The organism is Christiangramia flava JLT2011, assembly GCF_001951155.1.
GTDB lineage: Bacteria > Bacteroidota > Bacteroidia > Flavobacteriales > Flavobacteriaceae > Christiangramia > Christiangramia flava.
In genome coordinates this window covers 3,849,688-3,907,358 of the sequence record NZ_CP016359.1, presented here as the reverse complement: position 1 = coordinate 3,907,358, position 57,671 = coordinate 3,849,688, and the positions used below count along the sequence as shown (strand labels likewise).

Genomic DNA, 57,671 nt, shown 5'->3' with positions numbered 1-57,671 from the left:
CGAACGCAACCTTCACCTCCTTTTTTGTGGGAAACGTATAAAGAGATCGCTTTCACTTCAGGTGCGGCATCCTGCGGGCAGGATGGCAGGCCCACCAGTTTCATCGGGTAAAGATCAGGAATATCATCACCCATGTACAGGACTTCCTCTGGCTGAATGCCGTAGATATCAAAGAACTCGTCCATTTGCTCCACTTTATCATCTACTCCCAGGTAAATATCAGTGATCCCCAAATCCCGAAGCCTGGCACGAACACCTTCATTTTTCCCGCCGCTGATAATGCAAACGGTATAACCGGCTTTATGAGCCATTTTCATGGCGTACCCATCTTTGGTGTTCATGGTTCGCAGCAGTTCTCCGCTGGTCGAAATCTGGATGGAACCATCGGTTAATACGCCATCCACGTCAAATACAAAGGTATTGATCTTGTTCAGGTGTTCTTTATAGCTTTTTTCCATGGAATTTTTGAATAGAATCGGTTAGGGTTTTATAGACCAGCTTTCGATCACCGGTCAATGAATTGAGATGTTTTTGAATGGTTTCCTGGTCGTTTCGCAGTGCCGGACCTGTTTGAGCATCGGCAGGCAATAACACATCCAGTTTGGAAACTGTTTCTTTAATTAAAGGTTGCAATATTTTGAAATCCAGATTTTTGTCTTTGCAAATGGAATTTCCTAAAGTGAAAAGGTGGTTGCTGAAATTATTTACAAATACGGCTGAAAGGTGCAATCCCCTCCGCTGATCGGAATTGACCTCGTAAATAGCTTCAGAAATACTTTTTGCCAGGTCCTTCAGTTCTTCCAGGTTTTCTTCGGAATTAGCTTCCAGACAAAAAGGAATTGTGCGGTAATCGAGCTCCCGATTTTTTGAAAATGTTTGCAGCGGATAAAAAACTCCATGCTGCTGAAATTTCTTCAGGACTTCCATACCGGTACTGCCTGAAGTATGAGCCACAAGGTTTCCGCGATCTTCCAGTTTTTCGGCAATTTCGGCAATCCCATCATCACTAACCGCTAGCAGGTACAAATCAGCGTCCTTCAGTTGCGCATAATCAGCAATCACTTCGGTTTCCGAAGAAACAAAGTCGGCCTTCGCGGGATCCCGACTAAATAACTGACTCACAGTTGCGTAATTCCCTTCAGAAAAAGCCCGATATAAATGGCTGGCCACATTTCCTGCACCGAATAATGCGATTTTCATCATGCCGCTAAATTACCAAAAAAATATGCCTGGCGAAATTAACAGGTGTAGAGCCGATATTGCTCAGATTTTACCGGTGTTAACTAAATTTTAATACTTAAATTTGCACCCGAAAAATCCGTTCTTCATGGAGAAAAAAATAGCTTCAGTAATTTTTTCTACCCGTATAATGGCCGTCCTACTTTTAGTATTTGCAGTCGCCATGGCCATGGGCACTTTTATAGAAAGTTGGTATAGCATTGAAACCGCAAGAATCCTGATCTACAATACCTGGTGGTTTGAAGGGATCATGGTGTTCCTGCTCATCAATTTTATTGGAAACATCAAGAGATACAACCTTCATAAACGCGAAAAATGGAGCACATTGTTGCTGCACCTGGCTTTCATCCTGATCCTGATTGGTGCATTTATTACGCGATACATCAGCTATGAGGGGATCATGCCGATCAGGGAAGGGGAGACCACCAATAAATTTTTATCAGAAGAAACCTATTTCACCTTCTTTATCGATGGAGAGATCGATGGCCAGCCCAGGAGGCGCGTGTTGCAGGATGAAGTTCTGTTTGGCCCCGAGGTAGATAATGATTATGTACTGAACACTGATTTTAACGGGCAGCCGGTCACATTCGAACTTACGAATTTCATTAAAGGAGCCGAGGAAACACTGGTTCCAACTGAAGATGGAGAGAATTACCTGAAAGTTGTGGAGTCTGGAGGTGGAACCAGGCACGATCATTATTTGAAGGAGGGCGAAATCAGTAATATTCACAACATTATTTTTTCTTACAATAATCCGAAAGACGGTGCGATCAATATTTTCGTGAACGAGGCTGGCGAATACACCATAAATTCTCCTTTTGAAGGCGATTACATGAGGATGGCCGATCAAAAACAGGGTACTTTGATCGCCGATTCTACTCAAACGCTCATGCTGCGCTCCCTGTATAATCTTGGGAATTTTCAGTTCGTGGTGCCCGATCCCGTAGTTCGTGGAAAATATGATGTCGTTCCCACCAAGCCCAGAAAGAAGGAAGATATGGACGCTGTGACTTTGAAAGTTTCTTCGGAAGGCGAATCAGAAACCCTTACCATGTTAGGTTCCAAAGGTATTGCAGCCGATCCTCAAAAGATCGAACTTGCCGGACTCGACATTTACCTGAATTACGGTTCAAAAGAACGGGAACTGCCATTCGCTTTGAAACTCGATGATTTTATAGCTGAAAAATATCCCGGAACTGCTGATCGTGAAACGCCTGGTTATTCCTCTTTTAAAAGTAAAGTGGAGATTGTGGAAGAAGGCAAAGAGGCGCAACCTTACGAGATCTACATGAATCATGTGCTCGATCACAGCGGTTACCGCTTTTTCCAGTCCAGTTTCCAACCAGATGAGAAAGGAACGGTACTTTCGGTTAACCATGATCGTTGGGGAACCTGGATCACATATTTGGGCTATTTTCTGCTGTATTTCGGCTTGATGTGGATCTTATTTGATAAAAATTCCCGCTTCGGAAACCTGAAACAAATGCTGGAAAAAGTAAAAGCCAAAAAGAAGACATTATCGACCCTGCTGTTGCTGATAGGACTTTCAGTAGCCGGAAATGCACAACAGCCAGCTCCGGAAGAAGCCGCGCAAAGAACAGCCGATACGATTGCTGAAGTTCCTGCGCAAAACCAGCAACAGGACGATCACGACCATGTACGCATCAAAAAGTCTTATATTGACAGTATCCTGAAGGCTAATGCCGTAAGTCCCGAACACGCGGCAAAATTCGGAAGACTGATCATTCAGGATGCAGGCGGGCGAATGAAACCGGCCAATACCTATTCTTCAGAATTACTTCGGAAACTGAGCAAAACTGATACCTATGAAGGCTTGTCTTCAGACCAGGTTTTAATTTCACTTACTGAAAATCCTATGTTTTGGTACAATGCGCCGATCGTGCATGTTGAAAAACACAACGATAGCCTGCACAGGATTCTTGGCGTGGAAAAAGGGAAGAAATTCCTGGCACTTACCGACTTTTTTGATGAAAGAGGATCCTATAAGCTGTCACCCTATCTAGAAGAAGCATACAAAGCCGGGGTGCCAAACCAGTTCCAGAAAGATTTTATCAAAACTGATAAAAAAGTCAATCTTTGGTACCGTGCACTGGAAGGTAGGGTCTTGAAGATTTTTCCAATTCCAGGGGATGAAAATAACAAATGGATCTCCTATCCTGAAGTGGGGGAAGCCAATCTCAAAGGAATGGACTCCGTTTTCACGCGTCAGATCATGCCGATGTATATGGGAGCGCTACAGAAGGCTCGTCAAACCGGTGATTACAGCAAGGCCGATGAATATCTCCAGGCCATGAAAGATTATCAGCAGAAATTTGGAGCTGATGTAATGCCTTCGGCAGAAAAAGTAAACGCCGAGATCACTTATAATAAATATGACGTTTTCAAAAGCCTGTACTGGATGTATATGCTTGCCGGGGTCCTCATGCTTATTTTTGTGATCCTGCATATCTTTTACGATAATAAATTTATTCGCGGACTGATCTATTTGAGTATCGCCGCCATCATCATATTATTCGCCTTGCATACCGTTGGGCTTGCCGTGCGCTGGTATATTTCCGGTCACGCACCCTGGAGTGATGCCTACGAATCGATGATCTACGTAGCCTGGGCAACGATGTTCTTTGGTTTGGCCTTCGGAAGAAAAAGTAATCTAACGATTGCTTCTACGGCCTTCGTGGCGGCGATCGTTTTGATGATCGCGCATGGTAACTGGACAGATCCTGCGATTGCCAATCTGCAGCCGGTACTGGATAGTTACTGGCTGATGATACACGTTTCAGTGATCGTTGGAAGTTATGGACCTCTTACACTGGGAATGATCCTGGGAGTTGTCGCCCTGCTTTTGATGATTATGACCACGGAAAAGAATAAGAAGAAAATGCTGTTGAATATCCGGGAGATTACGATCATCAACGAGCTGGCTCTAACAGTTGGACTGGTCATGCTTACAATAGGAAACTTCCTGGGTGGGCAATGGGCTAATGAAAGCTGGGGACGTTACTGGGGCTGGGATCCGAAAGAAACCTGGGCGCTCATCAGTATCATGCTTTATGCTTTTGTGATACATATGCGACTGGTTCCTGGATTGAGGGGACGGTGGACCTTTAACTTCATGTCGGTCATCACGTATTCTTCCGTTATGATGACCTATTTTGGTGTGAATTTTTACCTGGCGGGACTACACTCTTACGCGAGTGGGGATAAGGTGATCACCCCAACTTTTGTGTATTATACATTTGCGGGAGTACTCGTTTTAGGAGGGATTTCTTACTGGAAGTACCAAAAACATTATGCCAAGAAAGCGAAAAATGAGATCGCCCGAGATGCCGATACCATCTAAAACCGAATATGAGGATAAAAAAAACCTGCTCGAAGGAGCAGGTTTTTTTATGCAGGTAATTGAAGGTTAGGGGTTTATTTTAAACTTCCAACCATATCTTTTGGGTTCACCCATTCATCAAATTGCTCTTCAGTTACATATCCAAGGTTTACCGCTTCTTCCTTCAAAGTAGTTCCGTTCTTATGAGCAGTATTTGCGATTTCCGCAGCTTTATAATATCCAATTTTGGTATTGAGTGCAGTTACCAGCATCAGGGAATTATTCACCAGTTCCTTGATTCGTGAATGGTTCGGCTCAATTCCCTGGGCGCAGTGTTCGTCAAATGACACACAGGCGTCTCCCAGTAGTTCCGCACTTTGGAGCAATGCGTTAGCCATCACAGGTTTGAAAACATTCAGTTCAAATTGCCCCTGCATGCCGCCCACGCTCATCGTCATGTCGTTTCCTATCACCTGGGCACAAACCATGGTTAATGCCTCACATTGGGTTGGATTAACTTTACCAGGCATGATCGAGGAACCAGGTTCGTTGGCAGGAATGTTCAATTCCCCAATTCCGCTTCTTGGACCAGACGCCAGCATCCTGATATCGTTCCCAATTTTATTCAGGGAAACAGCCAGCTGTTTTAATGCACCGTGACTTTCCACAAATGCATCATGTGCAGCTAAAGCCTCGAATTTATTTGTTGCAGAAACAAACGGCAATTCAGTGAACTTTGCGATAAATTCAGCAACTCGTTTGGAATAGCCTTTAGGAGTGTTAAGACCTGTTCCCACTGCTGTTCCGCCTAAAGCAAGTTCTGCAAGATGTGGTAGCGTGTTTTCCAAAGCTTTAATCCCGTGATCGAGTTGTGCAGCGTACCCGCTAAATTCCTGCCCCAGTGTAAGCGGTGTGGCATCCATAAAATGCGTACGACCAATTTTTACTACATCTTTAAATTCCTCCGATTTTTTCTTCAGGGTATCGCGCAATTTGCGAACTCCGGGAAGGGTGGTTTTTACAATCTTCTTATAGGCAGCGATATGCATTCCGGTAGGAAAGGTGTCGTTAGAAGATTGTGATTTGTTCACATCGTCATTGGGTTGCAGGGTTTTATCGCCTTCACCAATAGTTTTACCGGCGATCTGGTGTGCACGGTTGGCGATCACTTCGTTCACGTTCATGTTGCTCTGCGTACCACTTCCGGTTTGCCAGATAACTAACGGAAACTGATCATCATGTTTTCCATCCAGGATCTCGTCACATACCTGTGCAATAAGGTCTCTTTTTTCAACTGAAAGTGCGCCCAGTTCGCAATTGGTGTAGGCTGCAGCCTTTTTCAGGTAAGCAAAACCGTATATGATATCAAGAGGCATGGAAGCCGAAGGTCCTATTTTAAAATTATTGCGGGAACGCTCGGTTTGAGCACCCCAGAGTTTATCGGCGGGAACTTTCACTTCCCCCATAGTATCTTTCTCTATTCTATAGTCCATAATGCTAAAATTGATTGTTTCGCAAAGTTATTTATTCGAAAACTTTTTCGCTTTAAAATTGCGTGAAAATTGGTAGAAGATTTGTGTCTAAATTGCTGAAAGGTGAGCAGTTTCAGATTATTTAGGAAATTTTTGTGATAAGCCGTCCAGAGTTGCTATCTTTGACCAGATATCTGAAAATACCATAACGTTATGATGTTCGAATTCGATCAGTATCTTGGTTTTATCGCTTTCCTTGTTATTTTAACAATGGGATTCTGGTTAATGATCTTTCTTATCGGGTTCGTTGTCCCTTATTGGGTTGGCGGATCAATTGGAGAAATCCTGAAAGAAAAACGTGAGGCCAGAAAGAAAGCCAAAGAACAGAAGGTATAAAAAAAGGGACTTTTTAAAGTCCCTTTTTTTAGTTTAACCAACTAACAGAATTTAAAATCCTTCTCCATCTTCATCCATCATATTGTCTTCTCCACCGCGTCGCTCGTTGCGTTTTTTCTGCTGATTGAAACGGTAAATAAATGAAAGGTTTATTTGTCTTTGTCTCCACTGGAACTCACTTTCCTGGTAAAAATCGTCAGTGGTAATTTGCTGACTCCTTTTTCTTGAATTCAGAAGGTCACGGGCGTTGATCGATACAGTGGCCTTATCTTTCAATACTTCCTTGCTCAATGCTACATCGATAGATAGAATGCCATCCTGTGTTCCCTGGACATCGTCTGAAGGACCGCGATAGAAAGCATTGGTTTGCCAGTCTATTTTCCACGGAAGGGAAACTTTGGAACTAAACCTTCCGAAGTAGCTGGTGTTTTTCTGACTGTAATCAGTCCCATTAAACTGTCCATCCAGTTCAAAACGGAAGTAGTTGAAGCTACCATTCAGTCTTAACCAGTCATTTGGATTGTATAGGAAACCAATTTCCCCACCCATACGGTCATTAGTGGCCAGGTTAAACGGAATACTTCTGATCACTTCCTGGTTCACATATTCCGGTTCGCCAGCCTCGCCAAAGCTTGGATTCGCAACAGTGATATTTACACGCTCCTGGATTCTGGAAAACGCATCGGTTTCATGCTGGTAATATACAGATGAAGTAAGCGTTAATTTATCCCATTTTTTAAGGTATCCCAGGTCGAAAGCATTGGAGAATGCGGGTCTTAAGTTAGGATTTCCCTGGAAAACGTTATTTCTACTGCTACGAGAAGGAAACGGATTGATAAACCAGCCACGCGGACGGTTAATTCTTCTGTTGTAACCTAAAGTGATATTTTCATCCTCGCCAAGTTCATAGATCAGGTTCACCGTAGGAAAAAGCCCCAGGTAATTGTTGTCAAATTCGGTATCGATTTCAAAAGAATAAATGTCCTGCAGCTCTGCTTCAGTAAGGGCAGAGGTGATGTTTCCTTTTAAATTGGTGTTTTCTAGACGAAGACCCAGCAGGAAACTGAATTCTCCGAATTTGGAACCATATTGTGAATAGACCGCCTGTACATTTTCGGTGTAATCAAAAATATTGGTTTGATTTTCGTTCAGAACGAGCGTTCCGTCAGCATTTTCCTGGAAAAGCTTATAATCTGTGAGGGTATTTTCGAATTCCCCGCGATATCCGGCTTCAAATTGTGATTCTTCACCAATTGGTCGTACATAATCAGCCTGAATCAAATACTGGTTTTGATCTTCGATCGTGCTGGTTTGTTCCCGCGGAATGTTCACGCCCAAAGAATCTGTATTATTGTAACGCACCGGCTCGTTAATGAAAGAACCTTGTTCTTCCTGGTCGCTCTCATACTGAAAATCTGCTGTTAGCTGGTGCCCGTTGTTATCGAATTTATTGATGTAGTTCAGTGCGATCTGGTAACTGTCTTCATCTTCGGTTTCCTTTTCGTAACGGGTCGTCCCAATTTGCGGACTTCCGTTTAAAAAATAATCGCTGATGTTGGTGGTAAGATCATCATCATTTCCTTTTCGGTAAAAAACCGAACCAGTAATGGAAGACATATCAGTGATATAATACTCCATACCGAGGTTGGTGTTGAAATTTCTTCGGATGCGGTCATAATCGCGATCTTCGGAATTTTCCGTGTACTGAATACTATCTAAAAAAGCATCCTGCTGCACATCAAAATAACGCGTGTCAAAATTGGCATTTCCCGGAGACTCGTCATAGCGGTACCCGGTAGTGGCAAAGAGATTATATTTTTCGGTGCGATAATTCAGGTTTGCTGAAATTCCGCCGTTCGCGGGATAACCGGTTTGAAGGTTCAGGGAACCGTTAAAACCAAGTGTTTCCTTCTTCCGAAGGATGATATTCAGGATCCCCGCTGTACCTTCCGCATCATATCGGGCCGAAGGTGAGGTGATCACTTCCACACGTTCGATTGCTGAAGCCGGTAACTGGCTAAGCACGTTGCTGTCGCCAAATCCAGCCATAGCTGAAGGTTTCCCGTTTATCAGGATACGAACGTTTTCATTTCCGCGAAGACTGATGCCACCTTCCACATCTACCGAAACAGAAGGCACGTTATTCAATGCATCGCTCACGGTTCCACCCGCAGTGGTAAGATCTTTACCAATATTGTAGATTTTCTTATCCAGTCGTACATCCACCTGAGTGGTTTCTGCCTGAACAACTACTTCATCAAGGTTCTCAGATCCCAGTCCCAACTTAATGGTTCCGAGGTCCAGGTCACTGTTAATTGTACGGTTATTGAAATTTTTGGTTTCGTAAGAAATGAATTCAACCGCGATGTTATAGGTGCCATTCTGAACTTCAATAGCAAATGCACCTTCAGCGTTGGTCACTCCACCGTTGATATCATTGGGATCATTCACATTAACGATGGAAACGGTGGCATATTCCAGTGGAACACCCAGTTCATCATCAATCACTTTGCCTGAAATAGTATACTTTTTTGCAGGTTCCGGGCCCTGTGCCCAGGTCTTAAAAACAAATCCTGAAATCAGGATGAGACATACGCTAAGAACGAAAATTTTTCTGTTGGTCATTAATCAATTTTTCAGTTGGACTGAGTAAAACCGATTTAGTTTAAATCAACAGGGGTTAATTTTCCGTTAAAGCCTGAATTTATTTGTTAAGTCTTTTCAGGTTATTGAAAATCAGGACTTACGAGTGATCTTTTTATTCATCGCCAGGTAACTTTCGAACTGTTCCTCGCTCATGAATTTCTGGAGTGCCTTGTGTTCATTGCCCTGAATGGATTTCAGTTTCTGAATCTGGCTGCCAATGCCCAGGCTGGAATTGATGATCTCGTTCTTTTTGATCGTGTACTCAATAATGGTGTCTTCCAGCATGGACGCCTGTTCGTCGCTGAGATGGAGTTGATTTTGCCAGGTAAAGGCCAATTCTGCAGCAACTTCCCTGATCTCCTTACGATTCTTTTCGTGTATATAAATCTGTGAATATACAAAGCCTGCCACCGCGGCAGCAGCCACACCAATCAAAGCTATTCTATGTTCCAGTTTCATCTTTCTTTTCTTTATAACAATTTCTGAATGTTTGAAGGAGGCCTTCCGATCACCGCTTCATTTTCGGTTTCAACGATAGGTCGCTCGATCAATTTTGGGTTTTCAACCATCGCTTTGATGATCTCTGAATCGCTTAAATCTTTTCCTTTATACGATTCTTTCCAGATTGTTTCATTTTTACGAACCAGCTTTGCAGGTTTTATGCCAATCTTACCAATGAGCTTCGATAATTCTTTTTCACTCAGAGGCTCTTTCAGGTACTCCCTTGTTTCAAAATCTTTTCCAGATTCTTGGAGAATTTGCAATCCTTCTCGGGATTTCCGGCAGCGGGCGTTATGATAGATTCGTAACATTCAGTGATATTTTTACTTCTTTAAAATAATCAATTCCTGGCAAAAATTAAAAATTAGCGTTTTAATTAATCTTCACTTTTTTGTCCCATCATCATTAAATAGGCTTTCAGGAATTCATCGATAGACCCGTCCATTACCGCATCTACATTTCCGGTTTCCTGTGCGGTTCGTACATCTTTAACGAGTTTGTAGGGATGCATCACATAATTCCTGATCTGTGATCCCCATTCGATTTTCATCTTGGAATCTTCGATCTCCCTTCGTTGTGCCAGACGTTTTTGCAGCTCAATTTCATATAGCTGACTCTTCAGTAACTGCATGGCTTTATTCTTGTTTTCCAGCTGGGAGCGGGTTTCGGAATTCTCAATAACGATCCCGGTAGGAGCGTGGCGCAAACGAACAGCCGTTTCCACCTTGTTCACATTTTGCCCTCCAGCCCCAGAAGATCGCATAGTTTCCCAACTAAGATCAGACGGATTGATATCGATCTCGATACTGTCATCCACCAACGGGTAAACATAAACCGAAGCGAACGAAGTATGTCTTTTCGCATTACTGTCGAATGGTGAAATACGAACCAGGCGGTGCACACCATTTTCGCCTTTCAGCCATCCAAATGCGTATTCGCCTTCAATTTCCAGGGTTACGGTTTTGATCCCGGCTACATCGCCAGCCTGGTAGTTGAGTTCCTTGATCTTAAAACCGCGCTTTTCAGCCCACATCATGTACATGCGCATGAGCATCTGAGCCCAGTCACAACTTTCCGTACCACCGGCACCGGCTGTAATTTGCAGCACTGCGCTCATCGCATCACCTTCTTCAGAAAGCATATTCATGAATTCAAGGTCCTCGATGAGTTCTTCGGCTTTGGAACATCGTTCTTCCACGTCTTCGGCAGAAGCTTCGTCTTCCTTATAGAATTCATAGATCACATCCAGATCGTCTACGAAAGTTTCGGCCTTTTCATAATCCTCGACCCACTTTTTTTCCGCATTGACTTCTTTCATGATCGCCTCGGCCTTCTTTGGGTCATCCCAAAAATCTGGTGCAAAGGTCTTTTCTTCGAGATTCGTGATCTCTATTTTCTTCTTATCGATGTCAAAGATACCTCCTTAACGCAACCAGGCGCTCTCTCAGATCTCGAATAGATTCTGTATTGGTCATTATTCAGCTTTTGAGCGTAAAAATAGAATTATAGGCCGCCTAAGAAAAGTATTTTACGATATTTTTATAGTTTTAAGCAAGCTATTTAAACTCTCCCGATGAAAAGACAAATACTTATTCTCCTGGCATTCAGTTTTAGTGTCGTTGCGCAATCACAATTTCTGAAAGATAAAGACAGCATTGAAAATTTCGAAGGTTATTTCGATTTTCACTACGACCAGAAAAAAGATGCGATCTATCTGGAAGTGGAAGACCTGGATTCAGAGTTTTTATATTCTCACTTTTTAACTAGTGGTGTTGGTTCGAACGATATCGGCTTGGATCGCGGGCAGCTAGGTGGCGAGGCGGTTGTAAAATTCGTAAAAGCAGGAAATAAGTTATTGCTGGTTCAACCTAATATGGATTACCGGGCAATCACCGAAAATGAAGCGGAAAAAGCCTCGGTTGCCGAAGCCTTTGCGAAATCGGTCATTTTTGGTTTCGAGATCAAAGAGCAAAAGGAAGGAAAGTATTTAATAGATCTTACACCTTTTTTAATGGAAGATGTTCATGGTGTTACCAATCGGCTTAAAAGGGGAGATTACGGAACATACAAACTGGATAAATCTAAAAGCGCTCTGTCCCTGGATCGAACCAGGGCTTTTCCTGAAAATGTGGAATTTGAGGCCTTACTAACTTTTGAAGGAGAACCAAAGAGCAGGACCATTAACTCGGTTGTTCCAGACCCCAAACATATTACAGTTACAGAGCATCACTCTTTTGTGAAGTTGCCAGACGATAACTATAAAAAGCGTCTTTTCGATCCTCGCAGTGGCGCAATTTTTATCTCTTATATGGATTATGCATCACCGGTCTATGAACCAATCATGAAACGATTCGCCATTAGACATAGACTGGAAAAGAAAGATCCTTCAGCTGAAATTAGCGAACCGGTTGAGCCGATCATCTATTACCTGGATCCCGGAACACCGGAACCGGTGAAAAGCGCTCTGATGGAAGGTGCCAGTTGGTGGAACCAGGCCTATGAATCTATTGGGTATAAAGATGCTTTCCAGGTTAAAGTCTTACCGGAAGGTGCTGATCCTTTAGATGTACGTTATAATGTGATCCAATGGGTTCATCGTTCTACTCGTGGCTGGAGTTATGGCGCAAGCGTGGTCGATCCGCGTACCGGTGAGATAATCAAAGGTCACGTGAGTCTGGGCAGTTTGCGTATTCGCCAGGATTACATGATCGCCCAGGCATTAATGAACAAGCCTTTTAAAGATAGTGATGACAATCATGAACCAATGATGGAACTCGCATTGGCCAGAATTCGACAGCTGGCTGCTCATGAAGTAGGCCACACGTTGGGATTTGCACATAATTTTGCTGCAAGCGAAAGCGATCGGTCTTCGGTGATGGATTATCCGCACCCGCAATTCGAGTTGCAGAATGGAGAGATTTCTTTTGAAAATGCCTACGACACCAATATCGGGGAATGGGATAAGATCACCGTGGCATATAGTTATGGAGATGTGCCGGAAGGAGAATTAGAAAGAGATTATTTAAATGCTGTGCTTGACAAAGCAAAAGATCGGGGTTTTACCTTTATAACCGATTCTGATGCGCGTTCTGCTGGCGGAGCCCATGCGTTTGCTCATTTATGGGATAATGGTAAAAATGCTTCGGAAGAACTGGACGCTATTCTGGAAATTCGCAAAAAAGCGATCGAGAATTTTTCCGAAGATAACATCAGAACCAATGAACCATTTTCAGTTTTAGAAGATGTGTTTGTGCCGCTCTATTTCTTACATCGTTATCAAACAGAAGCGACAACCAAGATGATCGGCGGTTTGAAATATACCTATGCTGTAAAAGGAGATGAAAATGTAGCTGTGGAATACCTGGATGGAAAGAGCCAGGAGAAAGCGCTGGAAGCTGTGTTGCGAACACTGAACGCTGAGGAAATCGCCATCCCGAAGAACAAACTGAAATTATTTCCACCAAGAGCCTTTGGTTATGGTAGAAGCAGGGAATCGTTTAAAAGTAATACCGATGTGGCTTTTGATGCTTACGGTGCACCTGCAACCGCTGCAGATATGACGCTAACATATCTTTTACACCAGGCCCGAGCTGAACGTTTATTACAACAACATAATATGGATGGTGGTCTGATGGGGCTGGAAGGAATGCTGGATGAGTTACTGAAAGAAACAGTTCAGAAATCGGTTAAAGATGATTATTTAAACGGGGCGCAACAAACCATTAATTTTGTGGTTTTAAAACACTTGCTGAATCTGGCTGCCAATGATGATGCTACTCCCATGACAAAGGCGATAGTAAATATGGAAGTCGACAAGTTGGAAACCTGGCTGAGAGGTAAGGATGGTAGCGTAAACAAGGAAATGTTTCGCAAGATCAGAGAATTCAGGGAACGGCCGGAAGAATTTCAGTTTGAGCTGAATATTCCGAAGATACCAGATGGTTCTCCAATTGGAACTTTTGAATAATTATTGTTGCTGCTGCTGTTGCTGGGCTGAAACCTGAACGCTATACTCGGTTTCATTTTTTCCGCTGGAGAAAACAATACCTTTTAAGGGAGGACAATCAGTATAATCCTTGCCATGAGCCACTTTGATGTGGTTTTCTGCGGCAATCAAATTGTTTGTAGGGTCGAAACCGATCCACCCGCTTTCAGGTAAACAGCATTCTGCCCAGGCATGCATTTGTGAATCCCCAAAATACCCGTTTCCCTGGTGCAGGTAGCCCGAAACATAGCGAGAAGGAATACCGCGTGATTTTGCAATTGCGATAAACAAATGGGTGAAATCCTGACAAACACCCTGTTTCAGTTTTAGAATATCTTCCAGGTTAGTATCGACACTGGTCACATTGGCCTTAAAGGTAAACTCGTCAAAGATCCACTTATTTAGGTTTTGCAAATTCTGAAAAAGGCTCATGTTTTGATCAAATTGAAAAGCGGTTTCCTTCGGAAGACTGGTCAATTCGGTTTGTCTTAGAAAAACATCATTATCTGCCTTGAATTCCAAGGAATTCAGCTTAGTTGATTCTTCCTCAATTGAAAGATCAGCCAGTTTTTCAAAAACATTTTCAACCTCTTTGATGAGCTGAAATTCTGCATGAAATGCGATCTCTTCAAAACTGGATTTACGGTAACGAATTCTATAGGTTTTGAAACCGTAGCCATTTACAGAGTTTTCAACCGGTATATAATGAGAATTGATAAAACGATCGCTTAAAACTTCCTGGGAGTCATTAGTTTCGGGAATGATCATGAACTGCCATAGTGCAGAAGTAGCCCCGTTTTCGTATGAATTTTTAGCTGAATATTTAATCGTGTATTCCAGGCTCATGAACTCGATTTTGACCATGGCAAATAAAAGCCATTTTGATCAATTAATAATGAAAATAATCATTTTCGAGCTTGAGCGCAATCCCATTGAGGTCATCTAGAATATTCTGAATAAAAGTCTGGAGGTCGCTTTCGATCTCTTCAATTACTTTGTACTGATATTTTGCTTTTACTTTTCCGATCTGGAATGCAGCCGAATTTTTTGACGGTAGTTTTTCATCACTTAGTACATAAATGTGCTTTTTAACCTGGTTCAGACTATTCATTACCGAACGAGGACAATCAGGATTCAGAATTAGAAATTCGAGCGTATTGATACTGGTAGGTGTTTTTCGGTAAAACCGTCGCATCATATCGTACGATTCGGCACATTTCAGCAAAGTGGTCCATTCGTAGCTATTCTTTAGAGTATCACCGTAACTTCCAAGAGCGACTGTTGCATCACGATATTTGGAATTGATGATGCGTATGATCTGGGTTGCCCTTTCAATATTAATTCCCAGCATGATAATAGCATATACTTCATCATGCAGAAGAGTACCACGAATCTTACCTCGTAAGATCGAAGAATTTTCGGTTACCTGGATGCTGAAATCATACAAGCCCCTTTTCACATAATTATCCACATCATAATTCAGAACAAAATGGTAGAATTTATTGATGGCTTCATACAGTTCAGTTGAAATTAGATCACGCGCAGAATTCGCGTTCTCACGGGCAGCTTTTACATAACTGATAATAGAAAAACTTTTTTCCGGGTTAAGCCCAATATCATAAAGCACTTTTTCTTCATCCAGTTCAGATTCCAGGTCAATGAGATCATCGGCCATAAACAGCATGGACTGTAATACAAATTGCCGACTCTGGGATTGTTCGTTCGGTGCATCTAGCGATGCAAAATAGTTCACGTTCAAATATCTGGCTACATGCTCTGCTCTTTCAATATATCTCCCCATCCAGAACAGGTTGTTGGCTACTCTTGCTAACATATTACTGGTTATTTTTTAAGATCCAGGTGTCTTTCGAACCACCGCCCTGGGATGAATTAACAATAAGATTTCCCTTGCGAAGCGCCACTCGAGTGAGTCCGCCTTTCAGTACAAAACTTTTGTCGGCTCCGAGTAAAGTAAACGTTCGAAGATCGACGTGCCTTGGTTCAAAACATTCAGATTCTTCAATATAGGTGGGATGAACCGAAAGTGACATGATTGGCTGCGCGATATATTTTCGTGGATGAGCTTTTAATGTTTTCTTTACCTCTTCGATTTCTTCGGAAGTTAATTTGTTTCCAATTGAAATTCCGTAGCCCCCGGCTTCATCAACAGGTTTTACCACAAGTTCAGGAATGTGATCCAGTACATACTGAAGTTCATCCGGCCTGCTGCAATGATAGGTCGGCACATTATTCAAGATCGGCTCCTCGTTGAGGTAGTACTTGATGATCTCTGGCATATAGGTATAGATCGCTTTATCATCTGCCACGCCGGTTCCGGGAGCATTAACCAGGCAAACATTTCCCTGCTTGTACGCAGCCATGAGCCCGGGTACGCCAAGTGCAGAATCTGGCCTGAATTCCAGCGGATCCAGAAACTGGTCATCTATTCGTCTATAGATCACATCTACTTTTTCCGGGCCGTTGATGGTCTTCATGTAAACAAAATCATTTTCCACGAAAAGGTCACGTCCTTCAACAAGCTCAACACCCATAGCTTTGGCTAAATAGGAATGTTCATAATATGCCGAATTATATATTCCTGGAGTGATCACTACACAATTTGGGATATCTACACCATGGGGTTTGACAGATTCCATCATTTCCAGAAGATTTTCGGCATAATTGGTAACCGAATGTGTCTGGTAATGATTAAAGACCCCGAATAAAGCACGTTTCAATGCTGTACGGTTGCAGATCACATAACTTACCCCGGAAGGACAGCGAATATTATCTTCTAAAACATAATACTGTCCATCTGAATGCTTTATGATGTCAGTTCCCGAAATGTGATTATAAATTCCACCGGGCGGATCAAAGCCATTCATCTGGTCCAGGTAATTCACCGAAGAACTGATCAGTTCTAAAGGAACGATCCCATTTTTGATGATCTTTTTGTCATGATACAGATCCCATAGAAATTCGTTTAACGCTTTACTTCGTTGGAGAACGCCGGTTTCAATGATTTCCCATTCACTTGGATCAATGATTCGAGGAAACAGGTCAAAAGGAAAAATCTTTTCCTTGACTTCATGATCACCATAAACCTGGAAAGTGATTCCCTGGTTAAAAAAGGAGGATTTCGCTTTGTTGTTCAGCCTATTGAAATCTGCAGCGGAATGTTCGCTGTACAAATCGAATAAGGTGTTATAAATTTCTCTTACCTGGTCGGTTTCATCAAAGATTTCATCATAAAGTTTGGGATCGCGTTTGTAAGATTCGAAGGTGGGTTTTGCCGGCTGCATTTTGATTCTTTTTCTTAAAATAAGAAGTTTATTATCAAATACTTATAAAATATACTTAATTGTTGGTCGAATTATGGTGAAAGGCTATTTTGATTTAAAATTTATTCGAATTGATAATTTTAAACTGAATTTTTTCAAATTTTCTCAGTTGGAATTCGTGCCGATACCCGTTACTTTAGCAGGAGTTTAAATTTGATTATGAAAGAAATAGATCTTAGAAGCGATACGGTTACCAAACCAACTAAAGGAATGTTGCAGGCGATGATGACTGCCGAGGTTGGAGATGATGTCTATAAAGAAGATCCCAGTATTAATGCGCTGGAGGAAAAACTGGCGAAACTTTTCGGTAAAGACGAAGCCTTATTTTTCCCAACCGGAAGTATGGCTAACCAGGCTGCAATAAAATTGCATACACAACCTTCGGAGCAGCTCATCTGTGACAAGTGGGCTCATGTTTTCAATTACGAAGGTGGAGGAGCATCTTTTAACAGCGGGGTTTCCTGTAAACTGGTAGATGGTCACCGCGGAATGATCACGGCTGAGCAGGTTGAGGAAAATATCAATCCGCCAGATTTTTATCATAGTCCGTTGACTACTTTGGTTTGTCTTGAAAATACTACGAATAAAGGTGGGGGTGCCTGTTACGATCTGGAAGAGATCAAAAAGATCAGGAAGGTCTGTGACACACATGAACTGGGCTTACACCTGGATGGAGCAAGGCTTTTCAATGCGCTGGTGAAGAAAGGGGAAGATCCAAAAGACTACGGAAAACTGTTCGATACTATTTCAGTTTGTTTGTCTAAAGGCCTGGGAACTCCAATGGGATCTGTTTTGATCGGGGATAAAAAGCTGATGAAAAATGCCATGCGAGTACGAAAAGTTCTTGGTGGCGGAATGCGACAGGTTGGTTTTATGGCTGCCGCTGGTATCTATGCGTTGGATAATCATGTAGAGCGTTTGGCAGAAGATCATAAAAGAGCTACCGAGATTTCGGAAACTTTAAATAGCCTGCCATATGTGAAAGAGGTGGAACCGGTGGAAACCAATATCATCATTTTCTACCTTCAGGATGCTTCAAAGGAAAAAGACTTTATGGAGCACCTGCACGAGAATAATATCAGGATCAGTAATATGGGGCAGGGCAAATTGCGTATCGTGACACATTTGGATTATTCCGAAGAAATGCATCAGCGATTTCAGGATGTTTTAAAAAGCGCAAATCTTAACTAAAATTTGGCGAGTTCAATTTTGAAGTTGGATTAAATTCGGAAAAAAGCCCATGAGAAATTTAAAACCCGGCGACAGGGTGCCTGATTTACAGGTTCAGACCTTGCAAGGCGAATTTGTGCTTGCCAATCGATCGCCGGAACATTTTACCATGTTGCTGTTCTATCGCGGTATTCACTGCCCATTGTGTAAAACCCAGGTGGAAAAACTTGAATTACGTCTCGAAGATTTCAATGATTTGGGGGTAGAGGTGCTTTGTCTTAGTGTGAATTCTCAAAAACAGGCAGAACAGACATTTGAAGAATGGGAGCTGGAGGAGATCAATTTGGGCTACGAGGTAAGTTTGGAGACCGGTAGGGAATGGGGTTTATTCATTTCTGAAGCGGTCAAAGAATCAGAGCCAGAACATTTTTTCGAACCGGCCTTGTTCTTGGTGAGAGCAGATGGGACCTTATATTCGGCACACATCCAATCCATTCCTTTTGTACGACCAGATTTTGACCGACTCCTTCGAGCGATCAAATTTATCATCAAAGAAGAATATCCCGCCAAGGGAAAATCATAAAAAAAGCCGGAATGTATTTTCCGGCTTTTGAATTATTTGAACATGTCAAGACCCGGAATGTCTGGCATTCCATCTTTCGCAGCGGCTGCAACTTCTCTTTCGTTGATTTCCGAAGCGCGGCTCAGTGCCTTATTCAGCGTCAGGATGAGGTAATCTTCGAGCTGCTCCTTATCATCCATCAGCTCATCTGCCACGTTGATGCTTTTAATTTCGCGGTTGGCGTTCACGGTTACCTTCAGCAGTCCGTCACTGGAAGATTCGTCGATCATCACCGTTTTCATACGTTCTTTTGTAGCTTCAACTTTTTCCTGGGCTTCCTTGATTTTGTTCATCATGCCCATCATATCTCCAAACATAATTTTCAGTTTAAAATTGAAAGATCAAATTTACTAAATTAGGAGTTTAAACCAGTCAATATGAAAAGACTATTAGGTATTCTATTAGGATGCGTTACATTTGCAAACGCTCAAAACGATAATAATTTGAAAACAGAGAACATGGTACCGCCAATTGCCAAGAAAGAAGCCAAAAAACTGGAAAAGCACGGCGATGTACGAATCGATAATTATTTCTGGATGAACCAGCGTGAAAACCCTGAGGTGACCGCTTATCTCAATGCTGAAAACGCTTATAATGATAAGATGACGGCGCACACCAAAGATTTTCAGGAAAAGCTTTTTGAGGAAATGAAGTCGCGCATCAAGGAAGATGACGAATCGGTGCCTTATAAACTGAATGGATACTGGTATATCACGCGTTTTGAAAAAGGCTATGACTATCCCGTGTATTCGCGAAAAAAGAGCAGTTTAGATGCTTCGGAAGAAGTAATGTTCAATGTGAATGACATGGCCAAAGGCTATGACTATTATAGTTTGGGTGGGCTTAACGTGAGTATGGACAACAAACTGGTCGCTTTCGGGACCGATACCTTAAGCCGAAGAAAATATACCATCAGGATTAAAAACCTGGAAACCGGCGAGATCTATTCCGAAGAAATTAAAAATACCACGGGAAGTTCTACCTGGGCGAATGATAATAAAACGCTGTTTTATACAAAGAAAGATCCGCAAACGCTGAGGTCTTACCGAATTTACAAACATATTCTCGGAACAGATCCTTCAGAAGACCAGTTGGTTTATGAGGAAAATGACGATACTTTCAATACTTACGTTTATAAATCAAAATCACGCCAGTACATCATCATTGGTTCTCACAGTACGCTGACTACCGAATACCGATTCCTGGATGCCGATAGACCAGAAGAGCAATTCCAGGTTTTTCAGCCTCGTGAACTCGGACTGGAATACAGTATTTCCCATTACGGAGATCATTTTTACGTGGTGACCAATAAGGATAAAGCCACGAATTTTAAGCTGATGAAGACCCCGGTAACGGCAACCAGCCAGGAGAACTGGGAAAATGTCATTCCGCATCGCGATGATTACCTGCTGGAAGACATCGATATTTTCAAAGATTATCTGGTGGTGAGCGAGCGACATAACGGTTTGAACACCATACGAATCATTGCCTGGGATGGCAGCAAGGATGCCTACATTCCCTTCGGTAGTGAGACCTACACAGCCTACACTTCCATAAACCCCGATTTTGATACCGATATTTTACGTTATTCCTATAACAGTTTGACCACGCCAACTCAGGTTGTAGATTATAATATGAATACCGGCGAAAAGACCGTGCTGAAAGAGCAGGAGGTCCTCGGCGGAAAATTCGATAAGGAAAACTATACTTCGGAAAGGATTTGGGCGACTGCGGAAGACGGTACAAAAATCCCTGTTTCGCTGGTTTATAGGAAAGGAATAAAAAAAGATGGAAGCAATCCCTTACTGCAATATGCTTATGGGTCTTATGGTTCAACGATTGATCCGTATTTCTCTACCGTGCGACTCAGCCTGCTCGATCGTGGTTTCATTTATGCCATCGCCCACATCCGCGGAGGGGAATATTTGGGCCGACAGTGGTACGAGAACGGAAAACTATTTACCAAAAAGAATACCTTTACCGATTTTATTGATGTTTCCAAGTATCTGATCTATCAAAATTATACTTCCAGCGATCATTTATACGCGATGGGCGGTTCTGCCGGCGGACTTCTTATGGGCGCTGTCGTAAACATGGCTCCGCAGCTCTATAATGGCGTGATTGCAGCCGTGCCATTTGTAGATGTGGTGACCACGATGCTTGATGACAGCATTCCGCTTACCACCGGGGAATATGATGAGTGGGGAAACCCGAATAACAAAGAATATTACGAGTATATGAAATCCTATTCTCCTTATGACAATGTCGTGGCACAGGATTACCCGAATATGCTCGTGACTACCGGTCTTCACGATTCCCAGGTGCAATACTGGGAACCGGCAAAATGGGTGGCAAAATTGAGAGAATTCAAGACTGATGATCACGTATTATTGCTGCATACCAATATGGATGCTGGCCACGGCGGTGCTTCCGGAAGGTTTGAAAGCCTGAAAGAAGTGGCTGAAGAATACGCCTTCCTGCTCGATTTGGAAGGCATCAGCGAGTAATTCAAAAATTTACCTTAAATTTGAAGCGCTGTTGAAACAGAAAGTTTCAGGCACCACCTTAAAATAGAAACCTCGATTTATGAAAGAAGACTTGAAGGTTTATGACAACGTGTTGCAGCTAGTAGGTAACACGCCGTTGATACATCTGAATAAGATAACTGAAGGTTTTAAAGGGCAGTTTTCCGCAAAGGTCGAAGCATTTAATCCCGGCCATTCCAGCAAAGACAGGATCGCACTGTACATCATTGAAGAAGCTGAAAAAAAAGGCATCCTCAAACCCGGTGATACCATTATCGAAACCACTTCCGGAAATACCGGTTTTAGTATCGCGATGGTAAGCATCATCAAAGGTTACGATTGCATTCTGGCGGTGAGCTCGAAATCTTCCAAAGACAAAATCGATATGCTGAGAACGATGGGCGCCAAGGTATATGTGTGCCCTGCCAATGTTCCGGCAGATGATGAAAGATCGTATTACCAGGTAGCCAAAAGGCTGCATGAGGAGATCAAAGGTTCGGTGTATATCAACCAGTACTTTAACCAGCTGAATATCGATGCTCATTTTAATTCTACCGGTCCGGAGATCTGGAACCAAACAGAAGGGCAGATCACGCATCTGGTGGCTTGTAGTGGTACCGGAGGGACGATTTCCGGAACTGCAAGATTTCTGAAGGCTAAAAATCCGGAGGTGAAAATTATCGGTATCGATGCTTTTGGTTCTGTGTTGAAAAAATATCACGAAACCCGCGAATTCGACGAGGAGGAGATCTATCCTTATCGTATTGAAGGGCTGGGTAAGAACCTGATTCCTACAGCAACTGATTTTGATGTGATCGATAAATTCATCAAAGTAACCGATGAAGATGCGGCCCATACCGCTCGTGAATTGGCCAGAACCGAAGGGATGTTCGCCGGTTATACCAGCGGAGCTGCGATGCAGGGACTGAAACAACTGAATGAAGAAGGAGAATTTGATGAGAATTCTAAAGTGGTGGTGATCTTCCCGGATCACGGTTCACGTTATATGAGCAAGATCTATTCTGATGACTGGATGAATGAGCAGGGATTTTTCGATACACAAACCGAATCTGCTACACATACTATTGAAGTAATCAAATAGTCAACAAATATTAACACTTATTAACAAAAGCATTCTATATTTTGTAGGATGCTTTTGTTTTTAGTAGCTTGCCATGTTTAAAAAATTACTTTGTGGAATTGGGCCGATTTTCAGTACTTTTGCGCCCGACCAAAAAGATGATCTATGAAGGATTTATTTGATAAAATATATAAGGACAAAGGGCCATTAGGAAAGTGGGCTGAGCAGGCAGAAGGTTACTTCGTTTTTCCAAAGCTGGAAGGACCTATTTCTAACCGAATGAAGTTTAGAGGTAAAGATGTGATCACCTGGAGTGTGAACGATTACCTGGGACTTGCCAACCACCCTGAAGTTCGTAAAGTAGATGCTGAAGCCGCTGCCGAATATGGTTCAGCGTATCCCATGGGGGCGAGGATGATGAGTGGTCACACCACCCTTCACGAGCGCCTGCAGGATGAACTGGCTTCTTTCGTACACAAGCAAGCAGCCTATTTATTGAATTTCGGTTACCAGGGAATGGTTTCTACCATTGATGCACTGGTTTCCAAGCAGGACGTGATCGTTTACGATGTAGATGCTCATGCCTGTATCATTGATGGTGTGCGCCTGCACTTAGGACAACGATTTACCTACAAGCACAACGATATGGAGAGTATCGAGAAAAACCTCCAGCGTGCTACCAAAATTGCAGAACAGACCGGCGGCGGAATTCTTCTTATTTCTGAAGGAGTTTTCGGGATGCGCGGTGAGCAGGGTAAACTAAAGGAAATTGTTGAACTGAAGAAAAAATATAAATTCAGATTGTTCGTGGACGATGCCCATGGTTTCGGAACACTTGGAAAAACAGGTGCCGGAGCAGGAGAGGAGCAGGGCGTTCAGGATGAAATTGATGTATATTTTGCCACGTTTGCCAAATCTATGGCGAGTACCGGTGCTTTTATTGCCGGGGACAAGGAAATCATCGATTACCTAAAATACAATCTGCGTTCACAGATGTTCGCAAAATCACTACAAATGCAGTTGGTAGTTGGTGCATTGAAGCGTCTGGAAATGCTTCGCACGATGCCGGAACTGAAGAATAAACTTTGGGAAAACGTCAACGCTTTGCAAAACGGATTGAAAGATCGCGGTTTCGATATTGGAACAACCCAAAGCTGTGTGACCCCTGTTTATCTGAAAGGAAGTATTCCTGAAGCGATGGCACTTGTAAAGGACCTTCGTGAAAACCACGGAATATTCTGCTCGATCGTGGTGTACCCGGTAATTCCGAAGGGACTGATTCTTCTGAGATTAATCCCAACCGCCAGCCATACGCTGGAAGACGTAGAAATCACGCTGGACGCATTTTCTGCGATCCGTGAGCGATTGGAGAATGGGACTTACAAAAGACTTTCTGCTTCAGTAAGTGCGGCGATGGCCAATAAATCTTAAAAGTAGATCTGATATAAAATAAAAGCCGGCAATTTGCCGGCTTTTTTAGTGATTAGATTGGATGGAATCGGTCTAAATGCCTCCATCATTTTCGCCATCCCCATCATCTTCACGTTCCCGGCTCATTTTTTCAGAACGTGCCTTGCGTTGATTTCCTTCATTGGAATCCTCCAGGAACTCGTCCACTTCATGCAGGTCCACGCGCCAGGAGATCCCGGCGGCTAACTGCCACCTGGAAGGGGTATTTTTAAAATTGATCAGCCCGGAGACATCCACCTGGAAATTCGTTCCGAAGAGATATGCCGCACCACCTCTCAAAATATCATCGGCATACACATCACTATTGATTCCCTGGTATTCCCCGAAAATGGCAAATTGGGGAGTAATGGCGTGGGTGACCGTAGCGATCCCGATCAGCGAACGATATTCTTCGGAAAGTCGGTCGCCAATAAGGTTCAGTACCAGAACGGTTCTTCCCCAGTTGTTCTGGGTGATAATGGCCGCTTTAGGAGTATATTTTCCTTCTCCCGGGTACAGATATGGATTATCACCGAAAGCAAAATTTGCCCCAGCATAGACCGAAATGGCCGGAATTAAAGTTCTCCATTTAAAGCGCTGGTTAGCTTTCCAGCTGTATAAATTCGGTTTTTCCTCGGGAAGGCTCACATTAGGGTCATACACCAGGTATTTCAGGCCAAGCGTATTGGAACGAAAATTCCGAATATTCCGTTCTTCCACCGTTCCTAGAAAATTATAAGTCTGGTCCTGGTTTTCAAAAGCACCAGTAAGGTTGATCTCGAGGCGCTCCATCAGCAAACCATAGCGCAACTGGTAATCAATTCCCCAAATATCATGAGAATACCCAAGGCCAGAATGCTCGTCGTTTCCCATGTAGGCACCGGTTTCCAGCTGGATCACATTGTTTCCCACGGCAAAAGCACCCTGGGATTGTCCGGGCCGGTTGGAGTTGATGGTTTCAGTATACTGAGCCTGAGTGGTCAAGCCGGCAAATACGAAGAAAGCCAGGCTGGTCAGGCGGTTTTTAAGGCTCATAGAATGGCGTGTTTCTCTCAAAGATAGAAGTTTTATTATAATTTTAATTTGCATTAGGCCCTATTCTGAAGGCTTCTTTTTATTTTTGTGAAAAGCTTAAAAATGTTAGCAGCATCGTTAACCGGAGTATTGAAAACGGTTCTCATCATTCTCCTAGTATACTTCGGTCTCAAAATAATCTTTCGCTATTTCGGCCCGCTTATTCTGAAATATTTTATGCGGAAAATGGGCAGAAAGTTTGAACAGCAATTCAATCAACAATTCGGTGGAGGTTTTCAAAATCAACAAGCCCAGCAAAAGGGAAAAGTGAGCATCGATAAAAAACCGAAAAACGACAGAACTTCTGACAAAAAAGTAGGGGAATATATCGATTACGAAGAAATTGATTAATTTCGGATTTTGACTCGGCAAACTGCCGGTCATGCGCGTTTGTACCTAAAAAATCCGCTTTAATGGATCAATTTAAAAAGTTTTTGCCTCACCTGCTGGTTCTAGCGGGATTTGTAATCCTCTCTTTGTTTTATTTCAGCCCTGTCCTTCAGGGAAAACAGATTTTCCAGAGCGATATCGTTCAGTATATCGGAATGTCCAAACAACAGAATGATTTCCGGGAACAAACCGGCGAGGAAACCTACTGGACAGATGCTGCATTTGGAGGTATGCCAACCTTTCAGCTGGGGGCAAAATTTCCGCATAATTATGTGAAAAGTCTGGATCTGGCTCTGAGGTTTTTACCCCGTCCAGCCGACTATCTTTTTCTATATTTTATAGGCTTTTACATCCTGTTGCTTTGTATGAGGCTGAACTGGAAACTCGCTTTCCTGGGTTCGCTGGCTTTCGGTTTCTCAACTTATCTAATCATCATTCTTGGGGTGGGACACAATGCCAAGGCCCATGCCATTGCCTACATGCCACTGGTGTTGGCAGGGATCATTGCGGTTTTCAGAAATCGGAATATCTGGAGCTTTTTGCTGCTAACGGTGGCCATGGCCCTGGAAATCCAGGCAAACCACTTTCAAATGACCTATTATTTACTACTGCTGGTAGTGATATTGGGAATCGCTTATCTGGTTGATGCATTCAGGAAAGGTATGATTCCGAATTTCTTTAAATCTATAGGAGTAATGGTTGTTGCTGTCGTGATCGCAATCGCTGCAAACGCCACATTATTGCTTTCTACTCAGGAATATACCGCTCACAGTACCCGGGGAAAGACAGGTTTGACTATTAATCCTGACGGGACTACCAAGGAAGCTTCCGGTCTTAGTTTTGATTATATTACGCAATATAGCTACGGAATTTGGGAATCTTTCGATTTGTTTATCCCGCGATTTATGGGTGGCGGAAATTCCGAAAATGTAGGAACAGATTCGAATATCTATAATGCGATTATTAAAATGGGAGCATCTCCGGCGCAGGCAACCGATTTTGCCAAAAACGCGCCGCTTTACTGGGGAGATCAGCCAATTGTGGCGGCACCGGCCTATATTGGAGCTTCCGTAATTTTCTTATTCATATTTGCCCTTTTCCTGGTTCGCGGCAGGTTGAAATGGTGGATTGTTGGAGCCAGTATATTAGCCCTGATGCTCAGCTGGGGAAAAAATTTCTCTTTTCTTACCGAATTTTTTATCGAATATGTGCCACTTTACAACAAATTCCGGGCGATCTCTTCTATCCAGGTGATCATCGAATTATGTGTGCCGCTCATGGCAATTTTCGGATTGTCAAGACTTTTTTCTGAAAAACTTCAGAAGGAGGAAAAACTGGACGCTTTAAAGTGGACGGGGATCATTACCGGGGGAATATTATTGCTATTCCTTTTGTTCAAATCCATATTATTTGATTTTGCAGGTGCCAGCGATAGCTACTACCGGGAGAATTTCGGGCTTGATTTTATGAGGGCTCTGAAAGATGATCGGAAAGCGGTTTTTACCAATGATATCCTCAGAAGTCTCTTACTTGTAGGATTTGCCGTGGCCGGTATTTGGGCCTATTTGAATAATAAGCTGAAAAAAGACTTTTTAATAGCCGGTTTTGCCATCCTGTTCCTCGCAGATTTGCTTCCGGTAGATTTTCGATATGTTAATAAGGAAGATTTTGTCAATGCGCGAGTGATGAATCAACCTTACCAGCAAACTCAGGCCGACGCCCAGATTTTACAGGACAATTCACATTATCGCGTCTTTGATGTGAGTGGTGATCCTTTCAATTCGGGTAGAGCCTCTTATTTCCACAATGCCTTAGGCGGCTATCACGCTGCTAAGCCCGGGCGTATGCAGGATATCTACGATTTCTATATTTCCCAGAACGATATGGATATTCTGAATATGTTAAATGTAAAATATTTCATCATTCCTACGCAGGACGGAGCACCGCAGGCTCAGCAAAACCCGGAAGCTTTTGGAAATGCCTGGCTGGTGAACAAGATCCAGTGGGTGCCAGATGCCAACACGGCTATCCAGTCATTAAAGGAAACCGATCTTCAGAAGGTGGCAGTGGTAGAAAGTGATTTTAAACCAGAGGTTTCAGAAAATTTTTCAAAGGAAAATACTGCCAGCATTCAGCTCGAAACATATCAGCCAGATCATTTAACCTACCGTTTCCAGGCCGATAGTCCGCAATTTGCTGTTTTTTCGGAAACCTATTACCAGCCGGGGTGGAATGCTTATATCGATGGAAATCCAGCGTCTCATGTTCGGGTTGATTATCTTCTGCGAGGAATGAATATTCCAGCCGGAGATCATACTATTGAATTTAAATTTGAGCCCGCGGTGATCCAAACTGGTGGGACCATCACCATGATCAGTGCTATTTTAATAGGTTTGATTTTATTGGGCGGAATAGGTCTTAAACTGAAAAAGCGCAGGTAAATTTCGATGAAGAAGGTTCTCATTATAGCGTATTACTGGCCGCCTGCGGGTGGTCCAGGTGTTCAAAGATGGCTGAAATTCGTCAAATATCTCAGAGATTTTAATGTGGAACCTGTTTTGTATATCCCGGAGAATCCCTCTTACCCAATTAGAGACGAAGACCTGGTGCAGGAAGTACCGGACGATATCCAGATACTGAAAAAGCCTATTTTCGAACCCTATTCTTTGGCAGGTATCTTCGGAAGAAGAGAAACTCAAACGATTAGTTCCGGGATTATTGAGGACTCCCGAAAACAAAGCTTGCTTCAGAAAATCCTGTTGTTTATCAGGGGGAATTTCTTTATTCCCGATGCCAGGAAATTCTGGGTACGTCCTTCCGTGAAATTTCTGAAACAGGAGCTCGAAAAGCGAGCGTTTGATACGATAATTACCACCGGGCCGCCACACAGCCTTCATCTAATCGGTTTAGAACTGAAGAAAGATACAGGTATCAGGTGGATTGCTGATTTTCGTGATCCCTGGACGCAGATAGGTTATCATGAAAAAATGAAGTTAGCAGCATCGTCTCGAAAGAAACATGAAAAACTGGAAAAAAAGGTTTTGAATGCTGCTGATGATATTCTGGTGACGAGTTACACGACCCGGGAAGAATTTGAGTCAAAAACCAATCGACCAGTACATTTGATTACGAATGGTTTTGATACGGAAATTGAGCAGCAAAATACCGAACATTCAGAATTCTGGATCTCGCATATCGGTTCTTTACTGGCCGGGCGTAACCCTGAAAATCTCTGGCTGGCACTTTCGGAGCTGCTTAATGAAAATGAAGATTTCAGGAAGAAATTTCGTTTAAAACTGGCTGGAAGGATCAGTGATTCGGTATTGGAAAGTATTCAAGCAGCCGGACTTCAGGAGTTCCTGGAAAACAAAGGTTATATCAGTCATTCAGAAGCCTTAAAACTGCAGCGGCAGAGTTCCGTTTTGTTGCTGCTGGAGATCAATTCTGAAGAAACAAAGGGAATCATCCCCGGGAAAGTTTTCGAATATCTTTCAGCCAATAAACCTATACTGGCTGTGGGGCCAGCAAACTGGGATGCGGAGCAGATATTGAAGAAAACTTTAGCCGGAAGCTTTTTTCAATATCATGAGAAAAAAGCTATTAAAACGTATATTTTAAGCTGTTTCCGAGGAGAAGTCCTGCAACCGGATAGGACTGAAATTCAGCAATATCACCGCCGGAATTTAACATATAAACTTAGTGAAGTGATCAGGAAATAATGGGAATTGTAATCAACCAGTCGTTCAAGAATATGGTGACGACCTATCTCGGCTTCGGGATTGGGGCGATCAATACGCTTTTCCTATTCACCTATTTCCTGGACCGGGAACATTACGGACTGGTTAGTTATTTGCTTTCTGCTTCTAATTTGATCTGGCCCTTTATGGTTTTTGGGGTACACAGCACGCTGATCAAGTTTTTCAGTTCATATAAAACCAGGGGAGAACAGGATCGTTTACTAAATCTTATCGTAATTACACCAGCGATCGTTGGACTGGTTTTGGGTGCGATGGCGGCTTTGTTTTACCAACATTTACTGGCTTATTTTGAAGGTGAAAATGACCTGGTAAAACCTTATGTCTGGCTAATTTTTCTCATCGCTTTTGCCACGGCCTATTTTGAAGTTTTCTTTTCCTGGTCTAAAATTTATTACAAAAGTGTTTTTGGGAACACGATGAAAGAAGTTTTCCACCGGTTGGTAATAAGTCTACTGCTTTTTGCCTATTACTGGCAGTGGATCAGTATCAGTTTTTTTATTTACGGGGTGGCTGCAACCTATGTTTTCCGGATGCTGGTCATGGCCTTGTATGCTTTTTCTCTTCACCGGCCCAATTTTTCCTTTCAACTTCCGAAGAATTTATCCCCGGTTTTAAAATATTCGGCACTTATCCTGTTAGCATCTTCGGTTGCGACCGTTTTACTGGACCTGGATAAAGTCATGATCGAACACTACCTCCCGATCGAAAATGTCGCGATCTACGGAATCGCTGTGTATATCGCCACCGTAATCTCTGTTCCACAAAAGGCGATGCACCAGATCACTAACCCGATGACGGCCGAAATGCTCAATAAAAAAGATCGGAAAGGCCTTAGCGAATTGTATCACAAAAGTTCTCTGAATTTGTTCATCGTAAGCGGGATCATTTTTATTTGGATCATCACCAACGTGCAGGATCTTTATGAACTGATTCCCGATGAATACAGTATTAGCATCCTGGTGGTCTTGACGATTTCCCTGGTCAAACTTTCTGATAATTTACTAGGCAACAATAATAGTATCCTTTTTAATAGCGATTATTATCGAATAACATTGGCTGTTGGAGTAGTACTTGTTTTTGTTGCATTTTTAATGAATGTGTTACTGATCCCTGAATTTGGAATTGAAGGTGCTGCCTTGGCAAGTTTCATAGCCTTCGGGGTCTACAATATTTCGAAGCTCTTTATAGTGTACAGCAAATTCGCAATAACGCCATTTTCCCCGGGAACCGGTAAGGTTCTGTTACTCATTAGCATTTTCAGTATCGCATTTTATTTTCTGAATCTGCCTTTTCATCCTGTGCTGAATATATCGATTAAGGTGGCGATAGCCGGGTTGATGTATGCCTTACTGATTTATTTTTTAAAGATTTCAGCTGAAGTAAACGCGGTAATCGATCGCTTTACCCGAAGACCATAAAAGAGAAAACCCCATCCGCTTCAAAGCTTCAGGGGTTTTCCAACTAACCAACCAAAAAATTAAATTATGAACTATCTCACAATTATTTATTATTCATATTCCGTGCCGAAATGAAATTTTCAGCAAAAATTTTAACCATTAGATCGGCCTCTGGAAGAACCGGAACGACCTGATCTTGAGGGAGTGCCTGAAGTGCTTTTTTGCTGTGTAGAACGTTGAACTTGTTGGGTTCTACCAGAACTTCTGCTGGCACGGCTCTGAGTTCTGTTTGCAGAGCTTTGTTGTGTTCTTTGACGTTGCACATTGCCTTTCCTTTCAGGTGTTCTTGTAGCTCTTTGAACTTTATTTGTGGAACGCGTTCTGGATTGCGTTTGTGTATTTCTCTGTGCTGGACTACGGCGTGCTTCCGTAGTTCTCTTCGGCGAAGCTGATGCTTCTCGGGAACGAATTACTTTTCTTTCATTCCTGGTTGCTTCGGAACTGCTTCTACCTCGAGAATTCGTACTTCTTTCGGCGCTGCCACTGTAAACCTTGGAATCGCTTCTTCTGTTTGCCTGTGTAGACCGTGATTGCTGATTTCTTCCAGTATAACTATCATTTCGACCTCTGTTCACTGTGGTGTTCCCTGAACGAGTATTCTGATACACATTTCTATCAGCCACGCGAGAACGTGATTTCTGAGTAGTGTAATTAGACCTGTTAGCTGGACGAACCGATCTTTTGGTCGCCACGCGATCTCCATAATGATAGGTCTTCACCTTTTGGGCAGGACGATAGAAACTTCTTCTTCCAGGATGACCTGCATAATAGTTGTTGTAGATCGTGGTGTACTGCGCATAGCTTACACGCCTCGGCTGATAGTAAGCACGGTATGGGCGATTAAAAACAATGCTCACATTCACGCTTGGTCTACGGTAATAGTCATGCCATGGTCTGTAAACATATCGTCGGTTGTAGCGATTGATATAACCTGAATAATGGGTGAAATGTTGATGCGAATTGTAGTGAATGATCAAATTTCCAACCGTGGCAAGCATTCCGAAGTTATTATAATTCATAACCACATTTCCAGCCTGCACGATACGGCCATAATAATCGTAATAAATTGGAACATCTTCCACCTGGATCACGGCTCCATAATCGTCATACTGAATGAATGGGTCGTAGTTATATCCTGAGTTATAACTGATGTTCATATTTGGCGTGTTAATGCTTACTGAAGAACCTCTCCTAAAAGCCGGATTGTAATAGAAGTCAAATTCACCGTTTGGATAAACAGCAAATTCTACTCCGCCTTCGACGAAAATGAACGAGTCGTTATAATTAGTATTGAGTCTGGTGGCTTGGTTAGAATTTTCGGATGCTGTTACAGACCATCCTGATACCAGGACGGTGAGTAGTAGTAGAGTCAGATTTTTCATGATGACTTCGTATTAAATTTAAGAACGTTTTCACAGTTCTAAATACAAAGCACATGCCAAAATCTGGAAACCTCCTGATTCCACCCTGATTCAAACCTTTTGAAACTTATTAAAGTTTTGGTTTTAAGTAAGTTGCCGTATATGATTTTTTATTTTTGACGATTTCTTCAGGGGTACCTTCCGCCACCAGGTAACCGCCCTTCTCGCCGCCTTCAGGCCCAAGATCGATCACGTAATCGGCACATTTCACCAAATCCATATTATGTTCGATGACGATCACACTATGACCTTTAGCGATCAGCGCGTTGAAAGATTTCAGCAGTTTTTTGATGTCGTGAAAATGCAATCCTGTGGTTGGTTCGTCAAAAATGAACAGTGCTTTTTCTTTAGTGGTACCTTTCACCAGGAAGGAAGCCAGTTTGATCCTTTGCGCTTCACCCCCGGAAAGGGTCGAAGAACTTTGACCCAATTGCACATACCCAAGCCCTACATCTTTCAAAGGTTTCAGTTTTTTTACAATTTTCTTCTGGTCGTGATCTTCAAAAAACTGCGTGGCGTCATCAATGGTCATATTTAATATATCGTCGATGTTCTTATCATGGAAAGTAACTTCTAAAACTTCCTTTTTGAAACGCTTTCCGTTGCAGGTCTCGCATTCCAGGTGCACGTCTGCCATGAACTGCATTTCGATCGTCACTTCCCCTTCGCCTTTACAGGTTTCACACCTTCCGCCGTCCACATTGAAAGAAAAATGCTTTGCCTTAAAACCTCTCAGTTTAGCCAGGCGCTGATCTGCGAAAAGATTCCTGATATCGTCATAGGCCTTAATGTAGGTCACCGGGTTGGAACGAGACGAACGGCCAATTGGATTCTGGTCCACGAACTCTACTGTTCCAAGGTTCTTGAAGTTTCCTTCGATACCGGAGAACTGCCCGGCTTTTTCTCCATAACCTCCCAATTCCTTCTGAATAGCGGGGTAAAGAATTTTTTTGACCAGCGTACTCTTTCCGCTGCCTGAGACTCCGGTGATCGCGGTAAAAACCCCTAATGGAATTTCAACATCGATATTTTTCAGATTGTTTTCGCGAGCTCCCAGGATTTTAATCTGATTTTTGCTCTGGCGTCTTTTCTCTGGAACTTCAATTTGTAGTTTTCCGTTCAGGTAACCGGCCGTAAGAGAATCAGATTTTAAGATTTCCTGGAGTGTTCCGGTCGCCACCACATCTCCACCATTGGTTCCCGCTTCCGGGCCAATATCAATAATTTCATCTGCAGCATTCATGATTTCCTCATCATGCTCCACCACCACTACCGTATTTCCGAGATCGCGAAGATGCTGTAAGACACCAATCAGTCTTTCCGAATCTCGCGGATGCAGCCCGATGGAAGGTTCATCCAGAATATACATGGAACCAACAAGGCTGCTTCCCAGTGAAGTTGCCAGATTGATACGTTGCGATTCTCCTCCTGAAAGCGTATTTGATTTTCGATTTAAGGTAAGGTAATCAAGGCCAACATTGGATAAAAATTCCAATCGGTTCCTGATTTCTGTAAGCAAACGTTTTGCAATTTTGGTGTCATGTTCGTTCAATTCCAGTTCACTGAAAAATGCCCGAACTTTATCTAGTGGCTTTTCTACAAGATCAGTAATACTGGCACCATTGATCTTTACATATTGTGCTTCCGGCCGAAGTCTTTTTCCTTTACAAACCGAACAGCGAGTCTTTCCGCGATACCTCGAAAGCATGACGCGATTTTGGATCTTATAGGCTTTGCTTTCCAGGAATTCGAAGAATTCAGTGATTCCTTCAAAATATTCATTCCCGTTCCATACCAGATCCTTCTGTGCATCGGTCAACTCAAACCAGGGTTTGTGAATGGGGAAGTCGAATTTATGCGAATTTTTAACCAGTTGATCACGATACCAGCTCATACTATCACCGCGCCAGGGAAAAATAGCATTTTCATAGATTGAGAGTCCGGTATTTGGAATAACCAGGTCTTCATCAATCCCGATCACATCGCCATAACCCTCGCATCGCGGGCAGGCTCCATAGGGATTATTAAAACTGAATAGGTGAACATTTGGCTCTATGAAGCTCATCCCGTCCAGCTCAAACTTATTGCTGAAATGCCTTTTAGAAGAATCGGCTAATCTTTCAATGAAAAGTTCGCCTTTTCCTTCAAAGAATGCGGCTTCCACGGCATCAGCCAAACGGTTATAAAAATCTTCTTCATCTTTTTTTACAATCCGGTCGACTACCAGGAAGGTATTTTCAGGATCAGCGTGTTCCAGATCGGCCTCATCTATTCGAAGTACCTCCTCTTTAACTTTCACCCGGCTATAGCCCTGTTTGGCGAGTATCTCGATCTTTTTCTTTAACGACCTACCTTCTTCCACATGAATAGGAGCCAGCAGCAGCATTTTCTCACGCTCGGGAAAAGTTCTTACGTATTCCACCACATCGGTAACCGTGTCTTTTTTTACCTCATTTCCTGAAATAGGAGAGTAGGTCCTGCCAATCCTGGCAAAAAGCAATTTGAGATAGTCATAAATTTCGGTAGAAGTTCCCACGGTAGATCGCGGGTTCGTGGAATTTACCTTTTGCTCGATAGCGATCGCGGGAGCTATTCCCTTGATGTAATCCACCTTCGGCTTATCCAGTCGTCCCAAAAATTGCCTTGCATACGAGCTCAGACTTTCCACATAGCGGCGCTGACCTTCCGCATAAAGCGTATCAAAAGCCAGGCTTGATTTTCCAGAACCTGAAAGGCCGGTAATCACCACCAATTTATTTCGTGGAATGATCGCATTGATATTTTTAAGATTGTGCAGCTTGGCACCTTTAATGATGATATTCTTTTTGGGGTCTACATTCTTTACGTCTACTGTCATGTTCTGCTTTCTGCTAAAAGCGCAAAGTTACTCAATATGAGACAGGAAAGAAAGGAGAGAAAAACTTATTGAAATGTTAAATAATTAAGGTTTTATTTGTATTTCTAGATTTTACTTTGCTATATTTGGAACACTTAACCGAAAATCCGCAGCGCCTATAAAGCACAGTTACTTTTTAAAAACTAAATAACCTAAACCCGCAGGAAAGCTATTTCCTGATTTTTAAAGTAACTGTTATGGATAACACGAAGATCTCTGACTCTTTTCTTGTCTCGCAATATATCCACGGAGATGAGAATGCACTGGCCGCCCTTATTAACCGTCACCAACATCGTATTTACAGCTTTATTTTTTCCAAAGTTTTCGATAAAGATATCGCCGAAGATATTTTTCAGGATACCTTCATCAAGGTCATTCGCACGCTGAAACGTGGCAAATATAATGAGGAAGGGAAATTTTTACCCTGGGTGATGCGCATTGCTCATAACCTGGTCATCGATCATTTCAGAAAGAACAAAAGAATGCCCAAGTTTGATAACAGTGGGGATTTCAATATTTTCTCGGTGTTGAGCGATGATGATCTGAATGCGGAAAGACAACTGATCAAAGACCAGATCGAGAGCGATGTACAGGAACTGATCAAGGAACTGCCAGCAGATCAACTCGAAGTGCTGACCATGCGTATCTACAAAGACATGAGTTTTAAGGAAATTGCTGAAAGGACCGATGTGAGTATCAATACGGCTTTAGGACGTATGAGATATGCACTGATCAACCTTCGGAAGATCATTGAGAAAAGAAATTTGATTTTAACAAATTAATCTGACAATATTGGCCATCCTGTTGCGTTATTCTATAAACCCAACAATAAAAATTAGCAGATGGCAAAACTTTACTTTAAAAAATCTTCCAAAGAAGAAACCTCTTTTCACTCACAACCAAAAAAAGAGACGATCGAGTTTCTTTTGAATTATTCAAAGGCTCTGAGAATTACGGAACACAAGAAGATGCAGTTTGAAATGCTCTTGAATTAACAATAAAAAGACCTGTATTATTAGCCTACGGGTCTTTTTTTATTTTTTCTTCTTTTTGTCATATTCCTGAATAACGGTTTTTCTTCCTACCGTTTTAGTGATCACATCTTTTTCCAGATCCCAGCCACGGGCGGGAGAATATTGTCTTCCGTACCAAATTATCTGTAAATGTAGTTTGTTCCAAAGGTCTTTGGGAAATAAGCGTTTCGCATCTTTTTCAGTTTGAGCAACACTTTTCCCATTGCTTAGATTCCAGCGATACATAAGACGGTGAATATGGGTATCAACGGGAAATGCCGGAATATTGAAAGCCTGTGCCATGACTACGCTGGCAGTTTTGTGACCAACGGCAGGAAGTTCTTCCAGAGCTTCAAAACTGGCAGGAACCTCTCCGTTATATTTTTCAATAAGAATTTGTGATAAACCATGAATGCCTTTGGATTTCATGGGAGAAAGCCCCACCGGTTTGATGATGTCCCTGATCTCTTCCACGCTTAACTGAACCATTTTATAAGGATTATCAGCAATACGGAAAAGTTCCGGAGTGATCTGGTTTACTTTCACATCGGTACTCTGAGCCGAAAGTAAAACGGCTATCAACAAAGTGTAAGGATCTTTATGGTCTAGCGGAATAGGAATTTCCGGATAGATATTTTCAAGCGTATCAATAATGAACTGAACTTTTTCCTTTTTTGTCATAAAGCCTTATTTTAGGGCAAAAATAATGAATTATGACTACACTGAAAGAAGGAGACAAGGCACCTGATTTTCAATCAAAAGATCAGGATGGGAACGAGGTTCAGCTAAGCGATTATAAAGGGAAAAAGCTTGTATTGTTTTTTTATCCTAAAGCCAGTACTCCTGGCTGTACGGCCGAAGCCTGCAATTTGAATGAAAATCTGGATAAGCTTAAAGCTGGCGGATATGAAGTATTGGGAGTAAGTGCCGACTCTGCAAAAAGACAGCAAAATTTCCGTAATAAATATGATTTTCAGTACCCGTTACTGGCTGATGAAGAAAAGGAGGTTATCAATGCCTACGGTGTTTGGGGTCCAAAAAAGTTTATGGGAAAAGAATATGATGGGATTCATCGAACAACTTTTCTGATTGATGAAAATGGAACGATTGAAGAGGTGATCTCCAAGGTTAAAACCAAAGAACACACCGATCAGATTTTAAAATAATTGAGGTGTTTAAAAAGAAAAAGCGGGAGAATCCCGCTTTTTTATTTGAATCGTATCGACCGAATGGTAGCGATGGTATCACAATTTTGAATGTCCAGCTCTACAATAGTGTCTTTTGCTGAACCTGAAATATAATATTGATTACAAGGGGTAGCGTGCACGTCGCTTCGGTCAAAATTCACTTTCCCGGCATTCAGTATTCCTGAAATCACTGCAGTATCAATTTTATGTTCCTGCATAAATTTTTCTGAATTTTCAGAATACAGCCTGGTTTTAGATTCAATTTCAGCAAGGACACGTGCATTTGGACCGTAATCGCAGGATGCTCTTTTTCCGCCGAGAAAAAATATCAGGATGATGATTCCGAAGAAGAGCCCAACTCCGAAATATCCAAATCTTTGTAAAGTGGTCATTTTAAAATATCAAAAGGTTTATATCGCGATAGGAAAGATTGAACCAGTCTGCAATTGACTTATTGGTTAAAATTCCGTGGTAAAAATACAAACCATTCCGTAAACCACGATCAAATCTCAGCGTGTTTTCCAGGCCGCCTTCTTCAGCGATATGCAAAAGGTAAGGTGTGAAAATGTTGCTAATCGAGAGGGAAGAGGTACGCGCATATCGTGATGGGATATTTGGAACACCGTAGTGGATCACATTGTGCTTGGTGAAAATTGGTTTGTCATGCGAAGTCACTTCGCTGGTTTCCACGCAACCGCCCATGTCGATGCTCACGTCAATGACCACGGCACCCCGTTTCATGGTCCGGATCATATCCTCCGTGATCAGAACTGGAGAGCGATCTTTACCTCGAACTGCGCCAATAACAGCATCACAGCGTTTCAAGGCTTTCAGTAAATTTTTGGGTTGAATGGTGCTGGTATAGAATTTTTGCCCGATAGCAGACTGAATGTTCCGAAGTTTTGTAAGAGAACTATCAAAAACCTTTATGCTCGCGCCGAGGCCTAAAGCGGAGCGAGCAGCAAATTCTCCAACGGTCCCGGCGCCGAGAATGACCACCTCAATAGGAGGGACCCCGCTGATATTCCCAAACATTAATCCGTTACCTTCTGCATGATTGCTCATGATTTCGGAAGCAATCAAAACCGAAGCGGTTCCGGCAATTTCACTTAAAGCCCGAACAATAGGATAACTTCCGTCTTCATCCCGAATAAATTCAAATCCCAAAGCAGTAATTCTTTTAGTGGCAAGTTTCTGAAAATATTCCTTGCGCTGGGTTTTGATCTGTAGAGCGGATATCAGAATAGTTTGAGGATTAACGTACTCCAGCTCTTCCAGCGAAGGCGGTTCAATTTTTAAGATGATAGGGCAAGAAAATACTTTTTTGGTGTCTTTAGTGATCTCAGCACCAGCATCAGAATAATCTTTATCGCTGAAACGAGCCCATTTTCCGGCTTCAGATTCTATTAGCACTCGGTGACCGTGCGCAGTGATGGCGGCAACAGCGTCTGGGCTTAAACAAATTCGTTTTTCCTGGTAAGAGGTTTCTTTGGGAATACCAATGAACAGCTGGCCTTTACTTTTATAGATTTCCAGGGTCTCTTCCTGTGGAATCAATTGTTCTTTAGTAAAGGGGGAAATCTGCTTAGCCATATCTAACTGCTTAAAGCAGTTAAAATACAATTATTATGAAAATAAAGCGAAAAAATTAGAGTTTACGGTAGTAATCTTCCAGAATCATATTGGAAGCATCCTGGTATTCTTCCTCGAGGTCCTCAAATTCTCTAATTTCTTTTCTATCTTTATCTGACACTGAAGAGAATACGGAAACTTCGGTTTCATCTAATTCAGAAAGATCTAAACCGTATACGCGATCAAAGATTTTAATTCTGATGAGATAGACGATTGAGAGAATGGCAATGAAGAATGGGGCTAAATATATAAGGCCATTAGTGTCCATAATATAAGTAGAATCACCATAGAAATCGTCATAAACTGTAACGGTTAACTGATAACCGTACATGATCGCTGGTATAAGTATTACGTGATACCACCAGTGTTTACAGGTGAAGAACCAAATGAGAAGTAGAAGTAAAGGAACAATTTTACCCAGATATGTCCAGGCTGCAGTTAGAACATTTTCGTAGTAAAGACTTTCGTATGTAAAAAGAGAAGTTTCCCAAATAGGAGTACTTGGGAAAATCTCATATAAATAAAATAAATATGGTGAAAACGCTATTGCTAGCGCGATAATGCTACCCAGCAGAAGGAACTCTGATCGTCCTTTTGTCGACCGCTTGCTTTTTGATTGGATCTTTTTGAACATCGTCATTAGAAGTTGTAGTTACAAAAAAACTTGCTCCAAATATAGCGGCTGCGAAAAATAATGCTTTTAGTTTCATCTTTATAGGTTTTTAAGATTGGTAATTCGTTTTGTTTTCTGATACAAACATATACCAAGATAAAATCCTATTAATTAAAACATTAGTCGTACTTTTGCAGCCTTTTTCGCGCCAAAAAATGGCCCAAAAATCATATCAAATTCTTTAGATATGTTAGGTTAAAATTAATTATAAATCGTTTAAGGAATTAAAAACATTTAATCCACTTTTTATATACACGACAAAAGTAATAAAATTCTTACAAACTTTTTTTCACTTCAAATTGGCGTCTTTTTCATTTCCTTAACAAAACTTTAACATTCGAGTGTTTTCAGAAAGCCATTTTAAGTGCAGTTTTTGGGTGTTTTCCCCCAAAAGGTTCTCCACTTTTTCCGGCCACTCAATTAAATTCCATTCTCCGGAAGACAAATAATCTTCCAGGCCAATGTCTAAAGCTTCTGTTTCATCTTCGATTCGGTAAAAATCAAAATGAAAGACAGAGCCCTCGTCTGACTCGTAATGGTTTACTAAAGAAAACGTAGGACTGGAGACGGGATCTTGTACTCCCAGGGCTGCTACCAGCTTCTTGATCAAAGTGGTCTTGCCAGCACCCATTTCACCGTAGAAAAGTAAAGTCTTACTTTTTGTGTTCTGCAGAATCTGCTCAACGGCTTTATCCAGTTCTTGAAGTCTATAGGTTAACTCCATGGTTCAAAATGTCAGATTTGGGACGATAAAGATATATAAAAAAAAGATAAGACGCTATAAATATTTGATATTCAAACACATACAAATGAGAAAAGTGTATTTAATCGAATATAATTGCATTTCATCGATTATTTTGGATTTAGGACTACAAAGGGGATTACAACTTCCTCCAATGAAACCCCACCATGCTGATACGTATTTTTGTAATAACTCACATAGTGGTTGAAATTATTAGGGTAAGCAAAGAATAAATCCTCTTTTGCGAAAATGAATGAACTACTCATATTAATAGTAGGAAGGTGCACTTTTTTAGGATCCTCAAAAGCCAGTACTTCTTTATTTTCGTAGGTCAGACTTTTTCCTGTTTTATACCTTAAATTCAAACTGGTATTCTTGTCTCCAATCACCTTGGAAGGATTCTTTACGTTAATCGTACCGTGATCTGTTGTGAGTACAAGCTTAAATCCTAGCTGTTGAGCCTTCTGAATAATTTCCAGCAAAGGAGAGTTTTTAAACCAGCTTTGTGTGAGACTGCGATAAGATTTGTCATTGGAAGCCAATTCTTTGATCACCTCCATTTCGGTTTTGGAGTGGGAGAGCATATCTACAAAATTGTAAACTACAACTGTAAGATCATTGTTTTTTTGTGTTTTGAAATTATCAACCAGCTTTCTCCCAGCTTTTAAACTGCTTATTTTGTGATACTCATGTTTGAAATCCTGCCCCAGGCGCTTTAATTGTTCTTTTAGAAAATCAGCTTCATAATTGTTTTTCCCACCTTCTTCCGGGTCATTTTTCCAGTATTCCGGGTAGATCTTTTCCATGTCGCTAGGCATGAGTCCGGAGAAAATGGCATTTCTGGCATACTGGGTGGCGGTAGGCAGGATACTGTAATAAGGTTCTTCGCGCTCTTTCTTATAATAATTATTGATAATTGGTTCGAGCACTTTCCACTGGTCATACCTTAAATTATCAACTACGATTAAAAGTGTTGGCTGTTCTTTGCTCAATTCCGGAAGGATCTTTTTTCTGAAAAGAGTGTGAGACATCACTGGGGGTTCTGAATCTTTCTGAAACCAGTCCTCATAATTTTTAGAAATAAATTTAAAGAACTGATTATTAGCTTCCAGTTTTTGCGATTCCAGAATCTCAAACATTCCTGAATCCTCAATATCTTCGAGCTGGATCTCCCAGTAAACCAGTTTTTGGTACAGCTCTGCCCATTCTTCCCAGGTGTTCACCTGGGCCATATCCATTGCAATTTTTCGAAATTCCTGCTGGTAGCTGGAAGTGGTCTTTTCAGAAACCAGGCGAGAATGGTCGAGATTCTTTTTTAAGCTGAGTAAAATTTGTTTAGGGTTTACAGGTTTGATCAGGTAGTCGGCAATTTTGGAGCCAATGGCTTCTTCCATTATATACTCCTCTTCACTTTTGGTGATCATCACAACCGGAAGAGTATCTCGCTTTTCTTTGATTTCAGCCAGTGTTTCGAGGCCGGTTAAACCAGGCATATTCTCATCCAGGAAGACAATATCATAATTTTCTTTTTCTATTTGTTCGATGGCTTCCGTTCCGCTGCGGCAGGTGCTTACGTCATAAGCTTTGGACTCAAGGAACATGATGTGGGGTTTAAGTAAATCTATCTCGTCATCTACCCAAAGTATCTTGATATTGTTCATTCTGTGTTTATTTAGTTGGTTCTGGAGAGCAGGATTTTCCCAGGCTCATTCCATATATGTATCTTTGTTTAAATTATCAATTTCAAATAGTTGGCTTCACAATCGAAACTCAAGATATTAAACGATCCTATTTACGGATTTATTACCGTTCCCAGCGACCGTATATTTAAGATCATTGAACACCCTTACTTTCAAAGATTACGCCGAATTTCCCAAATGGGACTTTCTTATTTGGTTTATCCCGGTGCCCATCACACCCGTTTTCACCATGCTCTTGGCTGCGTGCACCTCATGCAAAAAGCTGTTAGAGTGCTAAGATATAAGGGCGTGGAAATATCCGCAAAAGAAGAAGAGGCGCTGTTAATAGCCATTCTAATGCATGATATTGGGCATGGCCCTTTTAGTCATGCCATGGAACATACACTGGTGGAAGGAGTGGACCACGAGTCGATTTCCCTGCTTTTCATGCAGGATCTTAACGGAAAGTTTAACCAAAGTTTAACGCTTGCCATAGATATTTTCAAAGGCTCCTATAACCGGAAGTTCATGAACCAGCTAATTTCCAGTCAGCTTGACATGGACCGCCTGGATTACCTGAAGCGCGACAGTTTTTATACCGGTGCCGTGGAGGGCAATATTAACAGCGAGCGATTGATCACTATGTTGAATGTTGTGGATGATCAACTGGTAATTGAGGAAAAAGGCATTTATTCCGTGGAAAAATTTTTAATAGGCCGCCGATTGATGTATTGGCAGGTCTACCTGCATAAAACCAGTCTGGTTGCCGAACAATTGATCATTCGGGTCTTGAAGCGAGCGAAGGAATTGATCAGTGAAGGGAAAGAACTGCACTGCAGTACGGCGCTGTCTTTTTTTCTGAATAACCCCGTCACACTGGAAAATTTTGATGCCAAAACCCTGGAGATGTTCGCGAGGCTGGATGATAACGACGTGATTTCAGCAATGAAAGAATGGATGCATTGCGAGGATTTTGTGCTGAAGAACCTATGTGAAATGATTATCAACCGGGATTTGCTGAAGGTCAAAATCAAGAAGAAAAAACCTTCAGCAGAAAAAATGGAGGAACGCAGTCTGGCGCTTCAGAAGAAATACGGAATTTCAGAACATGAAGCTTCGTATTTTGTGTTTGACGGTAAGATTGAAAACCAGGCCTATAAACGTGAAAAAGACAACATCCATATTCTGCATAAGAATGGAAAGATTAGTGATGTGGTAAAAGTTTCAGATCAATTCAACCTGAAAGCGCTTACCAATACCGTGACCAAATACTATATGTGTTATCCGAAAGTTAAAGATTAAAGCATTTTTTTTACTTTTGCCAGAATGAAGTTTACAGCAGCGCAAATCGCGGAAATATTAGACGGGGAGGTAGAAGGAAATCCTGAAGCCGAAGTCTCTGAGCTGGCAAAGATAGAAGAAGGTTCTGCCGGCTCCCTTACTTTTTTGAGCAACCCGAAATACACCTCATTTTTATATACCACCAATGCTTCGATCACGATCATTAATAAAGATTTCGAAGTAGATGAAAACGTGAATACCACTTTGATCAAGGTAAAGGATGCTTATAAAGCCTTTTCAACCCTGCTCGAGTATTATAACCAAATCAAACTCAGTAAATCTGGGATCGAGGAACCTCATTATATCTCAGGTTCTGCCACTTATGGAGAAGGGCTTTATTTTGGGGCTTTTTCATATATGGGTGCCAATGTCAAAATTGGCGAAAATGTAAAGATTTATCCTAATGTATATATAGGAGATAATGTGAAAATTGGTGATAATTGCGTCATTTTCGCAGGCGTAAAGATTTATTCCGAATCTTTGATAGGTAACAACGTTTACATTCATAGCGGTGCAGTGATTGGAGCCGATGGTTTTGGCTTTAGTCCTGATGATAAAGGTGAATACAGCAAAGTGCCGCAAATTGGCAATGTGATCATTGAAGATAATGTGGATATTGGAGCAGCTACGACCATAGACCGGGCTACGCTCGGTTCCACGATCATTCGCGAAGGAGTGAAACTGGACAATCATATCCAGATCGCTCATAATGTGGAAATTGGCAAGCATACCGCCATTGCAGCGCAAACCGGTGTGGCCGGTTCCACGAAGATTGGTCAAAACTGCCTTATTGGAGGTCAGGTAGGCATCGCCGGTCATCTTACTATTGGCGATCGCGTGAAGATCCAGGCGCAATCTGGAATAGGCCGGGATGTGAAAGATGATGAAATGTTACAGGGTTCCCCTGCGATTTCATACAGCAATTACAATAAATCTTACATCCACTTTAAGAACCTCCCGCAAACCATGAACACCATAAACAAATTGGAAAAAAAGATCAATAATGGCTGAGAATTGTTCCATGCAAAGAACTATTAAAGAAGAAGTTTCACTGGAAGGAGTGGGACTTCATACCGGTAAAAAGGTCAAGCTAACCTTTAAACCTGCGGCGGCCAATTCAGGCTATGTTTTTAGAAGAACAGACCTGGAAGGCAATCCGGAAATTGAGGCAGACGTTTCTTATGTTGTGAATACACGTAGAGGAACCAACCTGGAAAAAAATGGAGTAATGATCCAGACTTCGGAACACGTGCTTGCCGCGTGTGTGGGACTGGAGATCGATAATATTATTTTAGAGCTGAATGCTTCTGAACCGCCTATTATGGATGGTTCTTCCAAATTCTTCGTGGAAGCTTTGGAAAAAGCAGGAGTGGAAGTACAGGATGCTCAACGGGATGAATTTGTGGTAACTGATATTATTTGCTACCGTGACGAAGAAACCGGAAGCGAGATCATCGCCATGCCGGCAAAAGAATATCAGGTAACCACGATGGTAGATTTTGGAACCAAGGTTTTAGGAACACAAAATGCTTCAATTGAAACCCTGTCACAATTCAAAAGCGAAATTGCCGATTCCCGAACCTTCAGTTTTCTCCATGAATTAGAAGCGCTCCTGGAACACGGTCTTATAAAAGGCGGTGATCTGAATAACGCAATCGTGTATGTAGATAAGGAGATCAGCGAGGAAACGATGAAAAAACTACGCGTGGCCTTTAATAAAGATAATATTTCGGTCAAACCGAATGGGATCTTGGATAACCTGACCCTTCACCATCCTAATGAAGCGGCCCGTCATAAGCTGTTAGACGTTTTAGGAGACCTTGCTTTGGTAGGGACAAGAATCAAAGGGAAGATCATCGCGAACAAGCCGGGGCATCATGTGAATACGGAATTTGCCAAGAAACTTTCCAAAGTGATCAAAGCTGAAAAACGCAATAATGTTCCGAAGATTGATCTGAGCCAACCTCCATTGATGGATGTCAATGCCATTATGGACACCCTGCCACACCGCAGTCCGTTTTTGTTGGTAGACAAGATCTACGAACTTTCAGAAAATCATGTGATTGGTGTGAAAAATGTCACTATGAATGAGCCGTTTTTTGTAGGACATTTTCCGGGGAAACCGGTAATGCCGGGAGTACTTCAGGTAGAGGCGATGGCGCAGACTGGTGGGATTTTAGCACTGAAATCGGTTCCTGATCCTGAAAATTACCTCACCTATTTCATGAAGATCGATAATGTGCGTTTCAAGCAACAGGTGGTTCCGGGGGATACGTTGATTTTCAAACTGGAATTACTGGCACCAATCAGGAGAGGGATTTGCCAGATGCAGGCCTATGCCTATGTTAATGGGAAGCTCGCTACAGAAGCCATTTTGATGGCACAAATTGTAAAATCTAAATAAGCATTATGAACCAACCTTTAGCATATGTGCATCCAGGTGCGAAAATCGCCAAAAATGTGGTGATCGAACCTTTTGCGACCATCCATAATAATGTGGTGATCGGCGAAGGTACCTGGATTGGTTCCAACGTAACAATCATGGAAGGGGCACGAATCGGGAAAAACTGTAGTATTTTCCCGGGAGCCGTGATTTCCGCCGTTCCTCAGGATAAAAAATTTAACGACGAAGACACACTTACGATCATTGGGGATAACACCACCATTCGTGAATGCGTGACCATCAATCGCGGGACGACAGATCGCATGAAAACAGTAGTGGGAAACAACTGCTGGATCATGGCATACTGCCACATTGCCCACGATTGTATTGTTGGTGATAACTGTATCTTTTCCAATAACAGTACCCTCGCCGGGCATATTAATGTTGGTGAATATGTGGTACTTGCGGGAATGGCTGCCATTCAGCAGTTTTGTAGCATCGGGAAGCATGCTTTTGTAACTGGTGGATCACTGGTTCGTAAGGATGTTCCTCCATTTGTAAAAGCCGGTCGTGAACCCCTTAGCTATGTAGGAATTAATTCCATCGGGTTGCGTCGTCGTGGTTTTACTACGGAAAAAATTCGCGAGATCCAGGATATTTACCGAATTCTTTATCAGAAAAATTATAATAATTCCCAGGCAGTTGCTATTATTGAAGCTGAAATGCAGGCTACTGCCGAACGTGATGAAATCTTAGAATTTATTAAAAACTCTCAACGAGGTATCATGAAAGGATACTTCAGTTCAAATTAAAATAAAAAAATGGCTACTACCAGTGATATCAGAAACGGACTTTGTATCCGCTATAATCATGACATCTATAAGATCGTGGAATTCCTTCATGTAAAACCAGGAAAAGGTCCTGCTTTCGTGAGAACTAAATTGAAAAGTGTGACCACCGGAAAGGTTTTGGAGAACACTTTTTCCGCAGGACACAAGATCGAGGAAATTCGAGTGGAAACTCATAAATTCCAGTTCTTATATGAAGATGGCGAATTCTGGCATTTTATGAATGTAGAAGATTACACACAGATTCGCCTGACCGAAAATGCGCTGGATATGCCAAAATTGCTGAAAGAAGGCGAAGTGGTGACGATCCAGATCAATACCGAAGACAATATGCCGCTTTCAGTAGAAATGCCGGCCAGTGTGATCCTGGAAGTAACTCATACCGAGCCAGGAGTGAAAGGAAATACGGCGACCAATGCGACGAAACCGGCAACTGTTGAAACCGGGTTTGAGGTAAACGTACCCTTGTTCATCAATGAAGGTGATAAGATCAAGATCGAAACTGAAAAAGGTACTTACAAAGAACGCATTAAGGAATAATTTTCCGGTCTCATGAAATTTCCACGCCAGCATTCCTTAAAAGAAATTGCCACGCTCATAGATTGTGAATTTGTGGGGGATGCAGATTTTCCGGTTATGGGAATGAATGAAATTCACGTGGTCGAAAACGGTGATATCGTTTTTGTAGATCACCCGAAATATTATGACAAAGCCCTGAAATCTCAGGCCAGCATTGTCCTGATCAATAAGAAAGTAGATTGTCCTGAAGGAAAAGCTTTATTGATCTCTGATGATCCTTTCAGGGATTTCAATAAACTCAGCCTGCATTTCAAACCTTTTGAGCCGCTCGAAAAAATGTTGGCAGATGACCTGCAAATTGGGAGCGGTACCGTGATACAGCCGAATGTGACCATTGGTAAAAGGGTGAAAATTGGTAAAAACTGCGTGATTTATCCCAATGTAAGTATTGGAAACGACTGCGAGATCGGTGATCATGTCACTATTCACAGCGGGACTGTTCTTGGAGGTCATGCTTTTTATTATAAAAAAAGACCGGAAGGCTTTGATAAACTGCTATCCTGTGGGAAAGTGATTATTGAAGATCACGTCGAGATCGGCGCGAACTGCACGATAGATCGTGGCGTAACCGGAGATACCAGAATTGGGGCGGGCTCGAAAATGGATAATTTGATCCAGATTGGTCATGACACCGTAATTGGTAAAAAATGCCTGATCGCTTCACAGGTCGGCATTGCGGGTTGCGTTGTGGTAGGTGACGAAGTAACAATCTGGGGCCAGGTGGGGATTCGAAGCGATGTGCATATTGCCAAAGGATCGGTTATCTTAGCGCAAAGCGGAATTGGTAAATCTACGGAAGAGAATACCACTTACTTCGGAAGCCCGGCCGTTGAAGCACGTGAAAAGATGAAAGAATTGGTAGCTGTCAAACTAATTCCGAAATTGATAGCGAAATTAAAATAAGAAGATTATGAGTCTAAAACCCACGAAAGTTGTTGAAAGTTTTTACCAGTCCAACGATAAGGACGCTGAAAGCATCAGGCAATATCTCCACCCCGAGGCCGAATTGAGCTGGTATGGCACTACTGGCTTGAAAAATCTTGATGTGGAAGGAATTTTGGGCATTCGGGATGAACTTTTTTCTTCTTTTGATTCGCTTCGTGCCGAAATTGAAAAGATTTTCGCTAAAAAAGAAAATGTCGCAGTTCACTTTACCTACCACGTACGTACAATTGAAAACCCGGATGAGGAAATGCCGCTGGCACATTTCGTGGCAATTTGGGAACTGAAGGACGGGAAATTATTCAGAGGGGTGCAGGTAAGCCAGTTAGGAGAAGAAGTAGAGAAAAGCCCCTGGGCATAACTTCAGCATATATTCAAGCCCTCTTTTGAGGGTTTTTTTTAAATTTCGCCATTCTACATTTGTAGAATTAAATTTTTATTCTACATTTGTAGAGTAATAAAGGATATATGGAATTATCAAATTCGGAAGAACAGCTCATGCAAATGCTTTGGAAAAAAGAAAAAGCTTTTATGAAAGATCTAGTAGATGCTTATCCTGATCCAAAACCAGCTGTAACCACCGTGGCAACGCTCCTGAAAAGAATGCAGGACAAAAATTTTGTGGGCTACACTCAGGAGGGGCGTTCCCGGGAATATTTCCCATTAGTGAAGAAAAAAGACTATTTCTCGAACCAGATGAGTGGGATGATCAAGAATTTCTTTAATGATTCTGCCTCACAGTTCGCCTCTTTTTTCACTCAGGAAACAGACCTTTCAGAGAAGGAATTACGCGAGATCAGGAAATTGATAGACGAACGAATTAAAAACAAGTAGATGTTGGAATATTTGCTGAAATCGGGTGCCTGTTTGCTGGTTTTCTTCAGTTTTTACAAACTCTTACTGGAAAATGAGCGTTTTCTGAGCTTTAAGCGTTTTTACCTTCTTGGAATGATTGTCCTGTCGTTGGTGATTCCGTTGATCACTTTCAGCTATACGACTACGGAACCAGCGATTATCCGAGTGGTAGAGGACGCTAGTTGGCAAACGGCAAATACTCAGGCGCTGCAGGTATCGTTCTGGGAAGCATACGGGGCTAATATATTAATAAGTCTTTACCTGGTTGGTTTCCTGTTTTTCCTGGCGCGTTTTATTCGGAATTTCAGGAATATTCTCGAGCAGGTCAAAAATAATGAGCACTTGCCAGATTACCGGTACATTTATGTGCTGCTGAAAAAAAGACTCGATCCACATTCTTTTCTGAATTATATTTTTCTAAATCGTTCCGATTTTCACAATGAGCAAATTTCCGAAGCAGTTCTCGAGCACGAAAAGGCGCACGTGGACCAAAAACATTCTTTAGATCTTATTTTTATAGAAATCATCCAGGTGATCTTCTGGTTCAATCCGTTGATCTTTTTCATCAAAAGATCGGCTAAGCTGAACCATGAATTCCTGGCAGACGAGCAGGTTTTAAAAGGAGAAACCTCGGCATTCGATTATTCCAATATCCTTTACCAGTATACATCAAGGAGCTTTGAAAGTTCGCTTTCCAGCTCCATCAGTCATTCATTAATCAAAAAACGAATTATTATGATTAGCAAAGAATTTTCACGGAAGCGATTCTGGCTTCGATTGGCCATTTTTATTCCGGTCACTACCATGTGCCTGTATCTTTTCAACAATGAGATCGTGGCAAAACCTGCGGCGACTTTGATCGCAGAGCAGCCTGAAACAATGCTGGCCGTTCAGAAGACTAAAACCATCAGTGTTAAAGTGGAAGAGGAGGATATCTGGCTCAATGGGAAGTCGGTTAAATTGAAGAATTTTGCCAAAGCCATGGATAAGCTTACGTCTGGATGGACAACTTCCGAAATGCAGCAGCCGAATTTCAATGTCGATTTTTCCAATTCTTCAACGCCATTCATTAACAAGCTGAATGCCGAGTACAAAAAGTCTAAATTAGCGCAGGTTTCTGGTATTAATTTTATGGCTCCTCCAGCACCGCCTGCTCCAGCAGGAAATATGCCACCGCCACCGCCGCCTGCTAGGGGTGAAAATGCCGAGGTGGCCCCACCGCCACCGCCAAATCCTGCACAGGTAGAGGTGATCGAAGTAGTGGAAGACGATCCTGCTCCCGCAACTAAACGTGTCATTGAAGTGATCGAGGACGATGAAAAGCTTCGGGAGGATCGCATAAGACTTATTGAAATTCGGGAAGAACGCCGGGAGGAAATGGAACAAAAACGCCAGGAGTTGATGGAGAAGCAGCAGGAGCTTGCCGAGATGCGTAAGGAATTACGAGAAAATGAAGAACTCAGCAAAGCCGATCGCGAAAAAGCGCAGTCTGAAATAGACCAAAAGCAGGCCGAAATGAGAGAAGAGATGGCTCACGCTCGTGAGAAAATGGCTAAAGTTCGCCAGGAACAGCGGGAGGTTGCGAGAAGGCACATGCAACAGGACCGGGCAAGATTACGCGAAAGACCGCCACACCCGCCGGCACCGCCCAGACCGGAGCAAATGATCGATGAGATCGAAAGCAGTGGAGGTTCGTTTTACCTGAACGGCAAAAAATCGACTGCTGATGAGATCAGGAAGGTGGTGAAAACCAATAAAGATATCAATATCAATGTTCATAAAACAGAGAAGACTGGTGCAAAAATGGAAGTGACAACGAAAGAAGACTAATTTCAGCTGCCAGAATAAAACGGAAATCCCGGTCGGTTTGATCGGGATTTTTAGTTTCCGAAGATTTTAGCGGAATTTTAGCAATTTCCGAAGGAATAAACCTTAAAATGGCTTTAGGTTTTATTCTGAAAAACCTACTTTTGTAATCCAAAAATCAAAAAGCACTTATGAGCGTTTTAGTAAATAAAGATTCTAAAGTAATCGTGCAGGGATTTACCGGAAGTGAAGGGACATTCCACGCCGAACAAATGATAGAGTACGGTACCAACGTTGTTGGAGGTGTAACTCCTGGAAAAGGAGGACAAAAGCACCTGAACAAGCCGGTTTTCAATACAGTTTCTGAGGCTGTGGAGAAGACTGGAGCAGATGTTTCGATCATTTTTGTTCCGCCGGCGTTCGCTGCCGATGCTATAATGGAAGCTGCTGATGCGGGTATCAAAGTGATCATTACCATCACAGAAGGTATCCCGGTTGCCGATATGGTCAAAGCTTCAGATTATATCAAAGATCGCGACTGTAGACTAATTGGACCTAACTGTCCTGGAGTGATCACTCCAGGTGAAGCCAAAGTTGGTATCATGCCAGGTTTTGTGTTCAAAAAAGGAAAAGTTGGAATCGTTTCTAAATCCGGTACGCTTACTTACGAGGCGGCAGATCAGGTGGTGAAGCAAGGTCTTGGTATCACTACAGCGATTGGTATTGGTGGTGACCCGATTATTGGAACCACTACCAAGGAAGCGGTCGAGCTTTTGATGAACGATCCTGAAACCGAGTGTATCGTGATGATTGGAGAGATTGGTGGACAGCTTGAGGCTGATGCTGCTAAATGGGTAAAGGATAACGGAAATAAAAAGCCTGTTGTTGGTTTTATTGCTGGTGAAACGGCTCCAGCCGGTCGTACCATGGGTCACGCCGGGGCGATAGTAGGTGGTAGTGAAGACACTGCACAAGCTAAGAAGAAAATCCTTGCTGAAAACGGTATTCACGTAGTAGATTCTCCTGCCGAGATCGGAGCGAAAGTTGCCGAAGTACTGAAAGGCTAATCTTTTTACATACATTTTTAAAATCCTTCTGAAAGCTGCTTGATCCAAGGTGATTTTCAGAGGGATTTTTTTATGCAAAGCCCTCTGGGAATTCCTATATTTGAAAAACAATTAACCAATTTGTAGTAAAATGAAATTATTAGAAGGAAAAAATGCCATTATCACCGGTGGGAGCCGCGGAATCGGGAAAGGTATCGCGATGGTTTTCGCAGAACATGGTGCCAATGTGGCTTTTACTTATAATTCTTCGGCTGAATCTGCTGAAGCACTTGCCAGAGAACTTTCAGAAAAAGGCGTCAAAGCCAAAGCCTATAAATCGAATGCGGCAAGTTTTGCTGAAGCTCAGGAATTGGTAGATGAAGTGGTGAAAGAATTCGGTTCGATAGACATTTTGATCAACAATGCCGGTATCACGAAAGATAACCTGTTGATGCGAATGAGCGAAGAAGATTTTGACAGGGTGATCGAGGTGAACCTGAAATCTATTTTCAATATGACCAAAGCAGCTCAACGCACGTTCCTGAAACAACGTAGCGGGAGCATTATCAATATGAGTTCTGTTGTGGGCGTCACCGGAAATGCTGGGCAGTCCAACTACGCTGCTTCCAAAGCGGGGATCATTGGTTTTTCCAAGTCTATGGCGCAGGAATTAGGCTCCAGGAACATTCGTACCAACGTGATCGCCCCTGGGTTCATTGAAACGGAAATGACCGAAAAACTGGACGAGAAGACCGTTCAGGGCTGGAGGGATGCTATTCCGTTGAAACGTGGAGGAAAACCCGAAGATATTGCCAATGCCTGCGTATTCCTGGGCAGCGACCTGAGTTCTTATGTGACCGGGCAGGTGATCCATGTAGATGGCGGGATGCACACTTAAGACTTTTTGGGGAAGTCCAAGGTAAAAGCCTGAAATTTGATTATTTTGGAACTTTAGAAGAATTTACCTTAACTGGATGACTGCAACAACAATTGTATATATAACCCTGGCACTCGCAGTAGCGCTGGGGTTTGCTTTTTTTCAGTACCTCCATAAATCGCCGCGACGTTCGAAAGATTATATCTTTTTCGCCCTTCGAAGCACCTCCATTTTCCTGATTTTATTGTTGCTCATCAATCCCAAGGTTCGAAGCGTAACTTATGAACTGATCAAGCCAAAACTGGTCTTGCTGGTCGATAATTCGGAATCGATGGCGCTGGCTGAAGATGCCGCAGAACTGGAAAAGGATCTGGATATGCTAAAAGGCGATCCGGAAATTCAGCAGCGTTTCGATATCAGTAATTTTAGGTTTGGGGAAGATCTTCAAAGTGGTGATAGTATAAATTTTTCCGAAGGTTTCAGCAATCCGCAGCGCGCCATGGAACAGACCGAAGATATTTTCCAGAGTGCCAGCGGCGCCTTGCTGCTTTTCAGTGACGGGAACCAGACGCTAGGACGTGACTATCGCTATTTCCGGCAATCAGACGGCATGAAGCTGTTTCCTGTCGTTCTTGGAGATACTGCAACCTATAGCGATCTGTCTATAGAACGGCTAAATGTCAATCGCTATGCTTTTCTGAACAATCGCTTTCCGGTGGAAATCTTTCTGAATTATAAGGGTGCCAGAAACGTCGAAACCAGGCTGCAGCTGTTTTCAGGAAATTCAGTGGTATTTAGTAAAAAACTTAATTTCTCCGAAGACCATACTTCGGAAATTGTACGCTCAGAATTACAGGCTGGAAGCGTTGGGGTCAAAACTTTCCGCGTTCAGGTGGAGCCCTTGCAAAACGAAAAGAATGTTGAAAATAATCAGCGGAATTTTGGAATTGAAGTCATTGATGAGCGAACCAATGTCCTGATCCTGACCAGTATGATCCATCCTGACCTGGGCGCTTTCAAAAAATTAATTGAATCCAATCAGCAGCGAAAAGCGGAGATCAAAAATTTTTCTGAAAATATACAAATCGAAGATTATCAATTAGTTATAATATTTCAGCCTGACTATTCATTTAAAGATGTATATCAGCGATTGGCTAAAGCTGGGAAGCCTTATTTTTTGGTTACCGGTTCTAAAACCGACTGGAATTTTATCAATTCCCTCCAGTTGGGATTGAATAAAAAAGCTACAGGACAGCAACAGGAGGTGTTCCCTGTTTTCAATTCACAATTCGGTACATTTCAGCTGGATGACATTGGTTTTGACGATTATCCCCCGCTGAGCATGAAATTCGGAACGCTGAATTATGACAGCAATTTTGAGGTGATTCTGGAACAAAGCATTCAGGGTGTCCAAACCGGTGAGCCTTTATTGGCAATTTCCAAAACCCGTCCAAAATTTGGATTTCTGATTGGTGAAAACTTCTGGAGATGGAGGGCCGAATCCTATTTGCAAAATGCTAATTTTGAAGCATTTGATGAATTCTTTGCAAAGCTAATACAGAATCTGGCTTCCCAGGAACAGAAGCAGCGCCTGGAAATAGACTATGAGAATTTCTATTACGGGAATCGCCAGATCAGGATCATGGCGCAGTATTTTGATGAAAATTATGAATTTGATCCCTCGGGGATCCTGGAAATTCGGTTAAAAAATAAGGACTCAGTAAATGCGGTTACTTCAAGTTTACTGCTGAAGAACAATCATTACGAGTTCAACGCCGGGGAACTGGCAGCTGGAACTTATGATTTCAGTATTACTGAAAAAACCTCTGGATTGAGTAAAAGTGGCAGTTTCCAGGTGATCGATTTTAATCCCGAAAAGCAATTTACATCGGCTAACTTAACCGGAATGAAGGAATTAGCCAACACGAACCATTCAGAACTGTATTTTAAAGATCAGCTTTCACAATTGAAGGACGAGCTCTTGAACAGCAGCGAATTTACTCCCGTGCAGAAAAGCCACGAAAAAGCTGTACCTTTGATCGACTGGTATTACCTCCTGTTTGTACTGATCGCCGTTTTTGCCGCTGAATGGTTTTACCGAAAATACTTAGGCTTAATCTAAATTCTAAATTATTTCAATATATGGAACGACTACCAAAAATTGGTATCCCTGTTTTTATAGCAATCATTATTCTGATTATTATTATCGCGAAATCAGCCGTGACCATTGATTCTGGTGAAGCCGGCGTGCTTTACAAGACTTTTGGTGGCGGTGTCGTGACCGATAAACCGCCTCTTTCCGAAGGTTTTCATGTGGTAGCGCCCTGGAATAAAGTGTATGTTTATGAAGTGAGGAGGCAGGAAATATTTGAGAAAATGAAGGTGCTTTCCTCTAATGGTCTGGATATTCAGCTGGATGCCTCGGCCTGGTACATGCCCAAATACAACGAGTTAGGGAAACTGCACCAGGAAATCGGGGAAGATTACCTAAACAGGATCATTCTACCCACCATTCGGTCGGCTGCAAGAAGCGTGGTAGGGAGATACACCCCCGAGCAGTTGTATTCCAGTAAAAGAGATGCGATTCAGCGGGAAATTTATGCGGAAACTAAAAAGATCCTGGACGATCAATACATCGTACTGGATGAGGTTTTGGTTCGCGATGTGACGCTTCCGGCAACGATCAAGGACGCGATCGAAAGAAAATTGCGCCAGGAGCAGGAATCGCTGGAATATGAATTCCGATTAACCAAAGCGGAAAAAGAAGCGGAAAGACAACGTATCGAGGCGGAAGGAAAAGCACGGGCCAACAGCATCCTGAGCCAGTCTCTAACAGATAAGATCCTGACGGAAAAAGGAATCCAGGCTACTCTGGAACTGGCAAAATCAGGCAATTCCAAGGTGATCGTGATCGGTTCCGGTGAAAATGGAATGCCGCTTATTCTGGGGGACAATTGATAAAAATTTCAAAAAATTTTTCTGAAAGCTTTTCCTTTTAAGATTTATACTTAGATTTGTAACCAGTTATGAGAACAAATTTCGTACATCATCATCATATTTTACCCCACGCTCAGGCGAGGTAAGATTGATATTGGTGTTATTGAAACCAAAATATCTGAAACCCGTTTGAGCAATCAAACGGGTTTTTTTATTCCTAAAAGATCAAAAAAGAGCTATGAAACAAAAACTGAGAATTGCAGTACAGAAATCGGGGAGACTTTTCGAGGATTCCCAGAGGATCCTGAAAGATGCCGGGATTTCCATCGATAATGGAAAGGAGCAATTAAAAGCATCCTCGCAAAACTTTCCGCTGGAGGTGCTATATCTTCGAAATGGTGATATTCCGCAGTATTTGCGGGATGGCGTAGTAGATGTTGCCATTATTGGTGAAAATGTGTTGATAGAAAAAGGTGAAGATATTGTAAAGGGCGAGAAACTGGGATTTTCCAAATGCCGTGTTTCGCTGGCAGTTCCAAAATCTTTCAAATATAACAGCATCCAGGACCTGAATGGCGCTAAGATCGCTACTTCTTATCCGAATACTGTGAAACAATTCCTTCAGAAAAGCAATATTGAGGCTGAGTTGCATATCATTAACGGTTCTGTGGAAATCGCTCCGAATATTGGCCTGGCAGATGCAATCGTTGATATCGTTTCCAGCGGAAGCACGCTCTTCAAAAACAATCTAAAAGAAGTGGAGGTAATCCTGAAAAGCGAAGCAGTTTTGGCCATTTCGCCGCAAATTTCTGAAGAAAGGCAGGCAATCCTGGAAAAATTGCAGTTCCGGTTGAAGTCGGTTTTAAACGCACGCACCTCCAAATATATCCTGCTGAATGCTCCGAATAATAAGCTGGAGGATATCATCAGGCTGCTGCCGGGAATGCGAAGTCCTACTGTTCTGCCGCTTGCAGAAGAGGGCTGGAGCTCGGTTCATACAGTGATCAACGAGCAGCGGTTCTGGGAAGTGCTGGATGAACTCAAATCTTACGGAGCCGAAGGTATCCTTGTCGCGCCCATCGAAAAAATGGTTCTTTAAATATCGAATTATAGCATTATGGATAAAATTATCAACCCGAATAAAAGTGAATGGGCTCAAATTCTGAAAAGGCCTACGCAGGAAGTTGCTGATATCGAGCAAACGGTCAACCAGATTTTTGACGAAATCAGGCAGAAAGGGGATGCTGCCGTGGCGAAATACACCGAGCTATTCGACGGTTTCAAAATGAATGAGCTAAAGGCTTCGGAAACGGAAATCAAGGAAGCAGAATCTCAAATTTCCGATGAATTAAAAGAGGCTATTTCCCTGGCGAAAGCGAACATTGAAAAATTTCATGCGGCGCAGCGTACTTCCAGGGTAAGCGTAGAAACCACGGCAGGTGTGACTTGCTGGCAGGAGAAAAAAGCTATTCAGAAAGTTGGGTTGTATATTCCCGGCGGTACGGCGCCTTTGTTTTCCTCCATTCTAATGTTGGCGATCCCGGCAAACCTTGCAGGTTGTAAAGAGATCGTCTTGTGTACGCCTCCCGGGAAAGATGGGAAAGTAAATCCGGCGATACTGTATGCCGCCAAACTTTGCGGCGTGACACAGATCTTTAAAGTTGGTGGGATTCAGGCGATTGGCGCAATGACTTTCGGGACCGAGAGTGTGCCACAGGTTTATAAGATTTTTGGTCCCGGGAACCAGTTCGTGACGGTGGCCAAGCAACTGGCAACAAAGTACCAGGTTGCGATCGATATGCCTGCAGGCCCCTCGGAACTTTTGGTGTATGCTGATGATTCGGCTGATGCGGCCTTTGTAGCTTCTGATCTCCTGAGCCAGGCAGAACACGGAATAGACAGCCAGGTGATACTTGTTTCAACTTCGGAAAAGATGATCGATGCGGTTTCCGAAGAAATCGAAAAACAACTGGCCGATTTGCCACGGCAAGCCATTGCTGAACAGGCGATTGGAAATTCCAGACTTATTTTGGTCAATTCCGAAGAGGAAGCGATGGAGCTCATTAATGAATACGGGCCGGAACATTTCATCATCTGCTCGGAAAATGAAGATTTCTTTACAGATAAAGTTCAGAACGCAGGGTCAGTTTTCATAGGGAATTACACTCCTGAAAGTGCCGGCGATTACGCATCTGGAACCAATCACACCCTTCCTACCAACGGCTATGCCAAGCAATACAGCGGCGTAAACCTGGACAGCTTTATGAAGACTATTACTTTTCAGAAGATTGAAGCAGAAGGAATTATGGAAATAGGGCCGTCTATCGAATTATTGGCAGAAGCTGAAGGTTTGGCGGCTCACAAGAAT

At 42.4% G+C, this 57,671-nt stretch carries 51 protein-coding genes (2 of these 51 only partly in view); 30 read left to right on the top strand and 21 right to left on the bottom strand.

Annotated features, from left to right (window positions below):
• On the bottom strand, nucleotides 1–458 hold the 5' portion of the coding sequence (locus GRFL_RS17435; RefSeq protein ID WP_083645809.1) for a KdsC family phosphatase. 61 nt of this gene lie to the left of the window's left edge; the window shows 458 of its 519 coding nt (coding positions 1–458); it begins with the start codon at nucleotides 456–458; the stop codon falls past the left edge of the window.
• Nucleotides 442–1,203 (bottom strand): Rossmann-like and DUF2520 domain-containing protein, encoded by a 762-nt coding sequence (locus GRFL_RS17430; RefSeq protein ID WP_083645808.1) that lies wholly within the window; start codon nucleotides 1,201–1,203, stop codon nucleotides 442–444. The genes GRFL_RS17435 and GRFL_RS17430 overlap by 17 nt, the downstream gene beginning before the upstream one ends.
• 124 nt (nucleotides 1,204–1,327) lie before the next feature.
• Here GRFL_RS17430 and GRFL_RS17425 point away from each other — a divergent pair, with 124 nt between their 5' ends.
• Complete coding sequence (locus tag GRFL_RS17425; RefSeq protein ID WP_083645807.1) at nucleotides 1,328–4,600, top strand: cytochrome c biogenesis protein CcsA; 3,273 nt, start codon at nucleotides 1,328–1,330, stop codon at nucleotides 4,598–4,600.
• 74 nt (nucleotides 4,601–4,674) lie between these two features.
• On the opposite strand, the gene fumC is transcribed toward GRFL_RS17425, so the two are convergent.
• Complete coding sequence (gene fumC / locus GRFL_RS17420) at nucleotides 4,675–6,072, bottom strand: class II fumarate hydratase (RefSeq protein ID WP_083645806.1); 1,398 nt, start codon at nucleotides 6,070–6,072, stop codon at nucleotides 4,675–4,677.
• A gap of 195 nt (nucleotides 6,073–6,267) precedes the next feature.
• Between fumC and GRFL_RS17415 the strand changes: the two genes are divergently transcribed.
• Nucleotides 6,268–6,447, top strand: coding sequence for a hypothetical protein (locus GRFL_RS17415; protein WP_083646254.1), 180 nt, complete (start codon nucleotides 6,268–6,270; stop codon nucleotides 6,445–6,447).
• Between the two features lie 51 nt (nucleotides 6,448–6,498).
• Here GRFL_RS17415 and GRFL_RS17410 read toward each other — a convergent pair whose 3' ends face one another.
• The 4 genes from GRFL_RS17410 to prfB form a co-directional block, all read right to left on the bottom strand.
• The gene (locus GRFL_RS17410) at nucleotides 6,499–9,072 is read right to left on the bottom strand and encodes a TonB-dependent receptor (protein WP_083645805.1); all 2,574 of its coding nucleotides are present in this window, start codon (nucleotides 9,070–9,072) and stop codon (nucleotides 6,499–6,501) included.
• Between the two features lie 111 nt (nucleotides 9,073–9,183).
• On the bottom strand, nucleotides 9,184–9,552 hold the full coding sequence (locus tag GRFL_RS17405; RefSeq protein ID WP_083645804.1) for a hypothetical protein: 369 nt from the start codon (nucleotides 9,550–9,552) through the stop codon (nucleotides 9,184–9,186).
• Nucleotides 9,553–9,563: 11 nt separating this feature from the next.
• A complete protein-coding gene (arsC, locus tag GRFL_RS17400) occupies nucleotides 9,564–9,905 on the bottom strand; it encodes an arsenate reductase (glutaredoxin) (protein ID WP_083645803.1) in 342 nt (113 codons plus the stop codon).
• 65 nt (nucleotides 9,906–9,970) lie between these two features.
• A protein-coding gene (prfB, locus tag GRFL_RS17395) for a peptide chain release factor 2 (RefSeq protein ID WP_139839209.1) occupies nucleotides 9,971–11,069 on the bottom strand; the annotation gives its coding sequence in 2 pieces (ribosomal slippage) (nucleotides 9,971–11,005 and nucleotides 11,007–11,069; 1,098 coding nt in all).
• Nucleotides 11,070–11,167: 98 nt separating this feature from the next.
• Here prfB and GRFL_RS17390 point away from each other — a divergent pair.
• Complete coding sequence (locus GRFL_RS17390) at nucleotides 11,168–13,561, top strand: zinc-dependent metalloprotease (RefSeq protein WP_083645801.1); 2,394 nt, start codon at nucleotides 11,168–11,170, stop codon at nucleotides 13,559–13,561.
• Here the strand turns inward: GRFL_RS17390 and GRFL_RS17385 are convergent, their stop codons facing one another.
• The 3 genes from GRFL_RS17385 to GRFL_RS17375 are packed head-to-tail and all read right to left on the bottom strand — an operon-like array spanning nucleotide 13,562 to nucleotide 16,881.
• Entirely contained in the window at nucleotides 13,562–14,443 is an 882-nt protein-coding gene (locus tag GRFL_RS17385; RefSeq protein WP_236995835.1) for a transglutaminase-like domain-containing protein, read from the bottom strand.
• 25 nt (nucleotides 14,444–14,468) lie between these two features.
• A complete protein-coding gene (locus GRFL_RS17380) occupies nucleotides 14,469–15,413 on the bottom strand; it encodes an alpha-E domain-containing protein (RefSeq protein ID WP_083645800.1) in 945 nt (314 codons plus the stop codon).
• A gap of 1 nt (nucleotide 15,414) precedes the next feature.
• The gene (locus GRFL_RS17375; RefSeq protein ID WP_083645799.1) at nucleotides 15,415–16,881 is read right to left on the bottom strand and encodes a circularly permuted type 2 ATP-grasp protein; all 1,467 of its coding nucleotides are present in this window, start codon (nucleotides 16,879–16,881) and stop codon (nucleotides 15,415–15,417) included.
• A gap of 198 nt (nucleotides 16,882–17,079) precedes the next feature.
• Between GRFL_RS17375 and GRFL_RS17370 the strand changes: the two genes are divergently transcribed.
• Together GRFL_RS17370 and GRFL_RS17365 are read left to right on the top strand one after the other, a co-directional pair.
• Nucleotides 17,080–18,111 carry a threonine aldolase family protein gene (locus GRFL_RS17370; RefSeq protein ID WP_083645798.1) on the top strand — a complete coding sequence of 344 codons (1,032 nt, stop codon included), beginning with the start codon at nucleotides 17,080–17,082 and terminating at the stop codon, nucleotides 18,109–18,111.
• 49 nt (nucleotides 18,112–18,160) lie between these two features.
• Nucleotides 18,161–18,673 carry a redoxin domain-containing protein gene (locus tag GRFL_RS17365; protein ID WP_083645797.1) on the top strand — a complete coding sequence of 171 codons (513 nt, stop codon included), beginning with the start codon at nucleotides 18,161–18,163 and terminating at the stop codon, nucleotides 18,671–18,673.
• A gap of 32 nt (nucleotides 18,674–18,705) precedes the next feature.
• Here the strand turns inward: GRFL_RS17365 and GRFL_RS17360 are convergent, their stop codons facing one another.
• Nucleotides 18,706–19,029: a YbaB/EbfC family nucleoid-associated protein gene (locus GRFL_RS17360; protein WP_083645796.1), complete on the bottom strand. Its 324-nt coding sequence runs from the start codon at nucleotides 19,027–19,029 to the stop codon at nucleotides 18,706–18,708.
• 60 nt (nucleotides 19,030–19,089) lie between these two features.
• Between GRFL_RS17360 and GRFL_RS17355 the strand changes: the two genes are divergently transcribed.
• The 3 genes from GRFL_RS17355 (at nucleotide 19,090) to capB (ending at nucleotide 23,749) form a co-directional block, all read left to right on the top strand.
• Nucleotides 19,090–21,219, top strand: a complete 2,130-nt coding sequence (locus GRFL_RS17355; protein ID WP_083645795.1) for a S9 family peptidase — start codon at nucleotides 19,090–19,092, stop codon at nucleotides 21,217–21,219.
• Nucleotides 21,220–21,298: 79 nt separating this feature from the next.
• Complete coding sequence (capA, locus tag GRFL_RS17350; protein ID WP_083645794.1) at nucleotides 21,299–22,339, top strand: cysteate synthase; 1,041 nt, start codon at nucleotides 21,299–21,301, stop codon at nucleotides 22,337–22,339.
• Nucleotides 22,340–22,483: 144 nt separating this feature from the next.
• Nucleotides 22,484–23,749 carry a cysteate-C-fatty acyltransferase gene (gene capB / locus GRFL_RS17345; protein ID WP_083645793.1) on the top strand — a complete coding sequence of 422 codons (1,266 nt, stop codon included), beginning with the start codon at nucleotides 22,484–22,486 and terminating at the stop codon, nucleotides 23,747–23,749.
• A gap of 72 nt (nucleotides 23,750–23,821) precedes the next feature.
• Here capB and GRFL_RS17340 read toward each other — a convergent pair whose 3' ends face one another.
• Complete coding sequence (locus tag GRFL_RS17340; protein WP_236995834.1) at nucleotides 23,822–24,823, bottom strand: transporter; 1,002 nt, start codon at nucleotides 24,821–24,823, stop codon at nucleotides 23,822–23,824.
• An 81-nt stretch (nucleotides 24,824–24,904) separates the two neighbouring features.
• Between GRFL_RS17340 and GRFL_RS17335 the strand changes: the two genes are divergently transcribed.
• From GRFL_RS17335 to GRFL_RS17320, 4 genes are all read left to right on the top strand, one after another.
• Nucleotides 24,905–25,192: a DUF4834 family protein gene (locus tag GRFL_RS17335; RefSeq protein WP_083645791.1), complete on the top strand. Its 288-nt coding sequence runs from the start codon at nucleotides 24,905–24,907 to the stop codon at nucleotides 25,190–25,192.
• 62 nt (nucleotides 25,193–25,254) lie between these two features.
• Nucleotides 25,255–27,672: a YfhO family protein gene (locus GRFL_RS17330; RefSeq protein WP_083645790.1), complete on the top strand. Its 2,418-nt coding sequence runs from the start codon at nucleotides 25,255–25,257 to the stop codon at nucleotides 27,670–27,672.
• A 6-nt stretch (nucleotides 27,673–27,678) separates the two neighbouring features.
• Entirely contained in the window at nucleotides 27,679–28,950 is a 1,272-nt protein-coding gene (locus tag GRFL_RS17325) for a glycosyltransferase (RefSeq protein ID WP_083645789.1), read from the top strand.
• Complete coding sequence (locus tag GRFL_RS17320; protein ID WP_083645788.1) at nucleotides 28,950–30,407, top strand: lipopolysaccharide biosynthesis protein; 1,458 nt, start codon at nucleotides 28,950–28,952, stop codon at nucleotides 30,405–30,407. Before GRFL_RS17325 ends, GRFL_RS17320 begins: the two co-directional genes overlap by 1 nt.
• 131 nt (nucleotides 30,408–30,538) lie before the next feature.
• Here GRFL_RS17320 and GRFL_RS17315 read toward each other — a convergent pair whose 3' ends face one another.
• Both GRFL_RS17315 and uvrA read right to left on the bottom strand, forming a co-directional pair.
• Nucleotides 30,539–31,828 (bottom strand): hypothetical protein, encoded by a 1,290-nt coding sequence (locus GRFL_RS17315; protein ID WP_083645787.1) that lies wholly within the window; start codon nucleotides 31,826–31,828, stop codon nucleotides 30,539–30,541.
• Between the two features lie 109 nt (nucleotides 31,829–31,937).
• Nucleotides 31,938–34,724, bottom strand: a complete 2,787-nt coding sequence (gene uvrA, locus GRFL_RS17310; protein WP_083645786.1) for an excinuclease ABC subunit UvrA — start codon at nucleotides 34,722–34,724, stop codon at nucleotides 31,938–31,940.
• A gap of 236 nt (nucleotides 34,725–34,960) precedes the next feature.
• On the opposite strand from uvrA, the gene GRFL_RS17305 reads away from it, so the two are divergent.
• Nucleotides 34,961–35,545, top strand: a complete 585-nt coding sequence (locus GRFL_RS17305) for an RNA polymerase sigma factor (RefSeq protein ID WP_083645785.1) — start codon at nucleotides 34,961–34,963, stop codon at nucleotides 35,543–35,545.
• A gap of 60 nt (nucleotides 35,546–35,605) precedes the next feature.
• Entirely contained in the window at nucleotides 35,606–35,758 is a 153-nt protein-coding gene (locus GRFL_RS18130; RefSeq protein ID WP_169833983.1) for a hypothetical protein, read from the top strand.
• A gap of 39 nt (nucleotides 35,759–35,797) precedes the next feature.
• Here GRFL_RS18130 and GRFL_RS17300 read toward each other — a convergent pair whose 3' ends face one another.
• The gene (locus GRFL_RS17300; RefSeq protein ID WP_083645784.1) at nucleotides 35,798–36,457 is read right to left on the bottom strand and encodes an endonuclease III domain-containing protein; all 660 of its coding nucleotides are present in this window, start codon (nucleotides 36,455–36,457) and stop codon (nucleotides 35,798–35,800) included.
• Nucleotides 36,458–36,489: 32 nt separating this feature from the next.
• Between GRFL_RS17300 and bcp the strand changes: the two genes are divergently transcribed.
• Nucleotides 36,490–36,942, top strand: a complete 453-nt coding sequence (bcp, locus tag GRFL_RS17295; RefSeq protein ID WP_083645783.1) for a thioredoxin-dependent thiol peroxidase — start codon at nucleotides 36,490–36,492, stop codon at nucleotides 36,940–36,942.
• A 41-nt stretch (nucleotides 36,943–36,983) separates the two neighbouring features.
• Here the strand turns inward: bcp and GRFL_RS17290 are convergent, their stop codons facing one another.
• The 6 genes from GRFL_RS17290 to porX all read right to left on the bottom strand — a co-directional run bounded on the left by GRFL_RS17290 (nucleotide 36,984) and on the right by porX (nucleotide 41,671).
• The gene (locus tag GRFL_RS17290) at nucleotides 36,984–37,355 is read right to left on the bottom strand and encodes a DUF4258 domain-containing protein (RefSeq protein WP_083645782.1); all 372 of its coding nucleotides are present in this window, start codon (nucleotides 37,353–37,355) and stop codon (nucleotides 36,984–36,986) included.
• 1 nt (nucleotide 37,356) lies between these two features.
• Nucleotides 37,357–38,556 (bottom strand): alanine dehydrogenase, encoded by a 1,200-nt coding sequence (locus tag GRFL_RS17285; RefSeq protein WP_083645781.1) that lies wholly within the window; start codon nucleotides 38,554–38,556, stop codon nucleotides 37,357–37,359.
• A gap of 55 nt (nucleotides 38,557–38,611) precedes the next feature.
• A complete protein-coding gene (locus GRFL_RS18265; protein ID WP_236995833.1) occupies nucleotides 38,612–38,926 on the bottom strand; it encodes a hypothetical protein in 315 nt (104 codons plus the stop codon).
• 232 nt (nucleotides 38,927–39,158) lie between these two features.
• Nucleotides 39,159–39,305 (bottom strand): hypothetical protein, encoded by a 147-nt coding sequence (locus tag GRFL_RS18125; protein ID WP_162288261.1) that lies wholly within the window; start codon nucleotides 39,303–39,305, stop codon nucleotides 39,159–39,161.
• A gap of 282 nt (nucleotides 39,306–39,587) precedes the next feature.
• Complete coding sequence (gene tsaE, locus GRFL_RS17275) at nucleotides 39,588–39,992, bottom strand: tRNA (adenosine(37)-N6)-threonylcarbamoyltransferase complex ATPase subunit type 1 TsaE (RefSeq protein ID WP_083645780.1); 405 nt, start codon at nucleotides 39,990–39,992, stop codon at nucleotides 39,588–39,590.
• Between the two features lie 128 nt (nucleotides 39,993–40,120).
• Nucleotides 40,121–41,671 (bottom strand): T9SS response regulator signal transducer PorX, encoded by a 1,551-nt coding sequence (gene porX / locus GRFL_RS17270; RefSeq protein WP_083645779.1) that lies wholly within the window; start codon nucleotides 41,669–41,671, stop codon nucleotides 40,121–40,123.
• 90 nt (nucleotides 41,672–41,761) lie between these two features.
• Between porX and GRFL_RS17265 the strand changes: the two genes are divergently transcribed.
• From GRFL_RS17265 to hisD, 15 genes are all read left to right on the top strand, one after another.
• On the top strand, nucleotides 41,762–42,991 hold the full coding sequence (locus GRFL_RS17265) for an HD domain-containing protein (protein ID WP_083645778.1): 1,230 nt from the start codon (nucleotides 41,762–41,764) through the stop codon (nucleotides 42,989–42,991).
• A gap of 24 nt (nucleotides 42,992–43,015) precedes the next feature.
• A complete protein-coding gene (gene lpxD / locus GRFL_RS17260) occupies nucleotides 43,016–44,041 on the top strand; it encodes a UDP-3-O-(3-hydroxymyristoyl)glucosamine N-acyltransferase (protein WP_083645777.1) in 1,026 nt (341 codons plus the stop codon).
• A complete protein-coding gene (locus tag GRFL_RS17255) occupies nucleotides 44,034–45,434 on the top strand; it encodes a bifunctional UDP-3-O-[3-hydroxymyristoyl] N-acetylglucosamine deacetylase/3-hydroxyacyl-ACP dehydratase (protein ID WP_083645776.1) in 1,401 nt (466 codons plus the stop codon). The genes lpxD and GRFL_RS17255 overlap by 8 nt, the downstream gene beginning before the upstream one ends.
• Before the next feature lie 5 nt (nucleotides 45,435–45,439).
• Nucleotides 45,440–46,225: an acyl-ACP--UDP-N-acetylglucosamine O-acyltransferase gene (lpxA, locus tag GRFL_RS17250; protein WP_083645775.1), complete on the top strand. Its 786-nt coding sequence runs from the start codon at nucleotides 45,440–45,442 to the stop codon at nucleotides 46,223–46,225.
• Between the two features lie 9 nt (nucleotides 46,226–46,234).
• Entirely contained in the window at nucleotides 46,235–46,801 is a 567-nt protein-coding gene (efp, locus tag GRFL_RS17245; protein WP_083645774.1) for an elongation factor P, read from the top strand.
• A 12-nt stretch (nucleotides 46,802–46,813) separates the two neighbouring features.
• The gene (locus GRFL_RS17240) at nucleotides 46,814–47,743 is read left to right on the top strand and encodes a UDP-3-O-(3-hydroxymyristoyl)glucosamine N-acyltransferase (protein ID WP_083645773.1); all 930 of its coding nucleotides are present in this window, start codon (nucleotides 46,814–46,816) and stop codon (nucleotides 47,741–47,743) included.
• A gap of 7 nt (nucleotides 47,744–47,750) precedes the next feature.
• Nucleotides 47,751–48,143: a nuclear transport factor 2 family protein gene (locus GRFL_RS17235; RefSeq protein ID WP_083645772.1), complete on the top strand. Its 393-nt coding sequence runs from the start codon at nucleotides 47,751–47,753 to the stop codon at nucleotides 48,141–48,143.
• 107 nt (nucleotides 48,144–48,250) lie between these two features.
• Nucleotides 48,251–48,616, top strand: coding sequence for a BlaI/MecI/CopY family transcriptional regulator (locus tag GRFL_RS17230; RefSeq protein WP_083645771.1), 366 nt, complete (start codon nucleotides 48,251–48,253; stop codon nucleotides 48,614–48,616).
• Entirely contained in the window at nucleotides 48,617–50,467 is a 1,851-nt protein-coding gene (locus GRFL_RS17225) for a M56 family metallopeptidase (RefSeq protein WP_083645770.1), read from the top strand.
• A 167-nt stretch (nucleotides 50,468–50,634) separates the two neighbouring features.
• On the top strand, nucleotides 50,635–51,510 hold the full coding sequence (sucD, locus tag GRFL_RS17220) for a succinate--CoA ligase subunit alpha (protein ID WP_083645769.1): 876 nt from the start codon (nucleotides 50,635–50,637) through the stop codon (nucleotides 51,508–51,510).
• Between the two features lie 130 nt (nucleotides 51,511–51,640).
• On the top strand, nucleotides 51,641–52,387 hold the full coding sequence (gene fabG / locus GRFL_RS17215) for a 3-oxoacyl-[acyl-carrier-protein] reductase (RefSeq protein ID WP_083645768.1): 747 nt from the start codon (nucleotides 51,641–51,643) through the stop codon (nucleotides 52,385–52,387).
• A gap of 76 nt (nucleotides 52,388–52,463) precedes the next feature.
• Nucleotides 52,464–54,488, top strand: coding sequence for a hypothetical protein (locus GRFL_RS18120; RefSeq protein ID WP_083645767.1), 2,025 nt, complete (start codon nucleotides 52,464–52,466; stop codon nucleotides 54,486–54,488).
• A 20-nt stretch (nucleotides 54,489–54,508) separates the two neighbouring features.
• Nucleotides 54,509–55,324, top strand: coding sequence for a prohibitin family protein (locus tag GRFL_RS17205; protein WP_083645766.1), 816 nt, complete (start codon nucleotides 54,509–54,511; stop codon nucleotides 55,322–55,324).
• Between the two features lie 217 nt (nucleotides 55,325–55,541).
• Nucleotides 55,542–56,402: an ATP phosphoribosyltransferase gene (hisG, locus tag GRFL_RS17200; RefSeq protein WP_083645765.1), complete on the top strand. Its 861-nt coding sequence runs from the start codon at nucleotides 55,542–55,544 to the stop codon at nucleotides 56,400–56,402.
• Between the two features lie 18 nt (nucleotides 56,403–56,420).
• On the top strand, nucleotides 56,421–57,671 hold the 5' portion of the coding sequence (hisD, locus tag GRFL_RS17195; protein ID WP_083645764.1) for a histidinol dehydrogenase. It continues 36 nt past the right edge of the window; only the first 1,251 of its 1,287 coding nucleotides appear in the window; its start codon is at nucleotides 56,421–56,423; its stop codon lies off the right edge, out of view.

What these genes read in the sequence shown, in the direction of transcription:
- GRFL_RS17430 (WP_083645808.1), bottom strand. Translation starts at nt 1,203, where the DNA reads ATGATGAAAATCGCATTATTCGGTGCAGGAAATGTGGCCAGCCATTTA.
- GRFL_RS17425 (WP_083645807.1), top strand. Translation starts at nt 1,328, where the DNA reads ATGGAGAAAAAAATAGCTTCAGTAATTTTTTCTACCCGTATAATGGCC.
- fumC (WP_083645806.1), bottom strand. Translation starts at nt 6,072, where the DNA reads ATGGACTATAGAATAGAGAAAGATACTATGGGGGAAGTGAAAGTTCCC.
- GRFL_RS17415 (WP_083646254.1), top strand. Translation starts at nt 6,268, where the DNA reads ATGTTCGAATTCGATCAGTATCTTGGTTTTATCGCTTTCCTTGTTATT.
- GRFL_RS17410 (WP_083645805.1), bottom strand. Translation starts at nt 9,072, where the DNA reads ATGACCAACAGAAAAATTTTCGTTCTTAGCGTATGTCTCATCCTGATT.
- GRFL_RS17405 (WP_083645804.1), bottom strand. Translation starts at nt 9,552, where the DNA reads ATGAAACTGGAACATAGAATAGCTTTGATTGGTGTGGCTGCTGCCGCG.
- arsC (WP_083645803.1), bottom strand. Translation starts at nt 9,905, where the DNA reads ATGTTACGAATCTATCATAACGCCCGCTGCCGGAAATCCCGAGAAGGA.
- GRFL_RS17390 (WP_083645801.1), top strand. Translation starts at nt 11,168, where the DNA reads ATGAAAAGACAAATACTTATTCTCCTGGCATTCAGTTTTAGTGTCGTT.
- GRFL_RS17385 (WP_236995835.1), bottom strand. Translation starts at nt 14,443, where the DNA reads ATGGTCAAAATCGAGTTCATGAGCCTGGAATACACGATTAAATATTCA.
- GRFL_RS17380 (WP_083645800.1), bottom strand. Translation starts at nt 15,413, where the DNA reads ATGTTAGCAAGAGTAGCCAACAACCTGTTCTGGATGGGGAGATATATT.
- GRFL_RS17375 (WP_083645799.1), bottom strand. Translation starts at nt 16,881, where the DNA reads ATGCAGCCGGCAAAACCCACCTTCGAATCTTACAAACGCGATCCCAAA.
- GRFL_RS17370 (WP_083645798.1), top strand. Translation starts at nt 17,080, where the DNA reads ATGAAAGAAATAGATCTTAGAAGCGATACGGTTACCAAACCAACTAAA.
- GRFL_RS17365 (WP_083645797.1), top strand. Translation starts at nt 18,161, where the DNA reads ATGAGAAATTTAAAACCCGGCGACAGGGTGCCTGATTTACAGGTTCAG.
- GRFL_RS17360 (WP_083645796.1), bottom strand. Translation starts at nt 19,029, where the DNA reads ATGTTTGGAGATATGATGGGCATGATGAACAAAATCAAGGAAGCCCAG.
- GRFL_RS17355 (WP_083645795.1), top strand. Translation starts at nt 19,090, where the DNA reads ATGAAAAGACTATTAGGTATTCTATTAGGATGCGTTACATTTGCAAAC.
- capA (WP_083645794.1), top strand. Translation starts at nt 21,299, where the DNA reads ATGAAAGAAGACTTGAAGGTTTATGACAACGTGTTGCAGCTAGTAGGT.
- capB (WP_083645793.1), top strand. Translation starts at nt 22,484, where the DNA reads ATGAAGGATTTATTTGATAAAATATATAAGGACAAAGGGCCATTAGGA.
- GRFL_RS17335 (WP_083645791.1), top strand. Translation starts at nt 24,905, where the DNA reads ATGTTAGCAGCATCGTTAACCGGAGTATTGAAAACGGTTCTCATCATT.
- GRFL_RS17330 (WP_083645790.1), top strand. Translation starts at nt 25,255, where the DNA reads ATGGATCAATTTAAAAAGTTTTTGCCTCACCTGCTGGTTCTAGCGGGA.
- GRFL_RS17325 (WP_083645789.1), top strand. Translation starts at nt 27,679, where the DNA reads ATGAAGAAGGTTCTCATTATAGCGTATTACTGGCCGCCTGCGGGTGGT.
- GRFL_RS17320 (WP_083645788.1), top strand. Translation starts at nt 28,950, where the DNA reads ATGGGAATTGTAATCAACCAGTCGTTCAAGAATATGGTGACGACCTAT.
- GRFL_RS17315 (WP_083645787.1), bottom strand. Translation starts at nt 31,828, where the DNA reads ATGAAAAATCTGACTCTACTACTACTCACCGTCCTGGTATCAGGATGG.
- uvrA (WP_083645786.1), bottom strand. Translation starts at nt 34,724, where the DNA reads ATGACAGTAGACGTAAAGAATGTAGACCCCAAAAAGAATATCATCATT.
- GRFL_RS17305 (WP_083645785.1), top strand. Translation starts at nt 34,961, where the DNA reads ATGGATAACACGAAGATCTCTGACTCTTTTCTTGTCTCGCAATATATC.
- GRFL_RS18130 (WP_169833983.1), top strand. Translation starts at nt 35,606, where the DNA reads ATGGCAAAACTTTACTTTAAAAAATCTTCCAAAGAAGAAACCTCTTTT.
- GRFL_RS17300 (WP_083645784.1), bottom strand. Translation starts at nt 36,457, where the DNA reads ATGACAAAAAAGGAAAAAGTTCAGTTCATTATTGATACGCTTGAAAAT.
- bcp (WP_083645783.1), top strand. Translation starts at nt 36,490, where the DNA reads ATGACTACACTGAAAGAAGGAGACAAGGCACCTGATTTTCAATCAAAA.
- GRFL_RS17290 (WP_083645782.1), bottom strand. Translation starts at nt 37,355, where the DNA reads ATGACCACTTTACAAAGATTTGGATATTTCGGAGTTGGGCTCTTCTTC.
- GRFL_RS17285 (WP_083645781.1), bottom strand. Translation starts at nt 38,556, where the DNA reads ATGGCTAAGCAGATTTCCCCCTTTACTAAAGAACAATTGATTCCACAG.
- GRFL_RS18265 (WP_236995833.1), bottom strand. Translation starts at nt 38,926, where the DNA reads ATGTACGGTTATCAGTTAACCGTTACAGTTTATGACGATTTCTATGGT.
- GRFL_RS18125 (WP_162288261.1), bottom strand. Translation starts at nt 39,305, where the DNA reads ATGAAACTAAAAGCATTATTTTTCGCAGCCGCTATATTTGGAGCAAGT.
- tsaE (WP_083645780.1), bottom strand. Translation starts at nt 39,992, where the DNA reads ATGGAGTTAACCTATAGACTTCAAGAACTGGATAAAGCCGTTGAGCAG.
- porX (WP_083645779.1), bottom strand. Translation starts at nt 41,671, where the DNA reads ATGAACAATATCAAGATACTTTGGGTAGATGACGAGATAGATTTACTT.
- lpxD (WP_083645777.1), top strand. Translation starts at nt 43,016, where the DNA reads ATGAAGTTTACAGCAGCGCAAATCGCGGAAATATTAGACGGGGAGGTA.
- GRFL_RS17255 (WP_083645776.1), top strand. Translation starts at nt 44,034, where the DNA reads ATGGCTGAGAATTGTTCCATGCAAAGAACTATTAAAGAAGAAGTTTCA.
- lpxA (WP_083645775.1), top strand. Translation starts at nt 45,440, where the DNA reads ATGAACCAACCTTTAGCATATGTGCATCCAGGTGCGAAAATCGCCAAA.
- efp (WP_083645774.1), top strand. Translation starts at nt 46,235, where the DNA reads ATGGCTACTACCAGTGATATCAGAAACGGACTTTGTATCCGCTATAAT.
- GRFL_RS17240 (WP_083645773.1), top strand. Translation starts at nt 46,814, where the DNA reads ATGAAATTTCCACGCCAGCATTCCTTAAAAGAAATTGCCACGCTCATA.
- GRFL_RS17235 (WP_083645772.1), top strand. Translation starts at nt 47,751, where the DNA reads ATGAGTCTAAAACCCACGAAAGTTGTTGAAAGTTTTTACCAGTCCAAC.
- GRFL_RS17230 (WP_083645771.1), top strand. Translation starts at nt 48,251, where the DNA reads ATGGAATTATCAAATTCGGAAGAACAGCTCATGCAAATGCTTTGGAAA.
- GRFL_RS17225 (WP_083645770.1), top strand. Translation starts at nt 48,617, where the DNA reads ATGTTGGAATATTTGCTGAAATCGGGTGCCTGTTTGCTGGTTTTCTTC.
- sucD (WP_083645769.1), top strand. Translation starts at nt 50,635, where the DNA reads ATGAGCGTTTTAGTAAATAAAGATTCTAAAGTAATCGTGCAGGGATTT.
- fabG (WP_083645768.1), top strand. Translation starts at nt 51,641, where the DNA reads ATGAAATTATTAGAAGGAAAAAATGCCATTATCACCGGTGGGAGCCGC.
- GRFL_RS18120 (WP_083645767.1), top strand. Translation starts at nt 52,464, where the DNA reads ATGACTGCAACAACAATTGTATATATAACCCTGGCACTCGCAGTAGCG.
- GRFL_RS17205 (WP_083645766.1), top strand. Translation starts at nt 54,509, where the DNA reads ATGGAACGACTACCAAAAATTGGTATCCCTGTTTTTATAGCAATCATT.
- hisG (WP_083645765.1), top strand. Translation starts at nt 55,542, where the DNA reads ATGAAACAAAAACTGAGAATTGCAGTACAGAAATCGGGGAGACTTTTC.